Genomic DNA, 50,775 nt, shown 5'->3' with positions numbered 1-50,775 from the left:
TACCGACGCACGGCGTGGAAAGCCTGGCACGCATCGCATCGATGAGGCTCTGCGGCACCGCATACTGACGCTGCTACGTGAAAATTACGTGGGTTTCGGCCCCACACTTGCCGCAGAAAAACTTCAGGAGCGTGACGGGATTACGATTTCCGTTGAGACGCTGCGATGCTGGATGACTGGGGACGGACTCTGGATCCCACACGCTCGCCGTCAGCCCCGGATTTATCAGCCGCGCCTGCGGCGGGATTGCCCTGGCGAGCTTATCCAGATCGATGACTCACACCATGACTGGTTCGAGGGCCGCGCACCAAAATGCTGCCTTCTGGTTTATGTTGACGACGCGACCGGTCGTCTGATGCACCTGCGCTTTTGTCAGAGTGAGTCAGCCCTGGATTACATGGCGGCCCCACGCGACTACATCGATAAACACGGCAAGCCGGTGGCGTTTTACAGTGATAAACATGCGGTATTCCGTGTCATTCAGGCCGAAACACGACGTACCGGCATAAGGCAGTTCGGACGCGCGCTACACGAGCTGAACATTGACCTTATCTGTCATTCTCTAAATCCAGCCTGAAAAAATGAGCTCGCTGCCCTTTTCTCTTCATCAGAAAGCAGTAGAAGGTGACATTTAAAACCGGGAAATCACGGTGACATTATCAATAAGGAAAGACAAACTACATCATCCAGCGTGGCATTCTCCAGCTTTGCATACAAATACGTTCCTGTCGGCCAGCTCACTACTTTGTCATCAAGACGCTCGTTGTATTTGAGGACATCTGCGCCAACCGCAGGGATGTTTCCCAGAAAAAGCAAAGTTAAAGCTCTGAGGGTCAGATTGACAATAGGTAATTGGCCTCAATGCCACATCCGCTTTTCGCCCATAGCGGACAAACAAAACACAGGTTAAGCGAATTAACATGGCGCTATACTTTAGGCACGGAATCGAACATATGCGGGGATATTCTAAAGATGATTCAGCGAAGTGTCATGATTGAATAATCCGGAACGTTTGGACTTATCGTAAAATCATAAAATTAAGACGCGAATAGAGACCTGGAAGATGGCTGTATGACTCGCTAAAGTGATGACCGATGTGCCCTGGCAATGACTCATGCAAGGAGTATCAGAAAAAACAGGCTCTATATCCCGATACAGGGATGTGGCAGGCAAAAACATTAACCGACTTCGATGGATTAATGGCGTGAGAGACTTTCGTGTTTACTGGTTATTTCAGCTTCTGAAGCCACAGCATACTTACTGAATAAGATATTTTGTATTTATTTCCACGATATTCACGCTTTCTTAACGTCAGCCTGACCTGAGAAGCGCATAAACAGGGTAAAATTGATGACGCACTTTTACAGGAATCTACGCATGCATACTTATACCCAGTGTATTAAATTTATCCTGGCGTTTTGTACCTTAAGCCTGTTTTTTACTCTTCTTTCTGCGGCATCAGCCGCGCAATCTCTGCCTGTAGTAAAACCCGTTTATTCATGTGCCCAGCTCGGTGCACTCAGTTTTAGCAAAGGAATTGATGCTGAAGTTAAAATCAATGATGCAACAGAGCTGAAAACGGCACAGGGCACATTCTGTAAAATTAGCGCCACACTCTCTCCTGAGACTGGCGTTGAGGTGGCATTGCCGCAGGCTCACTGGACGCAGCGGATGCTGCAAGTGGGCTGCGGCGGCCTTTGCGGCAATATTAACCTCAGCCTCTCTAATGCCAGTGGATGCGTGCCAGCGATGAACGGGGAATTCGTCGTCACCGCAACTAATATGGGGCATGCCGGAACCATGATGGATGCTTCATGGGCAGAGGATCCACAGAAGCGAATCGACTTTGCTTATCGGGCGAATCACATTACCGCACAGTTTACCAAAGCGCTGATCAAAGCTTATTACGGACAACCGCAAAAATATGCTTACTTTATGGGGTGTTCAGATGGCGGGCGAGAAGCGCTTATGGAAGCGCAACGCTATCCGCACGATTTCAATGGCATTAGCGCAGGCGCGCCCGCGGCTTGGTTCTCTACACAAAACTCCTTTTATCACGGCTGGAACGTGACCGCGAATCTTCGTGCTGACGGTACGCCAGTCCTGCTTCAGAACAGACTTGCACTGATTCATCAGGCGGCTGTCACACATTGTCCAACGTTTTCAGGCCAGAAAGACGGCATTCTGCAAAACCCTTACGCATGTACTTTCTCTCGCAGCTGGATCAAACAATGTGAGCCTGAACAGGCTGATAAAAGCGACTGTCTGACAGCTGAAGAGCTGGATGTGGTGGAAAAACTCTATCGTGGTGCCCGCGGGCAAAACGGCGAGCAATATGTCCCGACTGGCCTGCCGATTGGTTCAGAGCTGCGCTGGCCGGTACCTGCGTCGCCAACCGGCAGCTCTATGTCTGAAATGATGGCCCTTCCTGCGCTGCAATATGTTTTACTGCCTGGCAGTAAACAGAAGCTGTCTAAGGTAGGTGATTTTGAATTTAACAGCCAAAATTTCTCCAGGATTGCCGAGCTTGCCCCACTTTATAACGCGACTAATACTAATCTGAAGCCTTTCAGGGCGGCGGGCGGTAAGCTTATTGTCTGGCATGGCCTTGCAGATGATTCCATCTCCCCGGCAGGCACCATCGCCTATTTTAACGGTGTGCAAAAATTTATGGGTGCGGAAAAGGTAGACAGTTTTATGAGACTTTTTCTGCTGCCGGGCGTCGCACATTGCGGTAATGGAGAAGGCCCCGATCAGGTTGATTTACTGACGGCTCTGATGAACTGGACCGAGCATGGCGTTGCACCGGATAAACTTGTTGCGGGCAAAACTGAACATGATGCCACCATGCCCGCCATGCCGCCTGGCCCGGAAAGAGCAAAACCGAAAGGTGAAGACGCTTCAGTGCAATTTCATGGCATGCAGAAGCCCAGCATACCTGTGGCTGAACCAGTATCTAAAGTGCTTTATAGCCGCCCCGTCTTCCCCTATCCCTTTATTGCTGAGTATAACGGTAAAGGGGACGCCAGTAATGCCGCCAGCTACCATGCGGTGAAGTCAGAGGATTACAAAACACTTATTCTGAACAAACCTGTCAGCAACATGCTCGGCCCGAATAACCAGAAAAACTATAAGGTTTCAGACGGCAAATTAACTGTCCAGCAATAGTTGAAGATGCGCTGCAGGGTTAGCTGCAGCGTAATTACAGGTTCGATTTAGCGATGCAGGAAGGCTATGCTCTGCTTGACGTTGAGCTTCATCATCCGAAAGATCAGTGTATATAATCAGCTGCCATTTGAGGTCTGCGTTGTAAAAGAAAGATCAGCACCGGGAGCGATATTTTTGCGCCTGAAAAGGATCGCTCTGAACAGCAGGGACATAATATTTGCAAATACTCCCCATCAACTCTCAACGTTTCGCTCCTTAATATAGCGCCAGAAGCGTTCCGCCGTAAGATTTAAACGTGCCCCAGAGCGATAAACATAGGCAGAAATTTTCAGCGTCAGGCTGTGGTCTATAATCGCGAGCTTCCTTTCTCTCAGCTCATATTGAATAGAGTAATCCGGTAGCCAGCCAACCGCATCGCCTTTCAGTATCATTCTTTTCAGCAATTCACTCATGGAGGAGACAAATGTCAGGATAAAGGTGGTGTTCGGTATGCGATCAATCACCTGATTGACCTGACGTCCCATATAGCTGTCATTGGCATATTTAACCAGCGGCAGCGTCTCGCTATTTAATGAGAATAACGGATTGCCGTTCTGATCGCAGGGTGTGACGAGATGTAGGGCGGAATCGAAGATTTTATGATTGATAAACGGGTAATTCATCAGTTCTTCGTTATAAAAAGAGAGGATAAAATCACTTTTCCCTTCCTTCAGATTAAAGACCGCATCGTTGACATTGATCGATTCAACGAAGAACACTTTATCTGGACTGTCACGGTAATCAGCTAATATATCGGGCAGTAGCAGTACGGAAAGCGAAGGTGCCGCATCAATACGGATGCTCTGCCTCAACTTATCCTCCCCCTTGATTCGGCTAATCTGGAAGTCCATATCGTCGAGCATATTTCTGGCATAGCCGACAAATATCCTGCCCTGTGGGGTCAACTGAGGGGGATTGACATTACGGTTGAAGACGCTGAAACCCAAGGTAGTTTCCAGTGCCTGGATCCTCCTGCTAAACGAGGATTGCGAAATATTCCGTTTCTGTGCCGCGAGGGTAAAGCTGCGGCACTCTTCCAGTGCAATCACGTCATAGAACCACTTTACCTCGAGATTACTTAGCACTTCTCTGCTCCGATTTCAGCCCCTAATCCTATGCATTTTCTACATGACAGATGGCATATATGCAATTTCTGCATCAAATGGCCAGTGCTACTATCCACAGCTTAACAGAGCCGGTTATTGCCGCCTTACCTTTCATCTAATGAGTCAGGGTATCCTATGAGCGCAAATAAACATGTCACGCAACATCTCTCAAACCTTGGCATCAACGATGTCAGTGAGATCGTCTATAACCCGGATTATGAACTACTCTTCGAGCATGAAATCTCACCCGAACGCAAAGGTCTGGCTCGCGGTAAACTGACCACGTCTGGCGCTGTGACGGTTGATACGGGCGAGTTCACTGGTCGTTCTCCACGCGATAAGTACATCGTTCGCGACGAGCTGACCCGAAATACTCTTTGGTGGGCGGATGCTGGCCAAGGGCGTAACGATAATAAACCAATGTCTGCTGACGTGTGGGCGCACCTGAAAACCCTGGTCACTGAACATCTGTCGGCTAAAACGTTGTATGTCATTGATGCCTGGTGCGGCGCTAGCGCCGATACTCGCCTGGCAGTGCGTTTTGTCACTGAAGTAGCGTGGCAGGCGCATTTCGTTAAAAACATGTTTATTGCGCCAACCGCCGATGAGCTGGCAAACTTTACTCCAGACTTCACGGTGATCAACGCCGCAGGCTGCGTGAATCCGCAGTGGCAGGAGCAAGGATTAAACTCGGAGAATTTTGTTGCTTTCAACCTGACCGAAAATATTCAGTTGATTGGCGGTACCTGGTATGGCGGTGAGATGAAAAAAGGGATGTTCTCGGTAATGAACTACCTGCTCCCACTAAAGGGTATCGCTTCAATGCACTGTTCAGCAAACCGTGGTGAAAAAGGGGACGTGGCGCTGTTCTTCGGCCTCTCCGGTACCGGGAAAACCACACTGTCGACCGATCCGCGTCGACAATTGATTGGCGATGATGAGCACGGTTGGGATGCAGACGGCGTATTCAATTTTGAAGGCGGCTGCTATGCCAAGACCATTAATCTGAAAGCTGAGTCCGAACCGGAAATTTATGGTGCCATTCGCCGTAACGCGCTGCTTGAAAACGTAGTAGTCAGGGAAGATGGCAGCGTGGATTACGCTGATGGTAGCAAAACCGAGAACACCCGTGTCTCCTATCCCCTGTCGCATATTGAGAATATCGTACAGCCAGTTTCCCGCGCCGGTCATCCTTCACGCATCATATTCCTCGCGGCAGATGCCTTCGGGGTGCTTCCGCCTGTTTCACGCCTGACGCCGGAACAGATGCAGTATCACTTCCTGTCCGGTTTTACCTCCAAGCTGGCTGGCACTGAACGTGGCATTACGGCCCCGACGCCGACGTTTTCCGCCTGCTATGGCGCGGCTTTCCTGCTGCTGCACCCAACACAGTATGCCGACGTGCTGCAGGAGAAGGTCGCGCAGAGCGGTGCTGAAGTGTGGCTTGTGAATACTGGCTGGAACGGTGCTGGTCAGCGTTTGTCACTGAAAGATACGCGTCAAATCGTTAACGCCATCCTCGAAGGAGAGACCGGCGCATTGCGTGAGGAAAGGTTGCCAATATTTGGCCTCGCCATTCCGCAACAGATTGCCGGAGTGGATGAGAATACACTGGATCCGCGTAACGGCTGGGCATCCCCGGAACAGTGGCAGGAGGCAGCCGAGAGACTGGCGCAGCTGTTTATCAAAAACTTCAAACAGTACACTGGCAACGAGGCCGGTGCGCGTATTGCCCAAGCTGGCCCGCGGCTATAACAACGCTAAGTCTTACGCAGAACGTAAAACGTTGCCACACAGTTGCCGATAGTTAAGCGCTAATATAAAAAGAACAGCTGCTGCCCCGCGTAAAAACCGTTTGGCAGCGGCTTATCTTGCACAGCACGCCGCTTTTTGTGGGTAAGGTGGTACTGGTAAGAAAAATTTCGCTGTTTTGCTATTCGCTCATATATGAAGACTCTGGCCGCGATCCGCTGCGGCTACGGCGAAAGCCTGATTGCCCGCGCCGCCGCGGTCACCCTGAAAGAGCAGCGCAAGCTGGTGATGGTCCCGCGTGAAACGCCGCTTAACGCTATTCATCTGGAAAACATGCTGACCTTAACCCGCGCTGTCGCGATGATGCTACCGCCGATGCCTGCCTTCTATAACTATTCTTCAACTACAGACGATATCGTCAACCATACAGCGTCCCGCATTCTCGATCAGTCTGGCCCGAATAATAACTACACCCATCGCTGGACCGGGCAGAATACTATGTCAACTCCGGCGTAAGCAGAGCCTGATGAAATATTACAGTGATCTACACAGCTTTATTAGTGTCCTCGACGCCATGGGTGACATTATGAATGCCCATCGCGAGGTGGACGATGATCTTAAACGGAGCGCGATTACCTGCCGCAGCTATGAAATCCAGTCACGCGCGTAGCGATGTCGTTCTATAAACCTCCGGCGCCGTCACGCAGGGACTGCATATTCGCGGCATGGTTATAGGCGACGCCGTCGCACCCGGCGTGCCCTGGACGCAGGTTCTTGATGAACGGAAATGGGTGATCCTCAAATCCGGCAACTTTGGCAACAGTGACTTTTTCCTGAAGGCACAGGAGTCTTTCCATGAGTGAATCTCAACTGCGCCAGGATCTGGTGCGCTACGCCCGATCAATGTATCAACGCGGCTACAGCAGCGGCGGCGCGGGTAATATCAGCCTGAAGCTGCCAGACGGCAATGTACTGGCGACGCCGACCAACTCCAGCTTCGGCGATCTGGATCCCGACACGCTGAGCAAAGTGACGATGACAGGCGAGCTACTGGCGGGAGAGAAGGCGTCGAAGGAGATCCTGATGCATCTGGCGATCTACCGTCAGCGTCCACAGTGCGGCGGCATCGTGCATCTGCATTCGCCGTGGCTGACAGCCCTCTCCTGCCTGCCTGGACTGGATAATGAGAATGCGCTGCCGCCGATTACGCCTTACCAGGTGATGCGCGTCGGCAAACTGCCGGTGGTGCGTTACCTTCCTCCCGGATCGCCGGTAATAGCCGAAGAGGTAGAAAAACTCGCTGCTGAACATAATTCGAAACTGCTGGCTAATCACGGCCCAATTATTTCAGGCAAAGATATTCGTGAAGCGGTATTCAACGCCGAAGAGCTCGAAGAGACCGCCAGACTCTATTTCATGCTGAAGCCATTTGGCATGAATTCACAAGAGGAGAAGAGAATGCCTGAAATTGTGGTTTATGCGGTAGAAGGCCGTTCTGCCGAGCAGAAGAAAACCCTGATGGTTAAGATCACTGAAGCTGTAGTAGAGAGTTTCGGCGTAGAGCGCGATCGCGTGGTGGTGTCGATCGTCGAGACCAAAGCCAGCGAAAAATCACGTGGCGGCGTGCTTTATTGTGAGCGAGGAAAATAGCGAATAATCGCTGTCTCAGCACAACGAAAATCAAGCTGTGCGTAGAATCTCAGTGGAGATAGGGCGGCCAGAGCCGCCCCATAATCTACTACGGTGTGAAGTCGATTCGATTGTGTAAGGCATCGCATATCGGCCGTATTGACCTCAGCGACCGATAACGCTTCTCCACGCCCGCGCGTGGAGAAGAATGGCCCCGCGCGATTAAGGTTTAGCTTTTTGCAGTTCAGCCTCTAGCTTTTTAGAATCATAATAGTCGCCCTGCCAGGCGATTTTCCCGTCAACAACTTTGATAAAGCTGACGCCTTCAAACTTGATGTCGTTGTTGGTGGCAGGCGCGCCTGCCCATTCGCCTGAATTTTTCCCTGAAAACTGCCACTGGAACGCGATAGTATCCTGGTTATAAACGGGCTGACTGGTCATCTTCCACTGCAAATCGGGCACCGCGCGGATAAACGCGCCAATGACCTCTTTTTCCGCCTTCTCTTTGCCTTTAACCGGTGAACCGGTGGCCGCATCGTAATAAACGACATCGTTCGCCAGATAACGCGCGGCCTGCGAGGCGCTATGGGCATTCCATGCGGCCATATAGCTGCTTACTACGGACTGAGGCGACGCTTCTGCCATGACGCCGGAAGAGATCAGCGCCAGTGAGAACACAGCGAGTTGGATCGATTTCATCTTGCTTCCTTAATGGTTGATGTCGCACATGATGTGTTTTACACGGGTGTACTCATCCAGTGAGTAAGAAGAGAGATCCTTGCCATAGCCCGATTTTTTGAATCCGCCGTGCGGCATTTCCGCACAGAGCGGGATATGGTTGTTGATCCACACCGTGCCAAAATCGAGTTCGATACTAAAACGCTGCGCGCGGCCATGATTACGGGTCCAGACGCTTGCCGCCAGGCCATACTCCACGTCATTGGCTTTGTACAGGGCGTCCGCTTCGTCAGAGAAACGCTGGATGGTCATCACCGGACCAAACACCTCATGCTGTATCGCCTCGTCATGCTGTTCAAGCCCGGAGATGATGGTGGGTTCAAAGTAGTAGCCCGGCCCTTTTCCGGCATAACCGCCGGTTTCAATTTTGGCGTGCGCGGGCAGTCGCGCGATAAAACCGCTGACCTGTTCAAGCTGATTACGGCTGTTTAGCGCGCCGTAAAGGGCGTCGCGATCGTCAGGCGCGCCGAACCTGATTTCCCGCGTTCTGGCGACGAGTTTTTCAAGAAACGCCTCATAAGCCGAATCTTCTACAAGAATGCGCGTTGCAGCGGTGCAATCCTGGCCAGCATTAAAAAAACCGGCGGTGGTAATCGTCTCTACGGCCTTATCCATATCGGCATCCGCAAAGACGATCACCGGCGCTTTACCGCCTAGCTCAAGATGTGCTTTGGTCAGATTGGCGGCGGCTGAGGCCGCAACCTGTAGCCCCGCCCGCACCGATCCGGTAATAGAAACCAGCGACGCGACAGGATTTGACACGACAAGCGAGCCGGTTTCAGCTTTACCCAGCACGACGTTAAACGCGCCAGCGGGGAAAAACGGCGCGGCCAGCTCGGCAAGGAGAAGCGTGCTGACGGGCGTGGTGTCGCTCGGCTTCAGAACCACCGTATTGCCGGCTGCCAGCGCGGGCGCGATTTTCCACACCGCCATCATAAAGGGATAGTTCCAGGGCGCGACCTGACCGACAATGCCAAGCGGTTCCCGCCGAATAACAGAGGTAAACCCGGCAGCGTACTCGCCCGCCGCCTTGCCTTCCAGACAACGCGCGGCTCCCGCAAAGAAACGGATAGCGTCGCAGGACGCCGCAATCTCCTCTTTCTCGATAAAATGTTTGAGCTGCCCGGTCTCTTTACTCTGCCATTCCACCAGGCGGGTGACGTTTCTTTCGATTTCATCGGCTAATTTAAGCAGCGCTTTTTGTCTCTCTGCCGGCGTCGACGTCTTCCAGACTGAAAACGCCTGTTCAGCGGCAGCGTAGGCAAGATCGACCTCTGCCTTGCCGCCGTTGGGCGACTGCGCATAGATTTCGCCATCCACCGGACTGACCAGATCGAAAAAATCATTTCCCTGATTTGCTACATACTGCCCATTGATGAAGTGCTTTAGGGTTTGCATCGCCTTCTCCGTTCGCCCGAATACATAAAAGATATTATGTAATATATTATCAGCCGCTATTTCAATCATCGCGTCCCGACAACATGAAGCGCATCGCATTTCTAACAAATCGATTACAATTCTTTCCGTAACCAACGGGTAGCCGCACGTATCGGGTCGATAACGCAACTGCGCACTGGACGGCATCGGCAAAGAAGAGAGGAAAGAGTGGGCGCGGTTTTGTGAATCTTTTAACCCATTACTCGACGGTATTTACCTCTTTCGTGACAGGTATGTTTATGTTAAGTATGGCGCCCTGTAGAAGGGACTTTCAGAGAAGATTATGATTACTCACGCGGTTATATTCGCCCCTATTGGACAGGCTAGTCGTTCTGATCAAATCGTTCAGCGTCTTACTAATGCTATTGTCACCGGCCTGCTTGAACCGCATGAACAGCTGCCAAACGAGTCGGATCTGGCAAAGATGATGGGCGTTTCGCATATTACCATCCGCGAAGCGTTGAATACTTTACGCGCGAACGAACTGATTCATACGGTGCGTGGCCGCAACGGCGGCAGCTTTGTCTGCGAAACCGTTCCCGAATCGGGCAAGAATCTTCACCCCTTTCGAAGTATCAGCACGGATTACCTCGCCGATTTGGGGGAAATGCACAGCGCGATAATCAGTCACAGCGCGAGGCTCGCATCGCGCAGGATGACTCAAGCGGATTTGAATCGGCTGCTGGAATTTACTGAGGTGCTGGCAAAGGCGGAAACGCCGGAGCAGAGAACTCAGGCGGATATGCGCTGCCTGCTGGCCATCGCGGCATGCTCCCAATCCGCCAGGCTCGCCAATCAGGAACTGCAACTGCAGGCGGAGTGGGCCTCTTTAGTCGCCGCGCTGTACCGTTCCCGCGATATTCATCGCGAGGTGATCGCGCTCTATGCTGTGCTGACAGAGGCGCTGGCTTCCCATTCAGAGCAGGCAGCCGTTCAGGCAGCGTCACAGCTTATTGATACCTTTACCGAATATTTATTAGAAAAGAAAATGAATTACCACTCTGAATAATAACCGTATAGGCAGTGTAGAAAATGAATCACGCAGAGCACCTTAGCGCGCTAACCCGTAAAATTAACGACATCATTAACTCCACTGTCGAGAGTACTGGTTTATTAGCAGAGAAAATCAGGCAATCTCTGAAGGAGAGCCGCCCGGAAATTTTACTGGAGCCCGGCGTTAAAAGCGCTATTCAGTCTCATATCAAACACACCCTTAATCACAACCTTTACTGCTCCGGAGCGGGTTTTGCGAGTCATATTGAAAGCGCAGGCGCGGTGCGGGAGTACTGGCTGCTTGAGTGGTGGTACAAAAAAGATAAAGGCTTAAAGCAGGTCAGTCTCGATCTTGATCAGGCCACGCAGCAGAGGCTGGATTTTCGCACCTTTGAATGGTTTAAAACCCCGGTTGCCGAAGGCAGGGCCTATATCCACGGCCCTTACGTCGACTATATCTGCAACACCTCGCTGACGCTGACCGCCGCCGTGCCCGTGGTGATCGAGGATAAAGTGCTGGGCGTCGCGGCGCTCGATATCCTCGTCAGCCGCGTTGAGGAAGAGCTTTTACCGCTCTGCGCCGGGGAGAAGATCATCCTGACCAACCCTGACGGCCGAATCATTTTCTCGACCAATCCTCGCCTCCGCATTGGCGAACTGTTCCATGCGGAAGGCCAGAAGGTCATTGACCAAAACAGCTATACCCTCCTCTACCAGCAGTAACCGTGCTGTCCTGATAAAAAAAAGCCGTAGCGCTAATGGCTACGGCTTAAGCGGCGACACAGGAGACAGCTAAACCACTAAACGCCCTCTTCCGCCCTGAGCTTGCTGGCGTACTCAATGGCGTCATTTTCTGGCGCGCTGGAGCGCCCGAAGGGTTTGGCGATAGCCATATAAAGCAGGCCGGCAATCAGCACCACCGCCAGACCCACCAGCACCGTCCAGCGATCCAGGAAGCTGTCGCCGTCGGCTGGCTGAGCGAGCAGCCAAATTCCACACAGACCATAGAGCAGCGCGAACAGGTTAACGATTAATCCCCACGAGCCAAGCGTCCACTCGCCTGCTGGCTTCCAGCCCTTGAGGCGCTGGCGCAAAGCCGCTAACACTACCAGCTGGAAAGAGATATAAATGCCAATCACAGCGAACGCGGTGATACGAGAAAGATTATCCGGCTGAAAGTAGACCCAGACGCAGATGATGACGGGCAAGATGCAGCTGACGAGCATGGCGTTATCCGGCACGCTGTTTTTGGAAATTTTTGCCATCCATTCACTGCCCGGCAGCATTCTGTCGCGCGAGAACGAGAAAATAAGGCGGCTTAGCGCAGCCTGCAATGACAGGATACAGGAGAGCATAGCGACGATCGCGACGACGATAAATACCGTGGCGCCTGTGCTGCCCAGCGCTTCGTTAAGAATAGCCGGAATGGGATCGGCGATTTTACCGCTAACAATATCGATCAGATCCGGCGAGGAGAGGAGATAACCCAGGACCGAGATAACCGCGGAAATGGCGCCAAAAACAATGCTCAGAATCATCGCCAGCGGGATCTTTTTGCCTGGATTTTTGACCTCTTCCGCCACGTTGCCGCAGGCTTCGAAACCAAAGAACATAAACAGGCCCATCAGCGCGGCAGACATAAACGCCGTGGTGTAGCTACCGTCTTTCGCCATAACGCCCATCGAGTCGAAGATGACGGAAAACGGCTGAGAACGGTGGAAGATCAACAGATAAATCCCCAGCGCAATCACACTCACGATTTCACACCAAAACCCGATCTTCGCCACGCGCGCCAGGTTTTTGGTGCCTGACATATTTACGCCCATCATCAGCAGCAGCAGCACCACTGAGGTCATCAACAGGTTGAGCGGCGTCTGCGCAAAGTGAAACAGGGAGGCGACAAAGGTTGAGGTGTATTCAGCAATAGAGGTAATGGTGACCACCAGCGCCCACAGATAGATCCACGCGGCGATCCAGGCGAATTTTTTACCCCACAAACGTCTTGCCCAGGGATATAACCCGCCGGTAATTGGATACTGGGAAGCGACTTCGCCAAACACCAGCGCAACAAGCAGCTGTCCGCACGCGACGATCAGGATCCACCACACCGCGGGAGGACCGGCCAGCGTCACGGCCAGCGCAAACAGCGAATAGACGGCCGTTAAGGGTGAAAGGTAGGTAAATCCAAGCGCGAAGTTCGAAATAAGCCCAATAGATCTCTTGAACTGCTCTTTGCTTTCAGGCTGATTAATATAGAGATTTTTTTCAGGTGTCTGTTCCATATGTCGCTCTCTTTAATGGCATAATCGCAGGCGATAGAGGGTAATTTATAAAACATAATAAGTTATATGTATATTGCGCATGTCACAGTTTTTTTAAAGATTTGCTGGCGGCTGAACAGCGACAGAGAGAGCAGCCCCGCGCGGCGGGGCCGGAGATCAGGGATAAATGCCGCGCTCTTCACGCGCGATGAGAATACGCTCACAGGCAATGGCATAGGCGGCGGTGCGCAACGACACGTCCAGCTCCAGAGACTTGTTCCAGACATCGTCAAACGCGCGAAGGATAATAGCATCCAGCTTTTGATAAATTTCGTTTTCCGACCAGTAGAAGCTGGAGAAGTCCTGTACCCATTCGAAGTAGCTGACGGTGACCCCGCCTGCGTTGCAGATCACATCGGGCAACACCGTAATGCCGCGCTCGCGCAGAATGTCATCCGCCTGCGGAACGGTCGGCCCATTCGCCCCTTCCAGCACCAGCCGGCAATCAAGGCGTTCAGCGCGCGACGCGGTGATCTGGCCTTCAAGGGCTGCCGGTATCAGGATGTCGTAATGAAGGGTCCAGAACGCGTCGTGGTCAACTTCGACAGCGCCTGCAAAACCGCGGATTTGACCGTGCTCCTGCTGCCAGGCGATCAACGCTTCGGTATCGATGCCCTTTTCATTAACGAGAGTGGCGGAATGATCCTGAACGGCAATGATGCTGGCGCCGTCCTGCGCAAACAGCTGAGCCGCCACGCTGCCGACATTGCCGAAACCCTGAACGCCGATACGTGCCTGGCTGACGTCGATATGCAAACGTTCGGCCGCCTTTCGCCCGGTCACAAATACACCGCGACCAGTGGCCTTAACGCGTCCCAGCGAGCCTCCCAGGTGCACCGGCTTGCCGGTCACGACGCCGGTCGTCGTGGCGCCCACGTTCATGGACCAGGTATCCATCATCCATGCCATTACCTGCGCATTGGTGCCGACGTCAGGCGCGGGAATATCCTGCTGAGGCCCGATAATCAAACCGATTTCGCTGGTATAACGTCGGGTAAGCCGCTCCAGTTCTTTTTTGCTCAGCGAGGCCGGATCGACGCGAATGCCGCCCTTGGCGCCGCCGAAAGGTAAGTTAAGCGCGGCGCATTTTATTGTCATCCAGGCGGACAGCGCCATCACCTCTTCAAGCGTGACGGCCGGGTGAAACCTCACGCCGCCTTTTCCCGGCCCGCGAGAGAGGTTGTGCTGTACGCGATAGCCCTCAAAATGCCTGACGCTTCCGTCATCCATTTCCAGCGGAATATCAACGATCAGGGCGCGCTTGGGACGCGTCAGAGTTGATGCCCAGAATGTCAGGTCGCCCAGGTGCGGAAGAACGCGTTCAACCTGAGCGACAAAAATGGTCCATGCGGAATCTTTATGATTACTGAGAAATGACAGGGTGTTCATTTAGCCTCCTGAATAAGCTTCACGGCGGTTTAAAGGCAAAAAAAACGACGATAATCAATATCGTCGGAACTCATGCGAGCAAAGTACTACGGCAGATTAATTACAACGCGACGCAAACATATTTAATTTCGAGATACTCATCCATGCCGAAGCGGGAGCCTTCGCGGCCTAGTCCGGACTGTTTAATCCCGCCGAAAGGCGCGACTTCATTGGATATCAGACCGGTATTGACGCCGACCATGCCATATTCCAGCGCCTCAGGTATCAGCCACTGACGACGGGCGTCGCGGGTAAAGATATAAGCGGCAAGACCGAATTCCGTATCGTTGGCATACTGAACCACTTCATCATCCGTGCTGAACTGAAACAGCGGCGCCACCGGGCCAAATGTTTCCTCACGAGCGAAACGCATCGTCTGGTTGACGTCCCCGATCACCGTCGGCATAAAGAAATGGCCGCCCAGCGGGTGACGTTTTCCTCCCGTCAGCAGGGTCGCCCCTTTCTCCAGCGCATCACTGATATGGGCCTCCACTTTAGTGAGCGCCCGGTCATCAATCAGCGGACCCTGATTATTGTTTTCATCCAGACCGTTACCAACCTTCAGCGCGTTTACCGCATTGACCAGCGCGTCTGACAGCGCGGCGTAAATTCCGCGCTGCACATAGATGCGGTTAGCGCATACGCAGGTCTGGCCGCTGTTGCGGAATTTCGAGGCCATAATGCCGGCGACCGCCTGCTCAAGATCGGCGTCGTCAAAGACAATAACCGGCGCGTTGCCGCCCAGTTCAAGAGACAGCTTTTTGATGCCAGGCGCGCACTGCGCCATCAGGAGGCGGCCGGTCTCCGTGGATCCGGTAAAGCTCAGTTTGCGCACCGTTGGATGCTGACAAAGCTCCCCGCCTATTTCCCGCGGATCGCCAGTCACCACCTGTAGCACGCCGGCTGGCAGTCCAGCCTCTTCGCCCAGCCTGGCCAGCGCCAGCGCGGTCAGTGGCGTCTGTTCCGCAGGCTTGACAATCATGACGCAGCCTGACGCCAGGGCTGGCGCCACTTTGCGCGTGATCATCGCCGCGGGGAAATTCCACGGCGTGATGGCCGCGCAGACGCCGACAGGCTGTTTCGTCACCACATAACGCTGCGACGCGTTTACCGGCTGCAACAGCGCACCGTCAATACGCCGGGCCTCTTCAGCGAACCACGTAATAAAAGAGGCGGCGTAAGCGATCTCTCCTCGGGCTTCCGCCAGCGGTTTTCCGCCCTCTGCGGTGATCAGGCAGGCCAGATCCTCGCGATTTTCCTCAATCAGCGCCACCCAGCGATGCAGGATTTTCGCGCGCTCAGTCGCGGTGCGTCGCTTCCATTCGCGCTGTGCTTTTTCCGCATACACAATGGCACGCTGCGTTTCCGCCCGTCCCAGCAGCGGCACGCTGGCGATCGCTTCGCCCGTCGCGGGATTTCTTACGCTAAATGTGGCGCCCGAATCAGCGCCGAGCCACTGCCCCTCAACCAGATTTCTCTCGATAAGAAGCGCTGGATTGTTAAGTTTCATCGACTCTCTCCTGTATTTTTTGTCGCGGATGCGATGATTCTCAGCGCCTGGTCAAACTGAGCGTCGGGAATGGTTAAGGGATAGAGAAAGCGGATCACGTTGCCATACTGGCCGCAGGTCAGCAGCAGCAGCCCCTGCTCAAGCGCCCGCTGCTGAATTTTCTGCGCGGCGGCGGCGGAAGGCTCCCCGGTCTGCGCATCGCAGAATTCAGCCGCGATCATCGACCCCAGCCCGCGGATATCAGCCAGTTCGGCGCACCATTCCTGACAATCCCGCAGCGCCGCGCGCAGGCGTTCGCCCAGCGCATCGGCACGCTGACAGAGCTGTTCGTCTTTGATGATATCCAGCACCGCATGCGCTGACGCCACCGCCATGGGATTGCCCGCGTAGGTGCCTCCCAGACCGCCCGGCGCAGGCGCGTCCATGATCTCAGCTTTGCCCACCACGCCAGAGAGCGGCATTCCGCCCGCCAGGCTTTTCGCCATGGTCATCAGATCGGCCTGATGTTGATAGTGATCCATGGCAAACAGCTTGCCTGTACGAGCGAAGCCGCTCTGCACCTCGTCCGCGATCATCACGATGCCGTGCTCATCGCAGAGGCGACGGATAGCGGCGATCAATTCCGGCGGAGCGACATTGAACCCGCCCTCGCCCTGTACAGGTTCAAAAATAATCGCGGCGACCTGACTGGCGTCGATATCGGCCTTAAACAGGCGCTCAATGGCGAGCAGGGTGTCGGCGGTGGTAACGTTATGAAGTTCTGAAGGGTATGGCACATGAAAAACCGAGCCTGGAAACGGACCAAACCCTTTTTTATAGGGCGCGACTTTACCGGTCAGCGCCATCGTCATATAGGTGCGCCCGTGGAAGCCGCCGCCGAACGCGATGATGCCGGGTCGTCCGGTGTAGGCGCGCGCAATTTTCACGGCGTTTTCCACGGCTTCCGCGCCCGTAGAGAAAAACGCGGTTTTCAGCTCGCCTTTAACCGGCGCGACGGCATTGATTTTTTCCGCCAGAGAAATGTAGCTCTCATAAGGGACGATCTGATAGGCGGTATGGGTAAAGGCCTTGAGCTGCTGCTCCATCGCCGCCACCAGGCGAGGATGGCGATGGCCGGTATTCAGCACCGCAATGCCCGCTGCAAAATCGATATATTGATTGCCCTCGACATCCGTCAGGGTGCTGTTTTCCGCTGAACTGGCGTAGAAGTTGCACATGACGCCCACTCCGCGCGGAGTGGCATTCAGACGACGCTGCTGAAGATTGTTATTACCCATTGTAAGGCCCTTCCATCCAAATTTATTTGAAGTTCGAAAGACAATCTGTCAGCGTTTGGTACCTTATTCGAGAACCAAATCGTTTTATTTACAGGATCCAAATGCGCTCACTTGCCGGAGATGTGATCAGACAAGCATTTTTTAGCTGCTCCGAAGGAAAGCTGCATAAGCGGCTCTATCTCGCCATCTGTGACGCCATCTTGTCGGGCAACCTGACGCCTTCGTCGCGTATGCCACCGACCCGCGATCTGGCAGACGAGCTGGCGCTGTCGCGCAATACGGTATTGCGGGTTTATGAACAGTTGCAGGCAGAGGGCTATATCTCATCGCGTACGGGTAGCGGCACCTTCGTGACGCACAGCGTGCTGGATAATTTAGAGTGCAGGCCTGCCATCAGAGATCATAAGGCGGTTGCGGAGGACCATTCCTCTCTCTCGGCGCGCGGCTTACAGCTGCTTGAGCACGCAAGCGCAAGCCCCAGACAGTGGGGCGCGTTCTTACCGGGCGTACCCGACGTCGCGAATTTTCCACATCGCGTGCTGAAAAAATTCACCGATCGACAGGCTCGCCAGCGGTCACCTGAGCTGTTGACCTATGACACCACGGGCGGCTCGGAGATGCTCAAAGCCGCGCTGACCGACTATCTGCGCACCGCGCGCGGCGTGCAGTGTACGCCGGATCAGATTTTGATTACCGAAGGCATTCATCAGGCGCTCGACCTGGTGACGCGTTCGCTTTGCAACCCCGGAGACAAGGCCTGGACGGAAGAACCCGGATACTGGGGTATTAAAAATATTCTTCGTATGAACGGCGTAGAGATCGTCACCATGCCGGTGGACGAACAGGGCCTGGTTCCCGACGGAGAGCATAGTGATCCTCCCAGGCTGATTTTTGTTACCCCTTCTCACCAGTATCCGTTGGGTTCGGTGATGAGCCTGAGCCGCAGGCAGTTACTGCTGGCTCAGGCACGAAAAACCGCAAGCTGGATCGTCGAGGATGACTACGACAGCGAGTTTCGCTTTGCTGGCCAGCCTATTCCCGCGTTACAAGGGTTAGAGACCGATAGCCCGGTGATCTATGTCGGCACCTTCAGCAAAACCCTTTATCCGGCGCTGCGACTCGGCTATATGGTTTTGCCTGCGCAGCTGAAAACGGCGCTAAAAAGAATACATAGCGAACTCTATCGCGGCGGCCATCAGCTGACGCAGGCCGCTTTGGCAGACTTTATCAAAGAAGGATATTATGCGGCTCACATACGTAAAATGCGCCAGTTATACAGCAGGCGTCGGCAAATTTTAGTGAATTTAATCAATGAGGAACTGGGAAGCAGTTTTTTAGGCCAGTATAACAGTAATGCCGGACTCCATTTGATTATGCAATTACCACCGGGCGTCGATGATGTCAGCCTGGCGCAGCGGGCCAATAGCCAGGGCATCCTGGTTCGCGCCCTGTCGAGTTACTATGCCAGCAATACTCGCCTTTCTGGCTTGCTGCTTGGGTTTGCCAGCATGGAAGAAAGCGAAATCAAAACCAGCTTTCATCGACTCGTCGCGCTGATCAACGAGGCGATATAATCTCACTTCTCACTTCTCACTTCTCACTATCACGCCTTTCCAGCCGCTTTAGCGCAGTGGCTGGATTAGCCGCCCGCCCATGAAATCCACATAACATATTGAATTAAGTAAATTAATTAGCAATAAAATCTTAACGTCGCCGGGATATAAAAAGCCTGGAGAATGCGGAGGTAAATTTAATTTAACATTTTTGTGACACAAACCATATACATATATAATATTATGTTTTATATATTAGCGCACAGGATTTAGCCTTTTTACCACCCTGTCAGCAGAGAGGTCAGCCATGAGGATTATTTTCAAGATAACGCGGCGAGGAGAGGCGGATCCAGACAGAAAAGGCGCCATATGAAAATGCTATGACCAGGATAAATATCGATATAAAAATCGCATGGATGTTCGCGCTACGACCATTTTGATTTGTTTAATAACCCGGGCGGTTAAGTCGCGATCGGCGCGTTAGAGCAGAAATGATAAAAAGCCTGACGGAACAGGCTGAGCGGCAGCCCGACGAAGGTAACGTATCAGTTTAATTTTTTCATGCAGCAGAGGTTAAAAGTCATCTAACTGAACTTCCGAGTGAGATATTGCCATGAGATTAAAAGAGATCAATAACGGCGGCCTGTCATTATGGCAGGTTGTGATTATCGGCATCGCCTATATGACGCCAATGACGGTATTTGATACTTTTGGAATCGTTTCAAATATAACAGAAGGACGAGTGCCGCTTGCCTATCTGTTGGCGCTTGCAGCGGTATTATTGACAGCAATAAGCTATGGCAGAATGGTTCGCCTGCACCCCTCGTCGGGATCGGCCTACACCTATACGAAAAAGGTGTGCGGCAATAAATCCGGATTTATCGTCGGCTGGTCTTCCTTGCTGGATTATGTTTTTCTCCCCATGATTAACTCGCTGCTGGCCGGGATCTATTTACAGACCTTATTGCCGGAGGTTCCCGTATGGATCTCTATTTTAGTATTTACCTCGCTGGTGACCTTTGTTAACTGTTGCAACATAAAAACGCTGGCGAACGCCAACTTCATTTTTGTCGGCATTCCGGTGATTCTGATGGGCGTGTTTATCTATTTCGTGATCCACAATATTCTCAGAGATTATGGCGACAGCCATCTTTATACCACTCAGCCCTTATTCAACGGGCACACCAGCATTATCCCCTTGATAAGCGGCGCGGCGGTGTTGTGCTTTTCATTTCTGGGTTTCGATGCCGTCACCACGCTGACGGATGAAACCAAAAGCCCGGTCAGCACGATACCCAAAGCGGTTTTTTACACCGCTTTGAGCGGCGGTTGCATCTTCTTTATCGCCGCATGGTTTATCCAGCTTTACTTCCCTGACAACTCTCATTTTAAAAATCCCATGGAGGCGCTGCCGGAAATCGTACTCAATGTCGGCGGGAAACTGTTTCAAACGCTCTTCCTTATTGCCATTTTGCTAAATACTTTTGCCTCGGCTCTCGCTTCACACGCCAGCGCCGCCAGGCTGTTGCATATTATGGGTAAAAATAACCAGTTAACCCACCGCTTTTTTGGCTATCTCCATCCGGAAAACAATAACCCGGTCTACTGTATTTTATTAATCGGCCTGGTATCGTTAACCTCGATTTTTATCCAGCTTGATACGGCCGTTTCGCTCATCAGCTTTGGCGCGCTGGTAGCTTTTAGCGCCGTCAACTTATCTGTGATTATTCATTTCTCATTTAAAGAAAGGGATAACGGCGGAATCAGGCGCATCTTTTGCAATATTATTCTGCCACTCGCAGGGCTGGGCTGCGTAGCCGTTATGTGGGTTAATTTAAGTTTTGACGCCTTTATATTAGGCATCACCTGGGCAACGCTGGGCCTGGGCTGGATTGTTTACTGTAACGTCACCAAAAAAGAGATCGCGCTTTCTGAATAAAACCGTTTTGCATTCACAGTGACCTTGCCTGTGGTAAATTCGACTAACCGAGACAATATATGAGTGAAAATAAAACATTAATTAAACCCGAATTAATATCTGACGCCAGAACATCCATGATCAGTCAGGCAGATCCAGACGGAGACTGGAACTGGGTCAGAAATAAAGATGATACGCAAATCAGCGACCCTGGAAACCCAGCAAATTACTACGAGTCGACACTTGCCCCCTGGATCGACTTTCCCTCTTTAACAAAAGAGCAAGAGTGTGAACTCGTAGTGATAGGTGGCGGACTGCTTGGCGCATCGACCGCGCTGCATCTTTCTGAGGCAGGCATTGATACCGTTCTGTTGGAAAAGAACACCATCGGTTCTGGCGCCTCAGGACGCAATGGCGGACAACTCACGCCCGGTCTGGCGCGCTGGGAAGCGGAGTCGATGATCGAGAATCTCAGCTTCGAGGAGGCGAAACGGTTATGGCACTTTACCTCGACCGAAGCGATGACGCTGATTGACGAAATAGCCTGCCGTTACGACTTAAATTTCGATCGTCATCATGGGCATATTACCGCCGCCGTTCATCCTGGCCATATGAATGCTCTGGTACAGGCCGTTGATGCCAGAAAATTCCTCGGAGAGGATAATGTCGACGTGCTTGGCAGCTATGAGCTACAGGCGCATATCAATTCCGATCTCTATTATGGCGGCGTTCTGGATAACCTGGGCGGGCAGGTGCACTCCTTAGCCCTGAATCGCGGGCTGGTTTATGGCTTTGTGAAAAATGGCGGATGCGTCTATGAACATAGCGAGGTCATTAAGATTGAGCAAACCAGCAGCGGCACCCGCGTAATTACCTCTGAAGGCGTAATAAACGCGAAAAAAGGGGTAGTGATTGCCGTACATGACGCCACGCATAAGCTGCTCGACGAAAATAAAGAAACGACGATACCGTTTTATACCTATGTCGGCGTCACCTCGCCGGTGGAAGGCGGTTCGAGAACCTTATTGCCTACGGGCAAACCGGTTTACGATACGCAGCTGCAAATAGATTATTACCGCCCAGTGCGTAACGAACGGATACTGTTTGGCGGCCAGGGAACCGGCCTGCGCTGGGATGACAGTAAAACCGTCGAATATTTAACCTCGCGTATCCGCGCCGTTTTTCCCGACAGAGAGGATATCCAGCTCGACTTCGCATGGAGCGGCACAACCGACTTAACCTTAAATGGCGCGACGGATTGCCGCAGAAACGGCAATATTTATTCGGTGCATGGCTGGAGTGGTCATGGCATTGCGCAAACCGTCAGGATCGGCAAAGCGATTAAAGATGACATCGTTAATGCCAATAAAGATTTCGCCATGCTTACCGCCATCAAGCATACGCCGCTCAGGATTGGCCGCGCGCTGGCGCCAGTGGCGATCCCGCTCGCCAAAACCTTGTTAGGGATTACCACTAAAATTGCCCCAGGCAAGATGATCTCCTTCTAAAACGCGCCTGCCGCTTCGGCGGCAGGTTCAGGAAGTGAACATCTCTCAGGCCAGACCCTGCGTCATCTCATCAGCGCGCTTCGACGTCATCTCTGGCACAGGACCGATGAAGCGCATTTCAATAACCGGCGTGAATAGCGGTCTTCTGTTAGCGAAAAGGTAAAGTGCAAAAAACATCCGATTAAATCTGATAATAAATATGCCGCTGTTTCGCCTCCTGACAGAGAGCAAAAGTCTCTCTCAGCCAGCAATAAAATAAGGTAATGCTGCCGCTGTTATTCCCACAGCAATTTTTCATCCTTCTGTAAAATAAATGAAAATGCCTTAAAAGCGCTGAATTTCCCTCTACGTTAGCGGTCTTCTTCCCCAACATAGCGCCCTGAACACTCTGTTCTGAGGCGCGGGAAAGTCACTGAAACAGTCAAAGGAAAACGGCAGGCGTATAGCAGATGAAAAAGATGTTAACCGGGTTACTTTTTATCGTATCCATGACTGCCTCAGGTGCAGAGGATTTTACGCTCAGGGATATTCGTTTTGAGGGTTTACAGCGGGTAGCACCGGGAGCCGTTTTGCTTAATATGCCCGTGCGTCCCGGCGACCGCGTCAGCGACGAGGATGTTCGTCACACCATCCGGTCATTATTCGCAACCGGCAATTTTGATGATGTTGAGGTATTGCGCGACGGCGATGCGCTATTGATTAAAGTTAAAGAGCGCCCGGCAATCGCCAGTATTTCCTTTTCTGGCAACAAAGCGATCAAAGAGGAACAGCTTCAGCAGAATCTTGATGCTTCGGGTATACGCGTGGGCAACGCGCTGGATCGCACAACCCTGTCAGACATTGAAAAAGGGCTGGCGGATTTCTACTACGGCCAGGGTAAATATACCGCCAGCGTCAAAGCGGTCGTTACGCCCCTGCCGCGCAACCGCGTCGATTTGCGCTTTGTCTTCACCGAAGGCGTTTCAGCAAAAATCAGGCAGATCAATATTATCGGCAATCAGGCGTTTACCTCTGAGGAACTGATTTCGCACTTTCAGCTGCGTGACGATGTCCCCTGGTGGAACCTCACCGCCGATCAAAAATATCAGAAACAGAAGCTCTCCGGCGATCTGGAAACGCTGCGCAGCTACTACCTGGATCGCGGCTATGCAAAATTTAATATTGATTCCACCCAGGTAAGCTTAACGCCGGACAGAAAAGGCATCTATCTGACCATTAATATCCGCGAAGGCGCGGTTTACCATATGTCAGACGTCATTTTTAGCGGCGATATGGCCGGACACGCCCAGGAAATAGAACGCATTGCCTCGTTGCCGGCGGGCAGTCTGTATAATGGCGCAAAAATCACGGAAGCCGAAGCCGCGATTAAGACGCTGCTGGGCCGCTACGGTTACGCCTTCCCTCAGGTCAGTACGCAGCCGGAGATTAACGATAGCGATAAAACAGTGAAGCTGCACATTAACGTGGACGCAGGGCATCGCTTCTATGTGCGCCAGGTGCGCTTCGCCGGCAACGATACGTCGAAAGATGCGGTACTGCGTCGCGAGATGCGACAAATGGAAGGCGCATGGCTTGCGAGCGATCAGGTTGAGCAAGGCAAGACGCGCCTTAACCGTACCGGCTTTTTTGAAAGCGTGGATGTCGATACGCAACCTGTGCCCGGCAGCGCGGATCAGGTTGATGTGGTGTACAAGGTCAAAGAACGTAATACCGGCACGTTCAACGTTGGGCTGGGATTCGGCACCGACAGCGGCATCAGCTATCAGCTGGGCGTCAGCCAGGATAACTGGTTGGGGACCGGCAACACCGTCAGCTTTAGCGGCACAAAAAACAGCTATCAGACTTACGTCGAAATCGGCGTTACTGACCCTTACTTTACCGTGGACGGCATCAGCCTGGGCGGCAAGCTGTTTTATAACGACTACAGCGCGGAAGATAACGATCTGTCCGAATATACACTCAAAAGTTTTGGCGCTGGCAGCACGCTGAGCTTTCCCATCAGCGAAAACAGCAATGTCAGTAGCGGGCTGGATTACGTCTATAATCGCGTCAGCAATATGGCGCCGCAGGTGGCGATGTGGCGCTATCTCGGCTCGCAAGGCGTTTCGCCATCCGTCGTCACGCGCACGGTTGACGATGACGGCTCCAGCGATGAAAGGTTCACCGCCAATGATTTTTTCTGGAACATCGGCTGGAACTATAACTCACTCGACCGCGGTTTCTTTCCAACATCGGGCCTGAGCGCTGGCTTTAATACTAAAGTGACGATTCCGGGTTCTACCAACAGCTATTACAAAAGCACCCTCAATGCCAGCGCGTATTTCCCGCTCAGCAGCGACCATCGCTGGGTCTTAATGGGACGCGCCAAAGCGGGCTATGCCGACGGCTTGGGTGGAAAAGAGGTTCCGTTCTACGATAACTTTTATGCGGGCGGATCCAGTTCAGTACGCGGCTTTTCATCCAATACCATCGGGCCGAAAGCAGCCTATTATCGCTGCAACGGTTCGGAAAGCAGCTATAGCACTTGCCCCGTTAAATCGTCGAGCGACGCGGTCGGCGGCAACGCAATGGCGGTCGCGAGCGCAGAGCTTATCGTGCCGACGCCTTTCGTCAGCGATCGTTACGCCGATGCGCTGCGCACTTCGCTGTTCGTTGACGCCGGAACCGTATGGGACACCGGTTGGGAAAACACGGCTGAGACGCGCGCAGCGGGCATTCCCGATTACAGCGATCCCAGTCAGATTCGCGTATCGAGCGGCCTGGCATTACAGTGGCAATCGCCGCTTGGGCCGCTGGTGTTCTCTTACGCATTGCCCGTAAAAAAATACAGCGGCGATAAAGCTGAGCAATTCCAGTTTAATATTGGCAAAACCTGGTAGCCTTCATTTGCCTGTAAAGGAAAACAGAATTTTACGTTATCTTTAACAAGAGAGCACAGAATAAAAAAACTGAATGCGTAAAATATACAGTGCACGGTCCTTAAGGAAAGAGAGCCTGCCACATCGTTATTATGCGTAATTAATTTTTCCGGCCACCAGAAAGGTGGCCTTTTTTTACTCAGCCAGAGTTAAATAACTCGCTTAATTTTAGAGGCATGTCACCTCAAACATAACAGTAACCTTTCAATCAATTTCCTCAAATCGGTTCGACCCTGCTATCAACAAAAATAAGAACGTTGTTCTGTTTCTGCCGTAGCAGAAATTGTCATACATATCTCATTCAACCTCTGCCAGATCTACACCTGTTGCGTTAGGCAAACATAGCGCGGCCAGGATAGCGACGCAGTAAGAGATAATCGCCAGCGCTCCCATAGCGTAACCCAGCGCGATATGACTTGAGGCGATGCCTACCAGCGCGGGCATTAAAGAACCAAATCCCCGTCCGAAGCTGGCGCAAAATCCAGCGCCGCTGCCACGGATTTGCGTTGGGTAAAGCTCAGAGAAGGCGGGAGTTAAACCTGACGCCAGTCCTCCCTGCATCGCTCCCAGAAAGAAACCCAGCGCCAGGGTAATATTAAGGCTGATGTCTGAAAACATATAGAAACTCACTACGATAATCTGGCACAGCAAAAAGAGAATAATGGTTCTCCAGCGTCCAAATTTATCGCTCATTCGGCCATAAAGAAAGGGGCCGACTAGCGAGCCAAGAATATTAATCGCTAAGTATCCGGACATGGATACCACAGGAAGACCCAGTTCCATGCGCAAATAAGTCGGCAGCCAGGTAATCATAATATAGGCGCCGCCAAAAATACCGCTGGCAAGCAGGGTCGCCGTTACGGTGATACGGCGATGCTTTTGCTGAAAAATTTCGGTTATCTTACGCTTCTGCTGGCGCGTCGTACTCTGAGAAAATACGGGTGACTCTGGCACCAGACGGCGAATAAACCAGACAAGAATCGCCGGCACGATGCCGATCAGGAAGAAGAGTTTCCACGCCAGCTCCTCCGGGAAAAAATTAAGCAGTACGGGCAGGACGGTTAACGAGATGGCGTAACCCAGCGCATAGCCGCTCTGGATTGAGGCCCCAACCCGGCCGCGATAGCTGGCGCGGATGACTTCGCTGATCAACACGCCGCCGACAACCACCTCCCCGCCATAGCCAAGTCCTTGCAGGAAGCGGACGATAAGAAATTGCCAGAACTCTCCACACAGCGCAGTAAGAGCGGTAAAACAGGCGACCCACAGCACCGTAAGCTGCATCACGCGTATGCGCCCCCAGCGGTCGGCGAGAAAGCCTGCGCTCCAGCCGCCCAGGGCGCTGCCGATAAGCGACGCAGAGCCTAAAATCCCCGCCTCCGCTTTTGTTAATATGGCCAGGCTCAGCAATATAGGCATGACCAGCGAATAGATAGTGCTGTCCATGGAATCGAGGGTAAATCCTCCCAGACAGGCCCACCATGTTTTTTTCTCGTTATGATTCAGTTCACTATACCATCCTGCTTTCATTGTTAACCTGCCGCCTGGGGAGAGAAAAATTCGCTGAGTTGCCGATGAAGCGTCATAGCCCTGCGCAGCCAGGGGGACGTATGGTGCTCGTATCGTACGCGGAGCCGTTACTCTTTCGGCGCTTTGGGCACCGGGGGCGTACCGTGGGTATGGAAGGTCTCGATGGTTTTCAGTCCCCACGCCTGCCCTTTTTTACGCTCCGCCTCGGTCCAGACGATCGTCTGCCAGTCCGGCGCCAGAATCAGGCGAGCGCCGGAGTTAGCCAGTTCGACGCGGTTGCCCGCCGGTTCCCAGACGTAAAGAAAGAAGGTGCCCTGAATGGCATGCTTGTGCGGCCCGGTTTCGATGTGAACGCCGTTTTCGAGAAAAATATCCGCCGCGCGCAGAATGTCTTCACGGGTGTCGGTGGCATAGGTGACATGGTGCAGACGTCCATTGCCGCCGCCGTGCTCTTCGGTACAGGCCAGATCGTAGGTTTTATTATTGATAGTGAACCAGCAACCGCCGATACGGCCGTTGTCCAGCTGGATCATCTCCGTCACCCGCGAGCCGAGGCAGGTTTCCATAAACAGCTTAAATTCACTCACGTCCGCCGCCAGCAGGTTGAGGTGATCGAGGCGGCGTGGCGAGGCGCCGCGTCCATGGTAGCGCTGCGCCAGATTTTTCAACGACGGGCGCTCGGCCGCCTCCGCCTGATAGCGCACGGTGTCGTAGTAAATCTCGAAGACATGCCCGAACGGGTCCATAAAGCGAAACGCGCGGCCGTGGCCCTGATCGTTGTCCTGCCAGCCGATCACCTCATACTGGCTGGACTCAATAACCGCCACGCGTCGCATCAGCGCCGCTTCAGAGCTGGCGCGATAGGCGATGTGTCCTACGCCTGTTGTATGATGACGCGTCAGTTTCAGGGTATGAAATTCATAATCATCCCAGGCTCGCAACCATGCATGATTTTCATCCTGAGCGGAGACAGTCAGACCATATACGTTGACAAAGAAGTGGAGACTTTCTTCAAATTTGTCGGTAAACATTTCAACGTGGGCCAGGTGTGCAATATCGTAGCATGGCTCAGTATTTTGATTTGCCATTAAAATCTCCAGCGTGGGTAAGGATACAGATGTCTCTTCGTTATTAAGGAATAAGGTATCTGGCTTTCATGCCGACGATCAGTAGCTTTTACCACAAAAGGTATGAGTTTCATTTATATTGTGACCGCGATAACAGGCTGCAATCATGAATATGGCGCTGTCAGAAAGTTTTCCGGCGAAAGGTCATGGGTAAGTAAGCTCAGCAATCCGCGCTACATTCGGCTCGCCCTGGCCGCACGCTGTAGATGTCTGGCGCGCTGCGGCCGTTCTTGCCCGCGTCGCCCGTCGGTAACCTGGAAGCAATTTTTGCGGCGTTGCGCGGGTAGGAGGAAAACGCAGACGACGGTCTGGAGGAAAATCAGCATTCCGGAGAGAAATAAGCGGGCGAGCGCCGCTCTTGCCCGTCAGGGCATTACGCGCAACAGCGTTTTTTTGTAAGGTTCCGCTCACCTTTAGCTGAAAAACCAGCGCCGCTAAAGAGAGTCAGCTCCTTTGTCCCAGCGGCGAGACGGCGTTAGCGCTCTTCCTGGGACTGCAACCTGTCCAGCGCATCCTGCCAGACAAAAGGGAGCAGCTCGCTGTAGCACACGTCGAGCCTCGCCATCTGCGCCGGCAGCGCCGCCTGCACCTGCTGCGTCGCGTGACTCATGGTCGCGGGCACGTCCACGTCCCGTAGCGTTTTGACCACTTCCCCCATCTCTTCGGCACGCCTGACGCCATGCTCCGCAACGCGGCTGATCAGATAATGCGGCAGCTGCTTATCCCATCCCAGTGACGGAAAGCTGGCATGTAACGAACGCAGCACCGCCTCTTCTACCCCGTAGCGCCGCGCGGCACTGAGACATTCCGTAGTTAGCGCCTCTAATCCTTTAATCATCACGCTGCGGCACATTTTAATGGCTGATACATCACCGACGCGCTTGCTGGCTGCGCGGGCGTTACATCCGAGTGCGTTCAGCGTATCCGCCACATCACTGGCATGATGTCCGCCAGTCAGCAACGGCGTGGCCAGACGTCCCGGCGGCACCGGCGCCATAACCGCCACGTCCAGATACTCTCCTGCGCCTGCGGCAACTGCCTGCGCAGCGGCGCGCTTGGTATCAGGAGCAACGGAGTTAAAGTCGAGAAAGCGCTGTTCCGCGCGCAGCAGCGGCGCAGCCTGCGCCGCGACATCAAGCGCATTACCTGCGGTGACCAGAGACAGCACCAAATGCGCGCCGTCCAGCGCGTCAGCCAGCGAGCGGGCGGGCCGCACGTCGAACTGGGCCGCCACGCCAGCCAGCTGTTTCGACTGCGGGCCAGTAAACTTTTTGTCCCAGACACTGACCTCTGCGGCCTTTCTCAGGTCCTGTGCGAAAATCTGTCCCGCCTCGCCAAACCCTATAATCGCAATGCGCATTATTCTTCTCCTTAATCTCCTGACCATAACGATCCCGGCACGGCAACCCGGCCGTCAAACAGCAGGCGCGCGGTGCGAATCAGGCCGCTGTTAGTTATGTTGCCTGTGTCGTCACGCGTCAGCATCACGCTGAACTGTCCCGTCGGATGCTCCACTGCCAGCCGCTGTGCGCGGGCATCGCTGACGCTGGCCACGCCTTCGGTGACGGTGCCGGGAATGAGACAGGCGGTCGCCACGCTGACCGCGCCTAACACGCCAATCGAGGCATGGCAGCGGTGAGGAATAAAGGTGCGGGTGGTCAACGCGCCGCCCTGAACAGGCGCGGCAATCAGGGTCATTTTCGGTACGGTGCGATGGGTAACATCGCCGAGGTTCATCCGCGGTCCCGCTTGCAGTCGGATGGATTCCAGACGCGATTTCAGCTCCTCGTCCTTATCCAGCTGCTCGCGCGTTTCCAGCCCGCTGCGTTGCAGATCAGCCGCCCTGATCAGCACCACGGGCATACCGTTGTCGATGCAGGTCACGTCAATGCCGTCAAAACGATCGCAGGCATTGCCGGTCGGCAGCAATGCGCCGCAGCTTGATCCTGCAATATCCTGAAAACTGAGCACCTGTTCAGCCGCAAAGCCGGGAACCCCGTCAATCTGCGTATCACCTTCATACTCCACCGCGCCGTCAGGCGTGGCGACATCGGATTCAGCGATCTGTCCGGTGTTCACCATAAAAATGCGCACCCGCGTGATCGCGCCCTGAACCGCCACCAGCCCTTTTTCAATCGCGAACGGCCCGACCGCAGCCAGCACGTTGCCGCAGTTTTGTCCATAATCCACCACGGCTTTATCGACATTCACCTGAGCAAACAGATAATCGACATCCGCATCCGGGCGCGTTGACGCAGAAATAATGGCGACCTTACTGGTGAGCGGATCGGCGCCGCCGATGCCGTCAATCTGTCGGGCGTCGGGCGACCCCATCACCGCAAGCAAAACGCGGTCGCGGAGAGATTCATCGGCAGGAAGGTCAGCCGCCAGAAAACAGGCGGCCTTTGACGTGCCGCCGCGCATCATTACACAAGGAATAAGGGTCTGTTTCATGACTGGACGTTCTTCAGTTCGTCAAGGCTCTTCACATAGCGCAGCCCTTTTTCCGCTAACGTCGGCCGCATCTGGTAAATATCCAGTCCCAGTTCGCCGGCGGCGAGGCGCTGGCGCTTGCCCTCTTCCGCATCGACTCGCTTTTGCGCGGCGTCATGCACCGTTGCAGCCTGCTCGCGCGGGACGATCACCACGCCGTCATCGTCTGCAACCACGACATCTCCCGGATTAACCAGCTGCCCGGCGCAAATCACGGGCACGTTTACTGAACCCAGCGTCTCTTTGACCGTGCCCTGCGCCCAAATCGCGCGTGACCAGACCGGGAAATCCATCTCGCGCAGCGTCTGGCTGTCGCGAATACCAATGTCCCCGACCAGCGCGACGACTCCACGCGCTTTTAACGACGTCGCCAGCAGGTCGCCAAAAAAACCGTCATGGCAGTCAGACGTCGGCGCAACCAGCAATACGTCGCCTGGCTGGCACTGCTCGACCGCCACATGAAACATCCAGTTGTCGCCAGGCGAGACCAGGACAGTGATTGCGCTACCGGCAATGGCCCGGTTTTGCTGAATCGGACGCACCCGCACATCCAGCAGGCCGCTTCGTCCCTGCGCCTCATGCGTGGTCGCGACGCCATACCGTGCAAAATCCGCCACCAGAGCGGGCGCAGCGCGCTGAATGTTGGTAACGACAATGCCTTTTTTATTAACGAAACTCATGACAGATCCTCCGTGACGCGCGGGAACAGGCTCTGATAGCCTTCGCCGTGGCTGATAACTTTCGGCGAGGCGATACCGACGTTGCGTTTTGCCTGCACGCCGCGCTGTAAGGCCACGCGAGTGTAGTACTCCCACAGGTGTTCCTGTCCCGCCATGCACTGTATCGCGGCGTATTTTTTGTCCCAGACCGAGGTAATATCCAGCAGCACGTCAGGTTTCCAGTTGCACTGTTCAGGCTGATGCGGCTCAAAACAGTAGACCGGCGGCGCGCCGATAATGGGTTCGCCCGGACGATAGCCTTCAGCCTGCGCAATAATGCGCGCCTCCTGGGTCAGGTTAGCGGCCAGAGGGTGATCGTAGTTATAAGGATCCATGACCGAATGGGTCAGGACGAAGTGGGGTTGAATCGCGCGGAACACATCCGCCAGGCGGAACAGCGTCTCCTTATCCGCCCGCAGCGGATAATCGCCCAGGTCAAAAAACTCAATACTGGCGCCAAGAATTTCCGCTGCGGCTTCGGCTTCTTCTTGTCGCTTCTGCTTCACCAGGCTTTCTGTCATGTTGCCCTTACGCCACAGCTTTGCAGATTCGCCGCGTTCGCCATACGAAAGGCAAACCACGTGGACGTCATAGCCCTGTGAAGCATGCAGCGCAATCGCGCCGCCCGCGCGCCAGACAAAATCAGCAGAATGCGCACTGACCACTAAACCGGTTTTTTTCGCCATTTTTTCCATCGTTATACCCTGCGTTTGCTGTTTTTTTCATCCTGACATGGCATGCAGAGCACGGATAATGCCTTTCATTGCGCGAGCTATGATTTTTATTTATGTTGTGATTCACCCTCCAGAATTTTCACTGCGGCAATGAAAAAAAAACCACAAGACTATCTTATTAAAATCATGCAAATACGTGCGTTTTGCATGATTGCGGAACGTGGCACCGTCTCCGATGCCGCAGACAAATTGTTTCGCACGCAGTCAGCCATCACGCGCTCAATCCGTGATCTCGAGCTCACTTTAGCGACGCCGCTGTTTGAACGGCACTCAACCGGCATGCTGCTGACGGAGATGGGGAAATGTGTCTTGCCGCGCGCGCAGCGGGCTATTCAGGAGCTGCATCATATCCCTGTGTTGCTTAACAAGCTGAAGCAGCGTGACAGCCTGCGCGAAGAAGCGGAACCTGTCTGGCTGTTTAACCTGAGACGGTTGCAAATATTTCTCGCGCTGGGTCGTTTTCACCACACGCAGAGCGTGGCGGTTTCGCTGGGTATCAGTCAGCCCGCTGTCAGCGCGGCATTAAAAGTGCTGGAAAAGGGAGCGGGCCTGGCGCTTTTTCAGCGCACGCCGAAAGGCATGATGCCAACGCCAGCCGGACGAGAGATCGCGCCATTTATTAGCCGGGCGCTGAATGAAATCCGCCATATCCCGGAAGATCTTGCCGCGCAGCAAGGCATACTGACCGGCACCGTGCACGTCGGCGCCCTGCCGCTGTGCCGCAGCAGCCTGCTGCCGCAGGCGATTACGCAGCTGGTTACGCGCTACCCAGGCGTCAAGGTGGTCACCAACGAAAGCGTTTTCAGCGCGTTGGTTTCCGAACTGCGAGCCGGCGACATCGATTTTATTCTCGGCGCGCTGCGTCACAACGACGCCGTTCCGGATATTCAAAATCAGGTGCTGTTTGATGAAGAGTTAATTTTACTGGCGCGACCGCAGCATCCGCTGGCAGGTCGTCCGCTGACGCCCGACGATCTGGCGCAGACCCAGTGGATCCTGCCGCGTGAAAACAGCCCGGCCCGCTATTTGCTGGATCGCGCCTTTAGCGCGCTGGGCATGCCTGCGCCGCAGCCGGTGGTTGAAAGCGGCGATCTGGCTATCGTACGGGGCGTGCTGCTCCATTCTGATATGGTGGCGGCAGTCTCATCCCATCAGCTTGAATATGAACTGAAAGCCAGCATCCTGAGACCGCTCATGCTCAATTTGCCGAATACGCGCCGGGAAATTGGATTAACGTTCCGTCAGGGCGCGCTGCACTCACCCGCCACCAACGCGCTGCTGAAATGCATTGATGAGATCATGGCGAAAAAGGCCTAAACGAAATTCATACAATACCCTGCGTTACCAGGCGTCAGAACCGGCGGATGCTGGCATCTGACGCTTGTTTTTACCGCTGTTGCCTGTGTTAAACCCATCACAATATAAACGTAACTCATACCGCTAAAAGTCGTTTTAAACAGACAGGCGCGAACGCCGCGCATAACGTGTTAGCTGATTCTGACCTTCCTCTCACCACAACGATAGCTGCCGTATGCAGCACAGAAGAGAGCGTACCCAATGACAGCAAACAACCTGATCAATGTGAAAGCGTGGATTGATGCGCGGCCCGTTTCATCCTTCCAGTGGCGCGTGCTGGTGCTGTGCCTGATTATTATTATGTTCGACGGTTATGACGCAGCCGTAATGGGCTTTATCGCACCGGCGTTGATTGATCACTGGGGCATCAGCCGTTCTGCCATGGGGCCGATTCTGGGCGCAGCCATGTTTGGCGTCGCGTTAGGCGCGCTAATCGCCGGGCCATTGTCGGACCGGTATGGACGCAAGCGCGTAATTTTACTCTCCGTGCTTATCTTCTCCGCTTTCAGTCTCACCTGCGCCTGGGCAGGCTCCCCCACGCAGATGGCGCTTATGCGCTTTATTGCCGGATTAGGGCTGGGTGCGGTGATGCCGAACTGCGTGACGCTGCTCTCTGAATATATGCCTGAGCGGCGCAAAGGGGTGATGATCACGCTGATGTTCAGCGGCTTTAATATTGGTTCCGGGCTGGGCGGCTTTATCGCTGCCGGATTGCTGTCACATTATCACTGGCCCGCGGTGCTGATATTCGGGGGAGCGCTGCCGCTGCTTATGCTGCCGCTTATAGGCTGGCTGCTGCCGGAATCGGCGCTTAATCTGGTGGTGCGCAAAGCGCCCCGCGCGCAGATCGCCGCCCTGCTGAATCGCATGGGCGGGAATTTCACCTCCGAACATGCGTTTATCCTTAACTCTCCGGGCGTAAAGCGTAAAAGCACCATTGCGGAACTGTTTCGTCATGGCTTTGCGCGCGGCACCATTATTCTGTGGCTGACCTATTTTATGGGCCTGTTCGTTATCTATCTGCTGAACGGCTGGCTGCCCACCATTATGCGTTCAGGGGGCATCTCACTGGAACAGGCCGCCATTATCGCCGGGTTATTCCAGCTTGGCGGTCCGGTGGGCGGCATTATTGTCGGCGCACTGATGGACAAACTACGGGCGAAGTGGGTGATCGGCGTGGTCTATTTTATCGGTTGCGCCTGCCTTGTTACGCAGGGACTGGCTGGCCTGAGCGGCGTTGCGCTTGGCGTCATTATCTTTATTACGGGCATGTGCATTAACGGCGCGCAAAATGGCCTACAGGTCTATTCTCCCGCCTACTACCCGACCGAAATTCGCGCCACTGGCGTGAGCTGGATGCACGGTATCGGCCGCACCGGCGCGATCCTGAGTTCATCGCTCGGCGGCGTGTTAATGGGCGCCTTTCCGGGGCAGTCAGCTATCTTCTTTGTTCTTGCGCTGCCTGCGTTGTTCGCTGCGGTGAGTATTGTTTTACATCGCAATGTACAGCTGGATATGAAAATCAAAGGCGCTGGGCTGAGTGAGATCCCTGCCCTGTCGCAAAGCTTAAATAATCGCCAGGCGTAGAAAGGTGATGGCGGAGATAACAGGTCAACAGACGCGCGCGGCCTGTTATCTCTTACGCCTGCAATAACGCCACCCTGCTGCATAACCGACATGCGCATTTGCCGGAGTCGTTGCGAATTAATAACATCCTGAAGTATAACAACTCATGTCTTAAATTCGCGGAAAGAAACAGGTACGTATCAATGATTTCGAAGGCTAACGCAGAGCATTACCTGTGGGGAGATAAGTGTGATGGCTGGTACCTGGTGAATCGACAGGACATGCTGATTATTCACGAAAAGATGCCGCCCGGCACCTGTGAAAAGCGGCACTACCATTCCGTGTCGAGGCAGTTTTTTTTCGTTCTCAATGGCGCTCTGACCATGGAGCTGGACGGAAAAGCGCATCAGATCGGCGTACAGCAAGGCATTGAAATCCCCCCAGGCTTAAAGCATCAGGCCAGGAACGATACTGAGTCTGCGGTGGAGTTTCTCGTTATCTCGCACCCCACAACGCGTGGGGATCGTTCAGATGTGATTTAGTCAGTTAAAAACTATGCCGGATGTGCCAGATAAGGAAGGCGCATAACCACCTTATCCCGGTACCTTGCTCAGCCCGGTCGCCTGCCCAGATGCGCTAGCCCTTTTCTTTCTTTTGCGGCAGCGATACGCACGCTAACCCTGTAACAATCAGCACCACCCCGACAAAGCTGCTCCAGCGGAATGGCTCGCCAAATACGGGCAGCGAGACGGCGGCCAGCCACACCAGCACATAACTCAAACTCAGCAGCGGATAAAGCCGGTTAAGCGGCAGATAACGTAGCGCCAGCATCCAGCACAGCATGGATAACGCATAGGCGCAGAGTCCGGCCCCCAACAGCAGCAAAGGCTGAAGATGCTGAAGCAATTCCGCGACGGGCGGCAATTCCCGCATCGCCAGGCGCAGCATCAGCTGCGCCAGCGACACCAGCAGCACGCTGCACAGCGCGAGAATAGATCCTTTCACAGATGCGCCCCCATCAGCGCTACACCCGCCATAATCGCCAGGATGCCAGTCCACTGGCGTAGCGTGTAGGTTTCCTGCCAGATCAGCCGCGCAGCAACAGCGACCAGCACGAAGTTCAGACTGAGCATCGGGTAGGCCACGCTGACGGGAACCGTGCGCAATACCGCAAGCCACAGCAGCATTGCGACGCCGAGCAGCAGCAGGCTGAGCGCAATCCACATCATCAGCCGCTTCCTGCCGTGCCTGGCGCCCAGAAATGCCGCCTGCTTCTGGCACAGCTGGGCGGCGCAGCTTAGCAGGCTAACCAGCAGGATCAGTATCAGACTCATGGCGTCGCATTATAACCATACCAGACCAGACGCCCCTGGCGATAAGCCTCATCCGGCGGCGGCAGGCGCGGGTCAGGCGCGTTTTCACCTGAGTTAAGCAGTAACACCAGGGAAACTTTGCCCTGACGGCGATGTTCACTCAGCCAGTCGATAATATGTAAGGCATCAACATAGCGCGTGGCGGCGTCGGGATAACTCAGCCCATACTGCACCTCGCCTTTGGCGTCGTAGAACGTGATGTCGCTACGCTTTGTTTCCCATGCCACCGCAGCGGCAACACCGGGATTATCCGCCAGCAAATAGCGACTCTCAGTGAGTTTGTCGTGCACCACACTGACAAAAGGTTGCGGCTGCTTTGAATCGCGCACTTTTTGTGGGATGGCAAAGCCAACCAGCAGCGCTAACAACAGCGGACAGAGCGCCGCCAGCTGCCAGCGGTTGTTGCCCGGCTTCAGGCTGATCCAGCCCATCATGCCCCATCCGGTAAACGCCAGCGCGCCGCATAGCACGCGAAGCGTTTCATTACCGGCATACACCGGACGGTGCGCCAGCCCCCAGGGCGCGATAACCGCTAACAGGATCAGGGCGGCGGCTGAGCCAGACAGGAGATTAATCCAGCCGTTGATTTTGAACGCTTTACGCACCTGATCCGTTCCGCTACAGGCATAGTGAGCCATCAGCAGGGCTAACGGCGCAAAGCAGGGCAGGATATAGGTTAATAACTTGCCTCTGGCGATGCTGAAAAACAGCAGCGGCAGAAGTACCCAGCTGAGTAAATACACCGCGCCGGCGTGCTGGCTACGCTGACGCCACGCGCTCAGTAGCGAACCGGGCAGAAGCGCCAGCCAGGGTAAGCTGCCCGCAATCAGTACCGGAAGGTAGTACCAGAAAGGGGCTTTGTGCTGCGCATCGGCCTCAGCAAAACGCTGAATATGCTGAACCCAGAAGAAGTAGTGCCAGAAATCCCCCTCCTGCTGATTGATCGCCAGCGCCCAGGGGGCGCTGACCAGCACGGCGACAGCGAGGGTAACAGGTCCCCAGCGCAGCAGTTCGCCCAGGCGGCGATGCCATATCGCCCAGGGCGTAATCGCCAGTACCGGCACCGCCAGCGCAAGAAAGCCTTTGGTCATAAAGCCCATACCGCAGGCGACGCCAAGCAGCAGATAGCCGCACAAGCGCCTCGGCGTGCCAGCGGCCTCCACGGCCAGCCAGTAGCTGCACATTGCCGCCACCATCCACAGCAGCAGCATCGGGTCGAGCACCGCATAGGTGCCAATGCCATAGACCAGCAGCGTCGTCAGAAAAATGATGCTGGCCGTCAGCGCCGTTTTACTGCTGAAGAACATCTGTCTGCCGAGCCAGTAAATCAGCACGGCGCTCAGCATAGTGCACAACATAGCTCCGGCGCGTACGCCAAAGTTGCTGTGACCAAACAGCAGCTGACCAATATTATTCACCCAATAGCCAGCAACCGGCTTCTCGAAATAGCGTAAACCGAAGAAGTGCGGGACGACCCAGTTGCCGCTGGCCAGCATTTCACGGCTGATCTCGGCATAGCGGGTTTCATCGGGTTGCCATAATGGGCGAAACGCTATCGGTATCAGATAGTAGAGCGCGAAAAGCGCAACCAGCAGTGCGATTTTAGTTCCTGTACGCATCCGTAAGTCCTGTGAAAAAGTGCGGTAACCTTTATTTCTGACAGCCCAGCCAGCCTTCGCGTCCGGGAATATGGCCCCGCGCCACGCTGCCTGTGGGCAGCGCGGTCAGATCGTCGGGTAGTAGCTCACTTAAAGGGCAGAAGCGAATGTTCATCTGCGCCGCGCGCTTCAGCAAATCGGCAAACGCGGGCAAGCCCACAATGCCTTCCACCTCAGCGTGGATGGTATAAACCGGCGAGCCGGCGGCAGCCAGCATCTGCTCCAGGATAAAGTCATTGAACTCTTCAGCGCTTACCGTCTGACCCACCACTTCATCCCAGGTCGGCAGCGTGACGGGAATTTGCACCGTGCCCAGGCTACCGTCACTCAGCTTCGGCAGAAACGGCCCGGTGCCGCGGCAGTCGCTGTTGTAGCGAAAAGCAAACCGCTGTTTGGCATCTAACACGCGGCCATCGGCCCGCCAGCCTGCTACGGCGGAACAGACCACCTTTTCGCCGGTAATGGCTTCCAGCCGCTGTTTACCGCGCGCGATCTGTGCAAGCAGCGTCTCTTCTGGCCATACGCCCGCCCAGGTTTGCCAGGCAAAATGATCCCAGGCGTGCAGGCCAACTTCATGGTGATCGGCCGTGGCGCTGATCACCTCTTCCAGGCCTCGCCCGATGTCGCGCCCCGGCCATGCGGTGCCCGCCAGCAGAATATCCCAGCCATAGAGCGATGCCGCGCGCGAGCGCAGCATTTTCCACAGAAAGCGCGGCTTCAGCAGACGCCATAAATGGCGTCCCATATTGTCCGGTCCGACGCTGAAGAAGAAGCTGGCCTGTAACTGATGCAGACTGAACAGCTCCAGCAATGCCGGCACGCCAAGTTTGGTTCCACGCCAGGTATCGACATCCACGCGTAAACCAATTTTCTTCATGACGTTTCCTGTTGCTCTACGGTACGCAAGAAGAAATCCAGCGTATTATCAATGGTGACATCCATATCGACACCGGGCGTCCAGCCCAGCAGGCGACGCGCGTTTTTGATCGACGGCTTACGGTGCTCTACGTCCTGATACCCTTTGCCGTAATAGCTACTGCTCTCTACCTCGCGGAAACCGGCAAAAGGCGGGAACCTGTCGCGTAGCGGATGGCGCTCAAAACTCGCCAGCAGCCGCTCCGCCAGCTCTTTGATACTGGCTTCGTTCTCCGGGTTGCCGATATTGATGATCTGTCCGTCGCAGTTCTGGTTTTTGTTCTCGATAATGCGAAACAGCGCTTCGATGCCATCACGGATATCCGTAAAGCAGCGTTTTTGCGCCCCGCCGTCGATCAGCTTGACAGGAGACCCTTCCACCAGGTTGAGGATCAGCTGGGTAATAGCGCGCGAGCTACCAATGCGCGCGGCGTTAAGGTTATCCAGACGTGGCCCCATCCAGTTAAACGGACGGAACAGCGTGAAGCGCAGCTGCTCTTTCTCGCCGTAGGCCCAGATCACGCGGTCCAGCAGCTGTTTGGAGACCGAGTAGATCCAGCGCTGCTTGTTGATCGGTCCCACCACCAGATTAGAGTGGTCTTCATCGAACTGCTTATCGGCGCACATGCCGTACACTTCTGAGGTTGACGGAAAAATAATGCGCTTTTTGTACTTCACGCAGTCGCGGATGATCTTCAGGTTCTCTTCGAAGTCGAGCTCAAACACGCGCAGCGGATTGCGGGTATATTCGATAGGCGTGGCGATCGCCACCAGCGGCAATACCACATCGCATTTCTTGATGTGATACTCGATCCACTCCGAGTGGATGCTGATGTCGCCCTCTACAAAGTGGAATCGCGGCTGGTCGAGGAAACGGCTAATGGCATCAGAGCCGATGTCCAGGCCATAAACCTCGAAGTTATCGTCCTGAAGCAGACGCTCGGTAAGATGGTTGCCAATAAAGCCGTTCACGCCGAGGATTAACACGCGGGTGCGTCGCTTCACCGCCGCAACGGGCTGAGAATAGAGCAGCGCGCCCGGCACCATGCCCAGGCTCTGCGCCAGCTGACTGCCGTTCATGTAGACGCCGTTATCGCTCTGGCCGGTGATCACTTCCAGCGCGCCTTTGCCGCAGGCGATCAGGAAAGGCTCGACCGAGAGTACCGTGCCCGGTACGGCGGCGGGCGCATCGGCGTGCACACGTCCTTTCCACACGGTAAATTTCACCGTACCGGCAAAGGCGAATGCGCCCGGCCACGGATGAGTCACCGCACGCACCAGATTATTGATCTGCTGCGCAGGATGCTCCCACTGAATACGCCCGTCTTCAGCCGTTCGACGACCGACAACCGTCGCCTTAGCATGATCCTGAGGCGTCGCCGCGACCCGGCCCTCTTTCATGGGGGGCAAGGTATCCTGAAGTAACTGCGTCGCACAGGCGACCAGCTTGCGGTGCAGCGTCAGCGCGTCATCCTGGTTTTCAATCGCTACCCGCTGCTGCGCCACAATATCGCCGGCATCGGCGCGTTTTACCATACGGTGCAGCGTCACGCCGGTTTCGGTTTCCCCTTTCACCAGCACCCAGTTAAGCGGCGCGCGCCCCCGGTATTTTGGCAGAAGCGAACCGTGCAGGTTAAAGGCACCCAGCCGGGCGCTGTGGAGGATGCTGTCGTTCAGCAGCGCCCGATAATAGAACGAGAAAATATAATCAGGCGCCATCGCTTTAATGCGCTCCACCCACAGCGGGTGATTGACCTCTTCAGGCGCGTAGACGGGAATGCCCTGCTCTGCCGCCAGACGCGCAACGGAGTCAAAGAAGTGGCTCTCTGGCGCGGTGTCGGCGTGAGTAAAAATCGCGCTGATTTCAAAACCGGCGTTCAGCAGCGCGTTAATGCCGGCGCAGCCCATTTCGGCATAGGCGAAGACGATCGTTTTCATTGTTTAATTTCCTGTACTAAGGAGTCATCTTTCTGCGGGTGGATCACGCGCTGAATGAAGTAGCGGGGTCGGGCGCGGACGTCGTTATAGATACGGCCGATGTATTCGCCGAGCAGTCCCATGCCGATAAACTGCGCCCCGACGAAGATAAACAGCACAGCGAACAGCATGAAAACGCCGTCGCCCGCCCAGCTGGCGCCCAGGAACAGACGCAGCATCATCAGCACCAGCGAGAAGGCAAAGCCGGCCAGCGCAATCAGGCTGCCGACAATGCTCAGCAGACGTAAGGGCGTGGTGGTCAGGCAGGTCACCAGGTCATACATCAGGTTAATCAGCTTCATAAAGCTGTACTTCGAATCGCCGAACTCACGTTCGGCGTGCGCGACAGGCAACTCAATGGTGCGCCGCGCAAAAGTGTTAGCGAGGATGGGGATAAAGGTGCTGCGCTCGTGGCAGTGGAGCATGGCGTCCACAATATGGCGGCGATAGGCGCGCAGCATACAGCCATAGTCGCCCATGACCTTGCCGGTCACGCGCTGGATAAGCTGGTTGATGGCGCGCGAGGCGCGACGGCGGAACCAGCTGTCCTGCCGATTCTGGCGCACGGTGCCGACCACGTCGTAGCCCTGCTGTGCAGCCTTTACCAGCGCCGGGATCTCTTCTGGCGGATTTTGCAGGTCCGCATCCAGGGTGATAATCAGATCGCCGGTGACGTGGCTAAAACCCGCCATGATCGCCGAATGCTGGCCGTAGTTGCGATTAAGCAGTACGCCCACCACATGGCTGCCGGGCATATCAGCGGCGTCGGCGATCATCTGGCCGGAGCGATCCGAGCTGCCGTCATCGACCAGCAGAATTTCATACTTCAGGCCCAGCAGAGCGCAGGCCGCGTCGGTGCGCCGCACCAGCTCAGGCAAACTCTCCTCCTCGTTAAATACCGGGATAACCACGGAGACTTTCCGAATAGCCTTTTCTGTCTGCATCTTACTCTCCAGCGATATGACGCAACGCGCGAATCACGCGGGTCACGTCTTCATCGCGCATATCGGGAAATAGCGGTATTGAGCAAATGCGATCGCTGTTCCATTCCGTATTCGGCAGGGAAAGCTGCGGATAACGCTCGCGGTAATATTTGTGGGTGTGGGCGGCGCGGAAATGTAAGCCGGTGCCAATATCCTGCGCTTTCAGGGCTTCCATCAGCGCGTCGCGGCTGATGCCGCAGGCCGCCTCATCGACGCGGATAATAAACAGGTGCCATGCATGCTGGTGCGGCCATGCAGGCTGAGCCAGCGGCAGGTAGGGCGTATCGGCCAGCTCGCTCAGATAGCGTTGCGCAATCTCAGCCCGGCGCGCGTTAAAGGCAGGCAGCTTCTCAAGCTGCACCCGCGCAATCGCGGCGCTAATATCCGGCAGGTTGTACTTGAAACCCGGCGCGATCACTTCGGCCTGCGGCTTGCGGCCGTGGGTATGACGATCATAGGCGTCGACGCCCAGACCGTGGAATTTCAGGCTGCGCATGCGATCGGCAAGGTCTGCGTCGTCGGTGACGATCACTCCCCCTTCGGCGCAGGTCATGTTTTTGATGGCGTGGAAGGAGAAAATGGCGGTGCCGCGCTGGCCGACATGCTGCCCCTGGTAGTAACAACCCGCTGCGTGTGCCGCATCCTCAATCACGGGAATCGCGTGGCGCTCGCCGATCGCGCGAATCGCCGTGATGTCCGCAGGCGCACCGGCATAATGCACGGGAATGATGGCGCGGGTACGTGGCGTGATCGCCGCGTCGATCTGTTCTGGCGTAACCATCAGCGTATCGCGATCGACATCAATCATCACCGGCGTCGCACCCAGTAAGGTGATGATATTAATGGTGGAAACCCAGGTCAGAGACGGCGTGATAACCTCATCGCCGGGCTGGATATTCAGCGCCAGCAGAGTAACGTGCATACCCGCAGTGGCAGAACTGACGGCAATCGCATGCCGGTTACCGGTTAATTCACAAAAGGCCTGTTCAAGGGCTGCATTTTGCGGACCCGTGGTTATCCAGCCTGATTCGAACACTGCTTTAACTGCCGCCAGCTCTGCCTCGCCCAGCGAAGGACGGGAGAAGGGAATAAAGACCATAGTTAAATCCCGTTAATGGTTGTCTCATGGAAAATAGAGCTACTGCGATAAATAAACTGGCGCTTTAAAATCAGGGTTTCACATATAAAAGATTGAATCAAAAAGCATGTTAATAAACACTTTCATACCAGATGAAAAAAAACATCTTGCCGTGACTGGCCTGACTTAACGATGGAAGTTAACCCTCGAAGATTAACGAAACATTAAAGAGGAAAGCGGATACTTCAATGCAAATGTAATAAAGTATATTTGCTTTACCAGGCCATGTTGCATTCCCATCTACGGCTATCGCGCCACAAAACAGGGCAACATTATGAATTTACATAAAACTAATGCAGCCTTAATAAAAGATCCCTGCCCCGCTTATCCTGACATTCTGAAAGACGCATTCTCGCCCTGTTGATTGAGCCTGCATTGACAATAGCGCAGCGCCATTCCTCACCAAAGCAACCCTATGAATAAAATAACATTTATCAAAAAAGAGGGCGAAACCGTGGTAGAAGATGCGCAGACACACCTTGTGAATAATGAGCCATTATTTTGAAAAAAAGCGACGCCAGCGTCTTAAATTAGCGCGGCGTTAATCCCCTCACGCAGAGCGCCAATATTCACATGACAGAAACTAAACCAGAAACCAGCTTCAGGAAAAATGATATTCTGGCAGCCTCCTTACTGACCTTAAGAATCATCTAAAAGTAGATCCCCCCTCTGACAGCCTGTCAAGTCAAAACGAAAATTTTGTTCAATGTCAGCATCAAAAGCGAGACAATATTAAGGTTAAGAGAGAGGGTGAAATAGCACCAGGCATCTGTTGAGAAAATAGCAGTGGGGACACCCAGCCATCCTGATAAAAAAATAAAGGGACCTCTTTCTGGTCCCTTGATAAATATTCAATACGCTTCAGATTTTCAGTTGCACCCGTGAATTATAAAAGCGGCGGTAGGATAAATAGACGGCGATAATAGTCGAAAGGCTGGCGGTGCCGATAAGCATAAATGTCACCATAATCTGGTACTTAATTGCCTTGAGGGGATCGATACCGGCAAAGATCAATCCAGACATCATTCCAGGCAAACTTACCAGACCCACTGTTTTCGCGGCATCCACCGTGGGAATCATCGCCGAGCGGATGCTGTCGCGAATGATACGGCCTGAAGCCAGCTTTTCCGACGCGCCGAGGCTTAGCGCCTCCAGAATCCTCTGTCGGTTGTCGTTGAAGCGCTGATTCAGGTTACTGTAACACAGCCCCACCGCTACCATGGCGTTACCGGCGATCATGCCGGAAACAGGAATAACCTGCATGGGAAGAAATTCAATCGCCCCGCTGAGTATCAAAATGATAAGGGTCACCGCAGTACCACTGGCGATAGCGACAAAGGATATCAAAAAAGCATTATCAATATTGCCGCTGCGTTTACGTGCGTTAAGGGCCGCATTGACGCAGATAAACAGCACCATCAACACCGTCAACCAGCGGTTGTTGACTTCAAATATTGACTTTAAAACATACCCGACAATAATCAGCTGGATAATCGCGCGGCTTACGCTCCAGAGAATATCTTTCCCCATACCGAGCTTTTCTTTCTGGCTGATAAACAGCGCAATGGCCACCAGGCTCAGCGACATCAGTAGCGAGCTGTCAGTAATATTATGCTGATTCACTTCCCTTCCTCTTTTTCGGCGCCTCAAGACAGAGGACATTTGCCGCCTGCTGAATGTCATTGACATCATGGCTGACAGAGACGACGGCCACTTTCTCCTGCGCGACAAATCTGTTGATCAGAGAGAGCACAGCCAGCTTGTTCTCTTTATCCAGCGCGCTGGTGACCTCATCGAGCAGCAGGACCTTAGGGACAAATTGCAGATTACGCAGCAGTCCAATCCGCTGCTTTTCCCCGCCAGAAAGTTGTTCAATGGACTTATCCAGCATGTCCGGGGTCAGGTTGACGCTTGTCAGATCGGCGGCCAGCTTATCGCGCGGCGGTTTCTGCTGGCGCAGTTGCCAGGGCAGCGCCAGGTTGTCATATACCGTGTCGCCAAAGAGCTGAGGAGTCTGAAAGCAGTAAGAGACCTGTCGACGATAGTCTTCTGGTTTTAGCGTATTGATGTCGCGGTTTTCAAAGCGAATCTGTCCGGCCGTTGGCGTTAGCAGCGAAGCAAGAATTTTTAGCAGGGTGCTTTTACCACTGCCGGATGGACCCGTCAGTAAAATGTAATCCCCTGGATACACATGCAGAGACACCGGTTGCAGTAACAGGCTGTCCTGATATGAAAACGCCACGTCTTGCGCCTCAAGCAGGGGGATCGTTCTTTCCATTAAGTTTTCCTTCAGCTGTATTCCTGTCTGGAGCGCCTGTTTTTACAGGCTCCGGGGGCGGCAGAGTCTGACCGATTGAGTAAGAGTGATCGTGGCTATCGCTGCTGTGACAATAACGCCCGATGCCATTTCTCCAGCGCCCTCAGCGATATTGCATAAGCGGATGAAAACCACGGAGGATATCATCCCCAGCCTGAGTATGGAAAATCGCGAGCCGGTGGCCGGCGTTGCCAGCTGACCGCGCTGTGACCGGCTGGCGCTTGATATTATCAAATCGTTCAGCATGCAGATCCTGTGGTTTCGCATTTGTTTATGGCAGCGTTCGCCGCTGCGCCTGAATCTCTTCTGTCAGCGAGGCGCAGCGTCCCGGCTTGTTCCAGAGGGAGTTTATGCTAAATACCGATGATGCTGGTGACGGGCAGCAGCCAGGGCGTGACGCCGGAGGTGGGGAGCTGGACTATGATCGGGGGATTTTCCTGAAAACTAACCTTACCTCAGGAACGACGTTACCCTCTTTACACTGAGAATGTTGGCGGTTATTCGACTTTCGCGCTGTAAATGCCATAAAGAAAAATCGGGGTGAACAATGCTGTTACGTTGCTCGTCGCCACATTAGTAACCTGTTGATTATCAGACAAAAATCCGAAGATGCCGCAAGATTATCTCTTATCGCCACAACACAACAAACTCTCCCCTCTTTCTTTCACCTAAAACTTTTATGCCGCATTTTTTCATTTGCATCCATGCAATGTTATCCCGAAAAAAATATCTTTCAGCCTGTATTTACTGAGCACGTCACCCCTGAGAACACTAACAGCCTGCTTTGCGTAAGCGTCATCGAGATGTATTTTGTTCGTTGCCCCTTTTTCCCATAGTCCACAAGCCGCGTAGGCTTTGCTTGCGGGTGTAGAGTGAGGGGATGTCAGTATGTTTTCAAAGATCGTTATCGCATCGCTATCTTTTTTTATCTCTTCATATATCAACTGCTCGGGTAATTTTTTTGCCACAAATCCATTCAGACCAACAGAAAACACAGAGACCGACGCTAAATTATCAGCAGTGTATTTTTGTGATTGAAACGCAGATGAAAATATGAATAAAGAAGTAGCAATAAAACATGACATCCATTTCATCCTCATCCTCCTTTTTTTGCTGACGATGTCATTATCTTTATTTTATTTCTTTGACAAACATCATAAGAACTCATTGAACAGGCCGTCAGCCCTCTGATATAAATGTTATATGCCATTGTTTTTAATGAAAAAAACACACCAGAAACAGTGTTTTTTGTCAGCATTTCTATTCGCTGAAAGTATATACTGAAAATACGCGGCTATTTTAAACCCTGGAGACCAGAGTGCTTTTTCCGCCTCCCCCCAGAAGCGACGCTTTTCGTTAAGCCGCGTATTGCCTGACGCCGCCGGAATAAACACAATGCCAGGCGCCTGCGCCGCGTGTCTGTTGGCAGAAGCTGAGAGCCTGCCCGGATAAGGCGTCAACGACAAACCTGACGCTGACGCCTGGAGAAGCGGCCTGTGATAATCAGTCAGGAACCCAGGCGCCTTTCAGCGGCACCGCCGGGAAACCAGCGGTCAGAATACGCAACTCAGCATCGCGCGGCGTATTATCTCCCTGCCCCTGAATACTGACGATGTCCTGTGGGCAGGCTGAAAAGACGACAAAGCAATCCATCTCAGCGCGTAGCACGATGTAATCGCCAGGCCGGGTCACCACCGGCAGGGTTTTCAGCGTGATGCCGTCGGGCTGTACCTGAATGTTCATGAAAATATTAAACGACGCCAGATTACCGTGCGGCAGCTCAACCCCCAGCTCACGCATCCCTTCGAACAGGTTATCGTGGCAGTTGCGATGAAATGTCTTGCAGCCCAGCAGCTCATAGCGACGCGCATCGCACGCCGCCATAAAAGTGTCGTGCACGCCCGGCGACGTATCCGCGACCAGAGTCAGAATCGGATGGCGCTGGCTGGTAATAAAGCTGTCCCCAACCTTCGGATTCAGGCGCTGATTCCACACCCGTGTGGCCTCCATGCTCATATACTCGCTGATGTCTTGCGCGTTATAGGCCCAGCAATCCACAACCTGCGTGCCGTACAGGTTAATCACCTGAACCGCTTCGCCTCTGTTTAAACGCACCGCTTTGCCGTAGCGCGCAGGCAGGGTTATTACTTCACGATGCTGAAAATCAGCTGACATACTATTCTCCTGATTAATGCTGCACGCCGCGACGATAGCGCGTCATGCGGGATTCAAGGCTGCGTGCCAGCCAGTCGATAAAACTGTTGAGCAGCCAGTAACAGAGCGCCACAGCGAGGTAGATTTCGAGCGGTGCGTATGTTTCTGAAATCGCCTGTTTCGCGGCGTACATAAACTCCTGAACGGAAACAATCGACAGCAGCGCAGAGTCTTTGATCAGGCCGATCATCAGCCCAACCAGCGGCGACAGCATCTGCGGCAGCGTTTGCGGCAGCACCACATCGCGCAGCTGCTCACTGCGGCTCAGTCCCAGCACCCGGCACGCCTCCCACTGCCCTTTCGGCAGGGCGTCAATGGCGGCGCGAATGACCTGGGCGATGTAGGGCGCGTAGTAGAGCGTCAGCGCCAGTACGCCCACCACGGGCGACGACAGCGTGACGTTATATTCCGGCAGCACAAAATAGAGCAGATAGATCACCACCAGCAGCGGCAAAGCCAGCGTCAGGGCGCTGTAGAGATTGAGCAAGCGCAGCCAGAATGGCGTCGCGCGCATCAGCAGCAGCGCCATCAGCGCGCCCCACGCCAGCGAGCAGAGAGCCGCAACGAGACAGAGTTGCAGCGTCGCCAGCAGGCCATCGCCCAGTGAGGGTAAGGAAGTGAGAATTGCCCGCCAGTCCATTACGCTCCCCTCCTTTTCGCTTCAAGCCGCCGTGCGGCGGCAATCAGGGGCAGCGCGATAAGCAAATAGCCCGCCGCCACCAGCAGCAGCACCTGTGTCGCTTCATAGGTGCGCGCAATGACAATCTGTCCGGCATAGGTCAGTTCGGTCAGCGCGACGACCGACGCCAGCGGCGTGGTCTTCAGCAGAATGGTGAACTCGTTGACCAGCACGGGCAGACTGGCGCGCATCACCTGGGGATTGATCACATACCACCACGTCATCAGGCGGCTCAGACCCAGGGTGCGCGCGGCTTCGAGCTGCCCCCGCGTCACCAGCGAGCGGTTAACGCGCAAAATCTCCGCCACATAGGCGCCGCTGTTAAGCCCGATCGCGAGCACAGCGGCCAGCATCGGCTGACCGCCTAACCCCAGGCGCGGCAGGGTGAAAAACACCACAAACAGCTGCACGATAGCAGGCGTGCCGCGCATCAGGCTGACGTAGAGTCTACCGGCCGCGCGCCAGACCCAGGCCCGGCGCAGTTGCAGAAAACAGCCCAGCTGCCCCATGACCACGCTGACCAGCGACGCCAGTACGGTCAGTACCAGGGTCATCAGCAGGCCGTGTCCGAGTTCCGGCAGCGCGGCCACTACCTGTTGATCCAGCCCCATGCGTCACTCCGCGTTAAAGTCGTGCAGATTCTCCGCCACAGACAGGCGCAGCGGCGCAGGCCGATCGTTGCCTTCAATCCCGGTGTTGCAGGCAGAGACAATGAACTGCGTGTCCATCACCACGCGGCAGGTGATGCTGTCGCCCGCTCTGGTCAGGTTCGGCTCAGGCAGGATGTCGCCCGCTCGGGTCAGTCTGACGTGCATAAATAAATTAATCGGATCCGGGAGCTTTGGCACCGCCATTCCCAGTCGCGCCAGCTCGCCGCTCACCGCCTCCAGACAGCCTTCTCCCTGGTACCCTTTTTCCGCCAGAAAAGCCGTGGTTGAGGCAGGCAGCAGCAGGTCATGGCGCTTCACGCTGTCTTTGCCCAGCACCATCACGGGACGACGGCGGTTGTTCACCAGCCGCATGCCGGACCCCAGCAGATAGCTGTTGCTGAACACGCGCGTGTGATGCACTGACAGCCATACCCGCGGGTCAGCCAGGCTAAAGCCAAACAGCGACGCGACCGCCCCCTCGCCCAGCGCGGTAATACGCAGCAGCTGGCCGCGCAGCACCCTGACAGAGCCTGCGCAGCCAGGCTCAACCGTGACGGCGTCAGCCAGCGTACGCGGCGCATTTTCTTCATAGCCTTCACGCATTAACAGCATGATGGATCTCCTCAGCGTGAAAAACGTCGCTTACCACGATCGCGACAGGCGTAACCTGTAAACCGTTACCGGGAATAATGTCCTGCGGGCAGGACGAGACCGAACAAATCAGATCGCACAGCGCCTCAAACGTGATGCTGTCACCTGCCTGGCTGTGAGGATCGGTCACTTCCATACGGCCATCGGCCGTTACCGGGCCGTTCTGGAACAGATTGAAAGGTTCGGGCAGCGAGTAGTAGGTGACGCCAAATTCCTTCATCCCCTCCAGCAGGTTGTCTACGCAGTTACGGTGCCCCTCCACGCCAAAATCGACGCTGAAACGCGTGCGGTCGCAGGCGGGCACGTTGGCGTCGTGAATACCAATACTGTCGGCCAGGATACGCAGCATGGGACGGTTTTGACTCGACCAGAGCGCATCGCCTGGCTTGAAGAACAACGAACGCAGATGCTGGCGGGTATGCACCGGCGACAGTTTTTCGTTCAGATCATCGGCGTTAACCGCGACGAAATCGGCCGCCTGCTGCCCTTCACTGTCAATCACGGTAATAAACTGGCCCTTTCGCACGCGGAAGGTTTTGCCATGGCCCGCAGGCACCGTCAGGTTGCACTGGCACATAATTACTCCTGAGGAATGAAGTTGCTGGCGGGAACGGTAAAGGTGGTGCCGAGATACTGCTGTTGCAGTTTTTTCAGCTCGCCGGTTTTTTGCATCGCCAGAATATGATCGCTGATGGCTTTGTTCAGGCTGCCGTCTGCTTTGCGCGTTGCCCATCCCATCCACTGAGACGGACCGACTTCGCCCACCTGCGTCACTTTGTCCGCATATTTTTTCGCCACCGGAGCCAGCACGGCGATGTCGTCAAAAACGAAGTCAGCGCGTCTGTTCATCAGCGTGCTGACGGTCTGATCCAGAGAATCCACGCTGATGATCTCGATGGGTTTTTTGCCCTCTTTGTTCAGCTGCTCATTAAAGCCTTTCAGCAGCTGCTCCGGCACGCTGGCGGTTTTCACCGTGCCGCGCAGGCCAGACAGGCTGTCCGGACTCAGCGTTTTACCGCTGAAGTTTTCAGCGGTCTCTTTACGCACCAGCACCCCGTTGACGGTTTTGCTGTAAGGTACCGTGAACAGCACTTTTTTAGCGCGCTCAGCGGTGATGTTGAGAGAGGAGCCTTCGGCGTCGAACGAGCCGGAGATCAGGCCCGGCAAAATACCGCTGAAGGCGGTTTTCTGAAACGCCAGTTTCACGCCGAGGTCTCTGGCGAAGGACTGCATAATGGCAACGCTGTAGCCGGTGATCTCCCCCTTGTCGTCGGTGTATTCATAAGGAGGAAAGGTTGGATCGATGCCAACGGTCATTTTGCCGCTGCTCCTGATGTCGGCCAGGGTGTCGGCCTGCGCCTGCGCCATGGTGGCAAAGGAGAGAAGTGCGGCGATCAGCA

Annotated in this window: 41 protein-coding genes and 3 pseudogenes (1 of these 44 only partly in view); 15 read left to right on the top strand and 29 right to left on the bottom strand. The window is 54.4% G+C overall.

The window, feature by feature from the left end; all coding sequences use genetic code 11:
* Both BBB56_RS10770 and BBB56_RS10765 read left to right on the top strand, forming a co-directional pair.
* A pseudogene (locus tag BBB56_RS10770) lies at positions 1-553 on the top strand (transposase family protein); the annotation flags it as partial.
* Between the two features lie 824 nt (positions 554-1,377).
* Positions 1,378-3,168: a tannase/feruloyl esterase family alpha/beta hydrolase gene (locus tag BBB56_RS10765; protein ID WP_123800954.1), complete on the top strand. Its 1,791-nt coding sequence runs from the start codon at positions 1,378-1,380 to the stop codon at positions 3,166-3,168.
* Positions 3,169-3,401: 233 nt separating this feature from the next.
* On the opposite strand, the gene BBB56_RS10760 is transcribed toward BBB56_RS10765, so the two are convergent.
* Complete coding sequence (locus BBB56_RS10760; RefSeq protein WP_123800953.1) at positions 3,402-4,292, bottom strand: LysR family transcriptional regulator; 891 nt, start codon at positions 4,290-4,292, stop codon at positions 3,402-3,404.
* A 156-nt stretch (positions 4,293-4,448) separates the two neighbouring features.
* Between BBB56_RS10760 and pckA the strand changes: the two genes are divergently transcribed.
* The 4 genes and pseudogenes from pckA (at position 4,449) to otnC (ending at position 7,715) form a co-directional block, all read left to right on the top strand.
* Positions 4,449-6,068: a phosphoenolpyruvate carboxykinase (ATP) gene (pckA, locus tag BBB56_RS10755; RefSeq protein WP_123800952.1), complete on the top strand. Its 1,620-nt coding sequence runs from the start codon at positions 4,449-4,451 to the stop codon at positions 6,066-6,068.
* A 192-nt stretch (positions 6,069-6,260) separates the two neighbouring features.
* Positions 6,261-6,581, top strand: a pseudogene (locus tag BBB56_RS10750) (UbiX family flavin prenyltransferase); the annotation flags it as partial.
* A gap of 182 nt (positions 6,582-6,763) precedes the next feature.
* Positions 6,764-6,928, top strand: a pseudogene (locus tag BBB56_RS10745) (nucleotide-binding domain containing protein); the annotation flags it as partial.
* Complete coding sequence (otnC, locus tag BBB56_RS10740) at positions 6,921-7,715, top strand: 3-oxo-tetronate 4-phosphate decarboxylase (protein WP_123800951.1); 795 nt, start codon at positions 6,921-6,923, stop codon at positions 7,713-7,715. The pseudogene BBB56_RS10745 and the gene otnC, both read left to right, overlap by 8 nt.
* 201 nt (positions 7,716-7,916) lie before the next feature.
* On the opposite strand, the gene BBB56_RS10735 is transcribed toward otnC, so the two are convergent.
* Positions 7,917-8,393, bottom strand: coding sequence for an ester cyclase (locus BBB56_RS10735; protein WP_123800950.1), 477 nt, complete (start codon positions 8,391-8,393; stop codon positions 7,917-7,919).
* 9 nt (positions 8,394-8,402) lie between these two features.
* Positions 8,403-9,830: a gamma-aminobutyraldehyde dehydrogenase gene (locus tag BBB56_RS10730; protein WP_123800949.1), complete on the bottom strand. Its 1,428-nt coding sequence runs from the start codon at positions 9,828-9,830 to the stop codon at positions 8,403-8,405.
* A gap of 322 nt (positions 9,831-10,152) precedes the next feature.
* Here BBB56_RS10730 and BBB56_RS10725 point away from each other — a divergent pair, with 322 nt between their 5' ends.
* Entirely contained in the window at positions 10,153-10,878 is a 726-nt protein-coding gene (locus BBB56_RS10725) for a FadR/GntR family transcriptional regulator (RefSeq protein ID WP_123800948.1), read from the top strand.
* A 23-nt stretch (positions 10,879-10,901) separates the two neighbouring features.
* Positions 10,902-11,585: a cache domain-containing protein gene (locus BBB56_RS10720; protein ID WP_123800947.1), complete on the top strand. Its 684-nt coding sequence runs from the start codon at positions 10,902-10,904 to the stop codon at positions 11,583-11,585.
* Between the two features lie 77 nt (positions 11,586-11,662).
* Here the strand turns inward: BBB56_RS10720 and BBB56_RS10715 are convergent, their stop codons facing one another.
* From BBB56_RS10715 to puuE, 4 genes are all read right to left on the bottom strand, one after another.
* Entirely contained in the window at positions 11,663-13,144 is a 1,482-nt protein-coding gene (locus tag BBB56_RS10715; protein WP_123800946.1) for an APC family permease, read from the bottom strand.
* A 156-nt stretch (positions 13,145-13,300) separates the two neighbouring features.
* Positions 13,301-14,572 carry a Glu/Leu/Phe/Val family dehydrogenase gene (locus BBB56_RS10710; protein ID WP_123800945.1) on the bottom strand — a complete coding sequence of 424 codons (1,272 nt, stop codon included), beginning with the start codon at positions 14,570-14,572 and terminating at the stop codon, positions 13,301-13,303.
* Between the two features lie 100 nt (positions 14,573-14,672).
* A complete protein-coding gene (locus BBB56_RS10705) occupies positions 14,673-16,121 on the bottom strand; it encodes an NAD-dependent succinate-semialdehyde dehydrogenase (RefSeq protein ID WP_123800944.1) in 1,449 nt (482 codons plus the stop codon).
* Positions 16,118-17,398 (bottom strand): 4-aminobutyrate transaminase, encoded by a 1,281-nt coding sequence (puuE, locus tag BBB56_RS10700; RefSeq protein ID WP_123800943.1) that lies wholly within the window; start codon positions 17,396-17,398, stop codon positions 16,118-16,120. Before puuE ends, BBB56_RS10705 begins: the two co-directional genes overlap by 4 nt.
* Before the next feature lie 101 nt (positions 17,399-17,499).
* Between puuE and pdxR the strand changes: the two genes are divergently transcribed.
* The 4 genes from pdxR (at position 17,500) to bamA (ending at position 25,256) form a co-directional block, all read left to right on the top strand.
* Positions 17,500-18,972, top strand: a complete 1,473-nt coding sequence (gene pdxR, locus BBB56_RS10695; RefSeq protein ID WP_123800942.1) for a MocR-like pyridoxine biosynthesis transcription factor PdxR — start codon at positions 17,500-17,502, stop codon at positions 18,970-18,972.
* Between the two features lie 592 nt (positions 18,973-19,564).
* Complete coding sequence (locus tag BBB56_RS10690) at positions 19,565-20,890, top strand: APC family permease (protein WP_123800941.1); 1,326 nt, start codon at positions 19,565-19,567, stop codon at positions 20,888-20,890.
* Positions 20,891-21,006: 116 nt separating this feature from the next.
* Positions 21,007-22,377, top strand: coding sequence for an NAD(P)/FAD-dependent oxidoreductase (locus BBB56_RS10685; RefSeq protein ID WP_199756228.1), 1,371 nt, complete (start codon positions 21,007-21,009; stop codon positions 22,375-22,377).
* A gap of 449 nt (positions 22,378-22,826) precedes the next feature.
* Entirely contained in the window at positions 22,827-25,256 is a 2,430-nt protein-coding gene (gene bamA, locus BBB56_RS10680) for an outer membrane protein assembly factor BamA (RefSeq protein ID WP_123800939.1), read from the top strand.
* Positions 25,257-25,592: 336 nt separating this feature from the next.
* Here the strand turns inward: bamA and BBB56_RS10675 are convergent, their stop codons facing one another.
* From BBB56_RS10675 to galB, 6 genes are all read right to left on the bottom strand, one after another.
* Positions 25,593-26,825 carry an MFS transporter gene (locus tag BBB56_RS10675; protein WP_123800938.1) on the bottom strand — a complete coding sequence of 411 codons (1,233 nt, stop codon included), beginning with the start codon at positions 26,823-26,825 and terminating at the stop codon, positions 25,593-25,595.
* A gap of 107 nt (positions 26,826-26,932) precedes the next feature.
* A complete protein-coding gene (locus BBB56_RS10670) occupies positions 26,933-27,913 on the bottom strand; it encodes a VOC family protein (RefSeq protein ID WP_123800937.1) in 981 nt (326 codons plus the stop codon).
* A gap of 514 nt (positions 27,914-28,427) precedes the next feature.
* Positions 28,428-29,315 (bottom strand): NAD(P)-dependent oxidoreductase, encoded by an 888-nt coding sequence (locus BBB56_RS10665; protein ID WP_370661858.1) that lies wholly within the window; start codon positions 29,313-29,315, stop codon positions 28,428-28,430.
* An 8-nt stretch (positions 29,316-29,323) separates the two neighbouring features.
* Positions 29,324-30,406 (bottom strand): 4-oxalomesaconate tautomerase, encoded by a 1,083-nt coding sequence (locus BBB56_RS10660; RefSeq protein WP_123800935.1) that lies wholly within the window; start codon positions 30,404-30,406, stop codon positions 29,324-29,326.
* A complete protein-coding gene (locus tag BBB56_RS10655) occupies positions 30,403-31,125 on the bottom strand; it encodes a 4-carboxy-4-hydroxy-2-oxoadipate aldolase/oxaloacetate decarboxylase (RefSeq protein WP_123800934.1) in 723 nt (240 codons plus the stop codon). The genes BBB56_RS10660 and BBB56_RS10655 overlap by 4 nt, the downstream gene beginning before the upstream one ends.
* The gene (galB, locus tag BBB56_RS10650; protein ID WP_123800933.1) at positions 31,122-31,859 is read right to left on the bottom strand and encodes a 4-oxalmesaconate hydratase; all 738 of its coding nucleotides are present in this window, start codon (positions 31,857-31,859) and stop codon (positions 31,122-31,124) included. The genes BBB56_RS10655 and galB overlap by 4 nt, the downstream gene beginning before the upstream one ends.
* Positions 31,860-31,988: 129 nt before the next feature.
* On the opposite strand from galB, the gene BBB56_RS10645 reads away from it, so the two are divergent.
* The 3 genes from BBB56_RS10645 to BBB56_RS10635 all read left to right on the top strand — a co-directional run bounded on the left by BBB56_RS10645 (position 31,989) and on the right by BBB56_RS10635 (position 35,362).
* Positions 31,989-33,215 carry a LysR substrate-binding domain-containing protein gene (locus tag BBB56_RS10645; protein ID WP_123800932.1) on the top strand — a complete coding sequence of 409 codons (1,227 nt, stop codon included), beginning with the start codon at positions 31,989-31,991 and terminating at the stop codon, positions 33,213-33,215.
* A gap of 240 nt (positions 33,216-33,455) precedes the next feature.
* Entirely contained in the window at positions 33,456-34,841 is a 1,386-nt protein-coding gene (locus tag BBB56_RS10640) for an MFS transporter (RefSeq protein WP_123800931.1), read from the top strand.
* Positions 34,842-35,023: 182 nt separating this feature from the next.
* Positions 35,024-35,362, top strand: a complete 339-nt coding sequence (locus BBB56_RS10635; protein ID WP_123800930.1) for a cupin domain-containing protein — start codon at positions 35,024-35,026, stop codon at positions 35,360-35,362.
* A 94-nt stretch (positions 35,363-35,456) separates the two neighbouring features.
* On the opposite strand, the gene arnF is transcribed toward BBB56_RS10635, so the two are convergent.
* The 16 genes from arnF to BBB56_RS10555 all read right to left on the bottom strand — a co-directional run.
* Positions 35,457-35,825, bottom strand: a complete 369-nt coding sequence (arnF, locus tag BBB56_RS10630) for a 4-amino-4-deoxy-L-arabinose-phosphoundecaprenol flippase subunit ArnF (RefSeq protein ID WP_123800929.1) — start codon at positions 35,823-35,825, stop codon at positions 35,457-35,459.
* Positions 35,822-36,154, bottom strand: a complete 333-nt coding sequence (gene arnE / locus BBB56_RS10625) for a 4-amino-4-deoxy-L-arabinose-phosphoundecaprenol flippase subunit ArnE (protein WP_123800928.1) — start codon at positions 36,152-36,154, stop codon at positions 35,822-35,824. Before arnE ends, arnF begins: the two co-directional genes overlap by 4 nt.
* Positions 36,151-37,812 (bottom strand): lipid IV(A) 4-amino-4-deoxy-L-arabinosyltransferase, encoded by a 1,662-nt coding sequence (gene arnT / locus BBB56_RS10620; protein WP_123800927.1) that lies wholly within the window; start codon positions 37,810-37,812, stop codon positions 36,151-36,153. Before arnT ends, arnE begins: the two co-directional genes overlap by 4 nt.
* A gap of 31 nt (positions 37,813-37,843) precedes the next feature.
* The gene (gene arnD / locus BBB56_RS10615; protein ID WP_123800926.1) at positions 37,844-38,728 is read right to left on the bottom strand and encodes a 4-deoxy-4-formamido-L-arabinose-phosphoundecaprenol deformylase; all 885 of its coding nucleotides are present in this window, start codon (positions 38,726-38,728) and stop codon (positions 37,844-37,846) included.
* A complete protein-coding gene (arnA, locus tag BBB56_RS10610) occupies positions 38,725-40,704 on the bottom strand; it encodes a bifunctional UDP-4-amino-4-deoxy-L-arabinose formyltransferase/UDP-glucuronic acid oxidase ArnA (RefSeq protein ID WP_123800925.1) in 1,980 nt (659 codons plus the stop codon). The genes arnD and arnA overlap by 4 nt, the downstream gene beginning before the upstream one ends.
* Positions 40,701-41,687, bottom strand: coding sequence for an undecaprenyl-phosphate 4-deoxy-4-formamido-L-arabinose transferase (gene arnC / locus BBB56_RS10605; protein ID WP_123800924.1), 987 nt, complete (start codon positions 41,685-41,687; stop codon positions 40,701-40,703). The genes arnA and arnC overlap by 4 nt, the downstream gene beginning before the upstream one ends.
* Before the next feature lies 1 nt (position 41,688).
* Positions 41,689-42,825, bottom strand: a complete 1,137-nt coding sequence (gene arnB, locus BBB56_RS10600) for a UDP-4-amino-4-deoxy-L-arabinose aminotransferase (RefSeq protein WP_123800923.1) — start codon at positions 42,823-42,825, stop codon at positions 41,689-41,691.
* A gap of 900 nt (positions 42,826-43,725) precedes the next feature.
* Positions 43,726-44,487, bottom strand: coding sequence for an iron efflux ABC transporter permease subunit FetB (fetB, locus tag BBB56_RS10595; protein ID WP_123800922.1), 762 nt, complete (start codon positions 44,485-44,487; stop codon positions 43,726-43,728).
* The gene (fetA, locus tag BBB56_RS10590; protein WP_123800921.1) at positions 44,474-45,142 is read right to left on the bottom strand and encodes an iron efflux ABC transporter ATP-binding subunit FetA; all 669 of its coding nucleotides are present in this window, start codon (positions 45,140-45,142) and stop codon (positions 44,474-44,476) included. Before fetA ends, fetB begins: the two co-directional genes overlap by 14 nt.
* Before the next feature lie 731 nt (positions 45,143-45,873).
* Positions 45,874-46,275, bottom strand: a complete 402-nt coding sequence (mchS3, locus tag BBB56_RS10585; RefSeq protein ID WP_123800920.1) for an MchS3 family protein — start codon at positions 46,273-46,275, stop codon at positions 45,874-45,876.
* A gap of 409 nt (positions 46,276-46,684) precedes the next feature.
* Positions 46,685-47,356: a DUF1989 domain-containing protein gene (locus tag BBB56_RS10580; protein ID WP_123800919.1), complete on the bottom strand. Its 672-nt coding sequence runs from the start codon at positions 47,354-47,356 to the stop codon at positions 46,685-46,687.
* A 13-nt stretch (positions 47,357-47,369) separates the two neighbouring features.
* Entirely contained in the window at positions 47,370-48,035 is a 666-nt protein-coding gene (locus BBB56_RS10575) for an amino acid ABC transporter permease (protein WP_123800918.1), read from the bottom strand.
* Positions 48,035-48,685, bottom strand: coding sequence for an amino acid ABC transporter permease (locus tag BBB56_RS10570; RefSeq protein ID WP_123800917.1), 651 nt, complete (start codon positions 48,683-48,685; stop codon positions 48,035-48,037). Before BBB56_RS10570 ends, BBB56_RS10575 begins: the two co-directional genes overlap by 1 nt.
* Positions 48,686-48,688: 3 nt before the next feature.
* Positions 48,689-49,336: an urea carboxylase-associated family protein gene (locus BBB56_RS10565; protein ID WP_123800916.1), complete on the bottom strand. Its 648-nt coding sequence runs from the start codon at positions 49,334-49,336 to the stop codon at positions 48,689-48,691.
* Positions 49,320-49,952: a DUF1989 domain-containing protein gene (locus BBB56_RS10560; protein WP_123800915.1), complete on the bottom strand. Its 633-nt coding sequence runs from the start codon at positions 49,950-49,952 to the stop codon at positions 49,320-49,322. The genes BBB56_RS10565 and BBB56_RS10560 overlap by 17 nt, the downstream gene beginning before the upstream one ends.
* 2 nt (positions 49,953-49,954) lie before the next feature.
* On the bottom strand, positions 49,955-50,775 hold the 3' portion of the coding sequence (locus BBB56_RS10555; RefSeq protein WP_123800914.1) for a transporter substrate-binding domain-containing protein. 16 nt of this gene lie beyond the right edge of the window; only the last 821 of its 837 coding nucleotides appear in the window; its start codon lies beyond the right edge, outside the window; it ends in the stop codon at positions 49,955-49,957.

Source organism: Candidatus Pantoea deserta (assembly GCF_003813865.1).
GTDB lineage: Bacteria > Pseudomonadota > Gammaproteobacteria > Enterobacterales > Enterobacteriaceae > Pantoea > Pantoea deserta.
The sequence above is the reverse complement of the archived record's forward strand: the minus strand, read 5'-3'. Positions and strand labels throughout refer to the sequence as shown.

Coding starts and splice junctions, on each gene's coding strand:
- BBB56_RS10720 (WP_123800947.1), top strand. CDS start 10,902: ATGAATCACGCAGAGCACCTTAGCGCGCTAACCCGTAAAATTAACGAC.
- BBB56_RS10715 (WP_123800946.1), bottom strand. CDS start 13,144: ATGGAACAGACACCTGAAAAAAATCTCTATATTAATCAGCCTGAAAGC.
- otnC (WP_123800951.1), top strand. CDS start 6,921: ATGAGTGAATCTCAACTGCGCCAGGATCTGGTGCGCTACGCCCGATCA.
- BBB56_RS10685 (WP_199756228.1), top strand. CDS start 21,007: ATGATCAGTCAGGCAGATCCAGACGGAGACTGGAACTGGGTCAGAAAT.
- arnC (WP_123800924.1), bottom strand. CDS start 41,687: ATGCAGACAGAAAAGGCTATTCGGAAAGTCTCCGTGGTTATCCCGGTA.
- BBB56_RS10570 (WP_123800917.1), bottom strand. CDS start 48,685: ATGGGGCTGGATCAACAGGTAGTGGCCGCGCTGCCGGAACTCGGACAC.
- mchS3 (WP_123800920.1), bottom strand. CDS start 46,275: ATGAAATGGATGTCATGTTTTATTGCTACTTCTTTATTCATATTTTCA.
- BBB56_RS10690 (WP_123800941.1), top strand. CDS start 19,565: ATGAGATTAAAAGAGATCAATAACGGCGGCCTGTCATTATGGCAGGTT.
- puuE (WP_123800943.1), bottom strand. CDS start 17,398: ATGGGTAATAACAATCTTCAGCAGCGTCGTCTGAATGCCACTCCGCGC.
- BBB56_RS10675 (WP_123800938.1), bottom strand. CDS start 26,825: ATGAAAGCAGGATGGTATAGTGAACTGAATCATAACGAGAAAAAAACA.
- BBB56_RS10725 (WP_123800948.1), top strand. CDS start 10,153: ATGATTACTCACGCGGTTATATTCGCCCCTATTGGACAGGCTAGTCGT.
- arnT (WP_123800927.1), bottom strand. CDS start 37,812: ATGCGTACAGGAACTAAAATCGCACTGCTGGTTGCGCTTTTCGCGCTC.
- BBB56_RS10660 (WP_123800935.1), bottom strand. CDS start 30,406: ATGAAACAGACCCTTATTCCTTGTGTAATGATGCGCGGCGGCACGTCA.
- BBB56_RS10670 (WP_123800937.1), bottom strand. CDS start 27,913: ATGGCAAATCAAAATACTGAGCCATGCTACGATATTGCACACCTGGCC.
- BBB56_RS10645 (WP_123800932.1), top strand. CDS start 31,989: ATGAAAAAAAAACCACAAGACTATCTTATTAAAATCATGCAAATACGT.
- arnA (WP_123800925.1), bottom strand. CDS start 40,704: ATGAAAACGATCGTCTTCGCCTATGCCGAAATGGGCTGCGCCGGCATT.
- BBB56_RS10735 (WP_123800950.1), bottom strand. CDS start 8,393: ATGAAATCGATCCAACTCGCTGTGTTCTCACTGGCGCTGATCTCTTCC.
- BBB56_RS10580 (WP_123800919.1), bottom strand. CDS start 47,356: ATGTCAGCTGATTTTCAGCATCGTGAAGTAATAACCCTGCCTGCGCGC.
- BBB56_RS10710 (WP_123800945.1), bottom strand. CDS start 14,572: ATGAACACCCTGTCATTTCTCAGTAATCATAAAGATTCCGCATGGACC.
- bamA (WP_123800939.1), top strand. CDS start 22,827: ATGAAAAAGATGTTAACCGGGTTACTTTTTATCGTATCCATGACTGCC.
- BBB56_RS10705 (WP_123800944.1), bottom strand. CDS start 16,121: ATGAAACTTAACAATCCAGCGCTTCTTATCGAGAGAAATCTGGTTGAG.
- arnB (WP_123800923.1), bottom strand. CDS start 42,825: ATGGTCTTTATTCCCTTCTCCCGTCCTTCGCTGGGCGAGGCAGAGCTG.
- pckA (WP_123800952.1), top strand. CDS start 4,449: ATGAGCGCAAATAAACATGTCACGCAACATCTCTCAAACCTTGGCATC.
- BBB56_RS10640 (WP_123800931.1), top strand. CDS start 33,456: ATGACAGCAAACAACCTGATCAATGTGAAAGCGTGGATTGATGCGCGG.
- arnD (WP_123800926.1), bottom strand. CDS start 38,728: ATGAAGAAAATTGGTTTACGCGTGGATGTCGATACCTGGCGTGGAACC.
- BBB56_RS10730 (WP_123800949.1), bottom strand. CDS start 9,830: ATGCAAACCCTAAAGCACTTCATCAATGGGCAGTATGTAGCAAATCAG.
- BBB56_RS10635 (WP_123800930.1), top strand. CDS start 35,024: ATGATTTCGAAGGCTAACGCAGAGCATTACCTGTGGGGAGATAAGTGT.
- pdxR (WP_123800942.1), top strand. CDS start 17,500: ATGCGCTCACTTGCCGGAGATGTGATCAGACAAGCATTTTTTAGCTGC.
- arnE (WP_123800928.1), bottom strand. CDS start 36,154: ATGAGTCTGATACTGATCCTGCTGGTTAGCCTGCTAAGCTGCGCCGCC.
- BBB56_RS10565 (WP_123800916.1), bottom strand. CDS start 49,336: ATGCTGTTAATGCGTGAAGGCTATGAAGAAAATGCGCCGCGTACGCTG.
- fetA (WP_123800921.1), bottom strand. CDS start 45,142: ATGGAAAGAACGATCCCCCTGCTTGAGGCGCAAGACGTGGCGTTTTCA.
- BBB56_RS10655 (WP_123800934.1), bottom strand. CDS start 31,125: ATGAGTTTCGTTAATAAAAAAGGCATTGTCGTTACCAACATTCAGCGC.
- BBB56_RS10765 (WP_123800954.1), top strand. CDS start 1,378: ATGCATACTTATACCCAGTGTATTAAATTTATCCTGGCGTTTTGTACC.
- BBB56_RS10575 (WP_123800918.1), bottom strand. CDS start 48,035: ATGGACTGGCGGGCAATTCTCACTTCCTTACCCTCACTGGGCGATGGC.
- BBB56_RS10560 (WP_123800915.1), bottom strand. CDS start 49,952: ATGTGCCAGTGCAACCTGACGGTGCCTGCGGGCCATGGCAAAACCTTC.
- galB (WP_123800933.1), bottom strand. CDS start 31,859: ATGGAAAAAATGGCGAAAAAAACCGGTTTAGTGGTCAGTGCGCATTCT.